The 57671-nt window shown below is 60.9% G+C and carries 51 protein-coding genes and 2 pseudogenes (2 of these 53 running past the window's edge); 42 read left to right on the top strand and 11 right to left on the bottom strand.

All coding sequences use genetic code 11. From position 1 onward, the window contains the following. Positions 1-83, top strand: partial view of a LacI family DNA-binding transcriptional regulator gene (locus tag AC50YL_RS29155; protein WP_494836602.1) — the 3' portion only. 958 nt of this gene lie to the left of the window's left edge; the window shows 83 of its 1041 coding nt (coding positions 959-1041); its start codon lies beyond the left edge, outside the window; it ends in the stop codon at positions 81-83. A 109-nt stretch (positions 84-192) separates the two neighbouring features. Here AC50YL_RS29155 and AC50YL_RS29160 read toward each other — a convergent pair whose 3' ends face one another. Next, positions 193-741, bottom strand: coding sequence for an NAD(P)H-dependent oxidoreductase (locus AC50YL_RS29160; protein WP_494836604.1), 549 nt, complete (start codon positions 739-741; stop codon positions 193-195). Positions 742-1001: 260 nt separating this feature from the next. Between AC50YL_RS29160 and AC50YL_RS29165 the strand changes: the two genes are divergently transcribed. The 4 genes from AC50YL_RS29165 to AC50YL_RS29180 all read left to right on the top strand — a co-directional run bounded on the left by AC50YL_RS29165 (position 1002) and on the right by AC50YL_RS29180 (position 4199). Next, a complete protein-coding gene (locus tag AC50YL_RS29165) occupies positions 1002-1760 on the top strand; it encodes a sugar phosphate isomerase/epimerase family protein (protein ID WP_494836606.1) in 759 nt (252 codons plus the stop codon). 258 nt (positions 1761-2018) lie between these two features. Beyond that, positions 2019-2636 (top strand): LysE/ArgO family amino acid transporter, encoded by a 618-nt coding sequence (locus AC50YL_RS29170; protein ID WP_494836608.1) that lies wholly within the window; start codon positions 2019-2021, stop codon positions 2634-2636. Positions 2637-2661: 25 nt separating this feature from the next. Beyond that, positions 2662-3219, top strand: a complete 558-nt coding sequence (locus AC50YL_RS29175) for a DNA-3-methyladenine glycosylase I (protein WP_494836610.1) — start codon at positions 2662-2664, stop codon at positions 3217-3219. Positions 3220-3353: 134 nt separating this feature from the next. Beyond that, entirely contained in the window at positions 3354-4199 is an 846-nt protein-coding gene (locus AC50YL_RS29180; RefSeq protein WP_494836611.1) for an oxidoreductase, read from the top strand. A gap of 108 nt (positions 4200-4307) precedes the next feature. On the opposite strand, the gene AC50YL_RS29185 is transcribed toward AC50YL_RS29180, so the two are convergent. Continuing rightward, a complete protein-coding gene (locus AC50YL_RS29185; protein WP_494836613.1) occupies positions 4308-5333 on the bottom strand; it encodes an ABC transporter substrate-binding protein in 1026 nt (341 codons plus the stop codon). A 243-nt stretch (positions 5334-5576) separates the two neighbouring features. Between AC50YL_RS29185 and AC50YL_RS29190 the strand changes: the two genes are divergently transcribed. The 6 genes from AC50YL_RS29190 (at position 5577) to AC50YL_RS29215 (ending at position 12298) form a co-directional block, all read left to right on the top strand. Then, the gene (locus tag AC50YL_RS29190; RefSeq protein WP_494836614.1) at positions 5577-6584 is read left to right on the top strand and encodes a FecCD family ABC transporter permease; all 1008 of its coding nucleotides are present in this window, start codon (positions 5577-5579) and stop codon (positions 6582-6584) included. Between the two features lies 1 nt (position 6585). Then, on the top strand, positions 6586-7632 hold the full coding sequence (locus AC50YL_RS29195; protein WP_494836616.1) for a FecCD family ABC transporter permease: 1047 nt from the start codon (positions 6586-6588) through the stop codon (positions 7630-7632). A 14-nt stretch (positions 7633-7646) separates the two neighbouring features. Beyond that, positions 7647-8444: an ABC transporter ATP-binding protein gene (locus tag AC50YL_RS29200; protein ID WP_494836618.1), complete on the top strand. Its 798-nt coding sequence runs from the start codon at positions 7647-7649 to the stop codon at positions 8442-8444. Positions 8445-8839: 395 nt separating this feature from the next. Beyond that, positions 8840-10270, top strand: coding sequence for an alpha-L-fucosidase (locus AC50YL_RS29205; RefSeq protein ID WP_494836619.1), 1431 nt, complete (start codon positions 8840-8842; stop codon positions 10268-10270). 25 nt (positions 10271-10295) lie between these two features. Further along, positions 10296-11861, top strand: coding sequence for a hypothetical protein (locus AC50YL_RS29210; protein ID WP_494836621.1), 1566 nt, complete (start codon positions 10296-10298; stop codon positions 11859-11861). 170 nt (positions 11862-12031) lie between these two features. Beyond that, positions 12032-12298, top strand: a complete 267-nt coding sequence (locus AC50YL_RS29215; RefSeq protein WP_494836623.1) for a hypothetical protein — start codon at positions 12032-12034, stop codon at positions 12296-12298. A 157-nt stretch (positions 12299-12455) separates the two neighbouring features. On the opposite strand, the gene AC50YL_RS29220 is transcribed toward AC50YL_RS29215, so the two are convergent. After that, positions 12456-12968, bottom strand: coding sequence for a hypothetical protein (locus AC50YL_RS29220; RefSeq protein ID WP_494836625.1), 513 nt, complete (start codon positions 12966-12968; stop codon positions 12456-12458). Beyond that, complete coding sequence (locus AC50YL_RS29225; protein ID WP_494836627.1) at positions 12965-13435, bottom strand: hypothetical protein; 471 nt, start codon at positions 13433-13435, stop codon at positions 12965-12967. The genes AC50YL_RS29220 and AC50YL_RS29225 overlap by 4 nt, the downstream gene beginning before the upstream one ends. A gap of 275 nt (positions 13436-13710) precedes the next feature. Here AC50YL_RS29225 and kduI point away from each other — a divergent pair, with 275 nt between their 5' ends. From kduI to AC50YL_RS29260, 7 genes and pseudogenes are all read left to right on the top strand, one after another. Beyond that, positions 13711-14544, top strand: coding sequence for a 5-dehydro-4-deoxy-D-glucuronate isomerase (gene kduI / locus AC50YL_RS29230; RefSeq protein ID WP_494836628.1), 834 nt, complete (start codon positions 13711-13713; stop codon positions 14542-14544). Positions 14545-14576: 32 nt separating this feature from the next. Further along, positions 14577-15353, top strand: coding sequence for a DeoR/GlpR family DNA-binding transcription regulator (locus AC50YL_RS29235; protein WP_494836630.1), 777 nt, complete (start codon positions 14577-14579; stop codon positions 15351-15353). Then, positions 15343-16092, top strand: coding sequence for a 2-dehydro-3-deoxy-D-gluconate 5-dehydrogenase KduD (gene kduD, locus AC50YL_RS29240; protein ID WP_494836632.1), 750 nt, complete (start codon positions 15343-15345; stop codon positions 16090-16092). Before AC50YL_RS29235 ends, kduD begins: the two co-directional genes overlap by 11 nt. A 120-nt stretch (positions 16093-16212) precedes the next feature. Continuing rightward, entirely contained in the window at positions 16213-16851 is a 639-nt protein-coding gene (locus tag AC50YL_RS29245; RefSeq protein WP_494836634.1) for a bifunctional 4-hydroxy-2-oxoglutarate aldolase/2-dehydro-3-deoxy-phosphogluconate aldolase, read from the top strand. Further along, entirely contained in the window at positions 16848-17840 is a 993-nt protein-coding gene (locus tag AC50YL_RS29250) for a sugar kinase (RefSeq protein ID WP_494836636.1), read from the top strand. The genes AC50YL_RS29245 and AC50YL_RS29250 overlap by 4 nt, the downstream gene beginning before the upstream one ends. A gap of 473 nt (positions 17841-18313) precedes the next feature. Beyond that, a complete protein-coding gene (locus AC50YL_RS29255; RefSeq protein ID WP_494836638.1) occupies positions 18314-18655 on the top strand; it encodes a hypothetical protein in 342 nt (113 codons plus the stop codon). 58 nt (positions 18656-18713) lie between these two features. Beyond that, positions 18714-20009 (top strand): annotated as a pseudogene (locus tag AC50YL_RS29260) (collagen-like triple helix repeat-containing protein); the annotation flags it as partial. Between the two features lie 153 nt (positions 20010-20162). On the opposite strand, the gene AC50YL_RS29265 reads toward AC50YL_RS29260, so the two are convergent. Next, on the bottom strand, positions 20163-21695 hold the full coding sequence (locus tag AC50YL_RS29265; RefSeq protein WP_494836639.1) for a glycosyltransferase: 1533 nt from the start codon (positions 21693-21695) through the stop codon (positions 20163-20165). Between the two features lie 197 nt (positions 21696-21892). On the opposite strand from AC50YL_RS29265, the gene AC50YL_RS29270 reads away from it, so the two are divergent. The 4 genes from AC50YL_RS29270 to AC50YL_RS29285 all read left to right on the top strand — a co-directional run bounded on the left by AC50YL_RS29270 (position 21893) and on the right by AC50YL_RS29285 (position 26645). Then, a complete protein-coding gene (locus tag AC50YL_RS29270) occupies positions 21893-22756 on the top strand; it encodes a glycosyltransferase family 2 protein (RefSeq protein ID WP_494836641.1) in 864 nt (287 codons plus the stop codon). Positions 22757-22801: 45 nt separating this feature from the next. Beyond that, on the top strand, positions 22802-23941 hold the full coding sequence (locus tag AC50YL_RS29275; protein ID WP_494836643.1) for a DegT/DnrJ/EryC1/StrS family aminotransferase: 1140 nt from the start codon (positions 22802-22804) through the stop codon (positions 23939-23941). Then, complete coding sequence (locus tag AC50YL_RS29280) at positions 23938-24579, top strand: acetyltransferase (protein ID WP_494836644.1); 642 nt, start codon at positions 23938-23940, stop codon at positions 24577-24579. Before AC50YL_RS29275 ends, AC50YL_RS29280 begins: the two co-directional genes overlap by 4 nt. 224 nt (positions 24580-24803) lie before the next feature. After that, positions 24804-26645 carry a heparinase II/III domain-containing protein gene (locus AC50YL_RS29285; protein ID WP_494836645.1) on the top strand — a complete coding sequence of 614 codons (1842 nt, stop codon included), beginning with the start codon at positions 24804-24806 and terminating at the stop codon, positions 26643-26645. Between the two features lie 107 nt (positions 26646-26752). Here the strand turns inward: AC50YL_RS29285 and AC50YL_RS29290 are convergent, their stop codons facing one another. Continuing rightward, positions 26753-27340, bottom strand: a complete 588-nt coding sequence (locus AC50YL_RS29290; RefSeq protein WP_494836647.1) for a P-loop nucleotide/nucleoside kinase family protein — start codon at positions 27338-27340, stop codon at positions 26753-26755. Positions 27341-27575: 235 nt separating this feature from the next. Here AC50YL_RS29290 and AC50YL_RS29295 point away from each other — a divergent pair, with 235 nt between their 5' ends. From AC50YL_RS29295 to AC50YL_RS29335, 9 genes are all read left to right on the top strand, one after another. Beyond that, positions 27576-28322, top strand: coding sequence for a phytanoyl-CoA dioxygenase family protein (locus tag AC50YL_RS29295; protein WP_494836649.1), 747 nt, complete (start codon positions 27576-27578; stop codon positions 28320-28322). Positions 28323-28794: 472 nt separating this feature from the next. Beyond that, complete coding sequence (locus AC50YL_RS29300; RefSeq protein WP_494836650.1) at positions 28795-31236, top strand: right-handed parallel beta-helix repeat-containing protein; 2442 nt, start codon at positions 28795-28797, stop codon at positions 31234-31236. A 175-nt stretch (positions 31237-31411) separates the two neighbouring features. Then, the gene (locus AC50YL_RS29305) at positions 31412-32575 is read left to right on the top strand and encodes a hypothetical protein (protein WP_494836651.1); all 1164 of its coding nucleotides are present in this window, start codon (positions 31412-31414) and stop codon (positions 32573-32575) included. A 19-nt stretch (positions 32576-32594) separates the two neighbouring features. Continuing rightward, entirely contained in the window at positions 32595-34304 is a 1710-nt protein-coding gene (locus AC50YL_RS29310) for a sensor histidine kinase (protein WP_494836653.1), read from the top strand. A gap of 1 nt (position 34305) precedes the next feature. Then, positions 34306-35901 (top strand): response regulator, encoded by a 1596-nt coding sequence (locus AC50YL_RS29315; protein WP_494836654.1) that lies wholly within the window; start codon positions 34306-34308, stop codon positions 35899-35901. A 291-nt stretch (positions 35902-36192) separates the two neighbouring features. Continuing rightward, positions 36193-37137 (top strand): ABC transporter permease subunit, encoded by a 945-nt coding sequence (locus tag AC50YL_RS29320; RefSeq protein ID WP_494836655.1) that lies wholly within the window; start codon positions 36193-36195, stop codon positions 37135-37137. Positions 37138-37148: 11 nt separating this feature from the next. Next, positions 37149-38078 (top strand): carbohydrate ABC transporter permease, encoded by a 930-nt coding sequence (locus AC50YL_RS29325; RefSeq protein ID WP_494836656.1) that lies wholly within the window; start codon positions 37149-37151, stop codon positions 38076-38078. A 68-nt stretch (positions 38079-38146) separates the two neighbouring features. Continuing rightward, entirely contained in the window at positions 38147-39697 is a 1551-nt protein-coding gene (locus tag AC50YL_RS29330) for an ABC transporter substrate-binding protein (RefSeq protein WP_494836657.1), read from the top strand. An 81-nt stretch (positions 39698-39778) separates the two neighbouring features. Beyond that, complete coding sequence (locus AC50YL_RS29335) at positions 39779-41839, top strand: D-apionate lactonase family protein (RefSeq protein ID WP_494836658.1); 2061 nt, start codon at positions 39779-39781, stop codon at positions 41837-41839. Between the two features lie 182 nt (positions 41840-42021). On the opposite strand, the gene AC50YL_RS29340 is transcribed toward AC50YL_RS29335, so the two are convergent. Both AC50YL_RS29340 and AC50YL_RS29345 read right to left on the bottom strand, forming a co-directional pair. Further along, on the bottom strand, positions 42022-42624 hold the full coding sequence (locus AC50YL_RS29340) for a hypothetical protein (RefSeq protein ID WP_494836659.1): 603 nt from the start codon (positions 42622-42624) through the stop codon (positions 42022-42024). A gap of 791 nt (positions 42625-43415) precedes the next feature. Further along, positions 43416-43577 (bottom strand): annotated as a pseudogene (locus tag AC50YL_RS29345) (DUF2188 domain-containing protein); the annotation flags it as partial. Positions 43578-43931: 354 nt separating this feature from the next. On the opposite strand from AC50YL_RS29345, the gene AC50YL_RS29350 reads away from it, so the two are divergent. From AC50YL_RS29350 to AC50YL_RS29385, 8 genes are all read left to right on the top strand, one after another. Beyond that, complete coding sequence (locus tag AC50YL_RS29350; protein ID WP_494836660.1) at positions 43932-44267, top strand: hypothetical protein; 336 nt, start codon at positions 43932-43934, stop codon at positions 44265-44267. 19 nt (positions 44268-44286) lie between these two features. After that, positions 44287-45048, top strand: coding sequence for a hydroxypyruvate isomerase family protein (locus tag AC50YL_RS29355; protein ID WP_494836661.1), 762 nt, complete (start codon positions 44287-44289; stop codon positions 45046-45048). Between the two features lie 159 nt (positions 45049-45207). Continuing rightward, the gene (locus AC50YL_RS29360) at positions 45208-45873 is read left to right on the top strand and encodes a response regulator transcription factor (protein ID WP_494836662.1); all 666 of its coding nucleotides are present in this window, start codon (positions 45208-45210) and stop codon (positions 45871-45873) included. 25 nt (positions 45874-45898) lie between these two features. Next, positions 45899-47011, top strand: coding sequence for a sensor histidine kinase (locus tag AC50YL_RS29365; protein WP_494836663.1), 1113 nt, complete (start codon positions 45899-45901; stop codon positions 47009-47011). A gap of 242 nt (positions 47012-47253) precedes the next feature. Next, positions 47254-48189 carry an ABC transporter ATP-binding protein gene (locus tag AC50YL_RS29370; protein WP_494836664.1) on the top strand — a complete coding sequence of 312 codons (936 nt, stop codon included), beginning with the start codon at positions 47254-47256 and terminating at the stop codon, positions 48187-48189. Positions 48190-48216: 27 nt separating this feature from the next. Beyond that, positions 48217-49335, top strand: coding sequence for an ABC transporter permease (locus AC50YL_RS29375; RefSeq protein WP_494836665.1), 1119 nt, complete (start codon positions 48217-48219; stop codon positions 49333-49335). Position 49336: 1 nt separating this feature from the next. Further along, positions 49337-50488 carry an ABC transporter permease gene (locus AC50YL_RS29380; protein ID WP_494836667.1) on the top strand — a complete coding sequence of 384 codons (1152 nt, stop codon included), beginning with the start codon at positions 49337-49339 and terminating at the stop codon, positions 50486-50488. 350 nt (positions 50489-50838) lie between these two features. Next, positions 50839-52320 carry a YhcN/YlaJ family sporulation lipoprotein gene (locus tag AC50YL_RS29385; protein WP_494836668.1) on the top strand — a complete coding sequence of 494 codons (1482 nt, stop codon included), beginning with the start codon at positions 50839-50841 and terminating at the stop codon, positions 52318-52320. 138 nt (positions 52321-52458) lie between these two features. Here AC50YL_RS29385 and AC50YL_RS29390 read toward each other — a convergent pair whose 3' ends face one another. After that, complete coding sequence (locus AC50YL_RS29390) at positions 52459-53304, bottom strand: helix-turn-helix transcriptional regulator (protein WP_494836670.1); 846 nt, start codon at positions 53302-53304, stop codon at positions 52459-52461. A 157-nt stretch (positions 53305-53461) separates the two neighbouring features. Here AC50YL_RS29390 and AC50YL_RS29395 point away from each other — a divergent pair, with 157 nt between their 5' ends. After that, positions 53462-54376 carry a phytanoyl-CoA dioxygenase family protein gene (locus AC50YL_RS29395; protein ID WP_494836672.1) on the top strand — a complete coding sequence of 305 codons (915 nt, stop codon included), beginning with the start codon at positions 53462-53464 and terminating at the stop codon, positions 54374-54376. 177 nt (positions 54377-54553) lie between these two features. On the opposite strand, the gene AC50YL_RS29400 is transcribed toward AC50YL_RS29395, so the two are convergent. Continuing rightward, positions 54554-54775, bottom strand: a complete 222-nt coding sequence (locus tag AC50YL_RS29400) for a helix-turn-helix domain-containing protein (protein WP_090641524.1) — start codon at positions 54773-54775, stop codon at positions 54554-54556. 345 nt (positions 54776-55120) lie between these two features. On the opposite strand from AC50YL_RS29400, the gene fsa reads away from it, so the two are divergent. Continuing rightward, positions 55121-55771, top strand: coding sequence for a fructose-6-phosphate aldolase (fsa, locus tag AC50YL_RS29405; RefSeq protein ID WP_494836675.1), 651 nt, complete (start codon positions 55121-55123; stop codon positions 55769-55771). A gap of 90 nt (positions 55772-55861) precedes the next feature. Here fsa and AC50YL_RS29410 read toward each other — a convergent pair whose 3' ends face one another. Continuing rightward, positions 55862-56464 carry a TetR/AcrR family transcriptional regulator gene (locus AC50YL_RS29410; protein WP_494836677.1) on the bottom strand — a complete coding sequence of 201 codons (603 nt, stop codon included), beginning with the start codon at positions 56462-56464 and terminating at the stop codon, positions 55862-55864. Between the two features lie 234 nt (positions 56465-56698). Here AC50YL_RS29410 and AC50YL_RS29415 point away from each other — a divergent pair, with 234 nt between their 5' ends. Continuing rightward, positions 56699-57671, top strand: the 5' portion of a protein-coding gene (locus tag AC50YL_RS29415) for a DHA2 family efflux MFS transporter permease subunit (protein WP_494836678.1). It continues 497 nt past the right edge of the window; only the first 973 of its 1470 coding nucleotides appear in the window; it begins with the start codon at positions 56699-56701; the stop codon falls past the right edge of the window.

Below are 57671 nucleotides of genomic sequence, written 5' to 3' on the forward strand. Positions count from 1 at the left end.
CGCTTCCGGTTAAGATGATCATTCCCTACAAAATGATGCTCCGGCATTCGACCGGAAGCAAAATCGAACGGGATGCCACGTAGCGGACTATCCGCTCGCCGATCGATTGCCTTTCGCATGAAAACGCCTGCCGGCTATTAGCCGGCAGGCGTTTTTTGCGTTGAGGCCGCGTTTTGAAAGGCGGGACAAGGTTTAGTTGGAGAAGGCGAGCTCGACCGGTTTCGCGGACTGGACATGCCGCAGATAATCCTGCCTGCTTTGGGCAAGCTGCTCGTCCGTGACGTTGGATATGTCGCTCAGCGCGAAATGCGGCAGGTAGACGGCGCCGATAAAGTTAACGAGCGACCGGAAGGGGCTCAAGAGCTCGTTCAAGGTGAACAGGTTGGCGCCGCCGCGCTGGTAGGATTCCGTCGAGCCGTAGGTGGAGATGGCCGCGCCGACCTCCTTGTCGACCATTTTATCCCCGCCCGGACCGTACGCCCAGCCGTACAGCAGGACGAGGTCGAACCATTTCTTGAGCAACGGCGGCGTGCTGTACCAGTAGAACGGATATTGGAAGACGATGCGGTCATGCTGGGCGAGCAGTCCTTGCTCGCGCGCCGCGTCGATCGCTTCGTCGGGATATTCCAGGTACAGCTCGTGGATCGTGATCTCCGGCTGCGTTCGCAATTCCTCCAGCCAGGCTTTGTTGATACGGGATGCTTCCATATTAGGGTGAGCGACGATCACCAAGGTTTTCACTGTCATCTCTCCGTTTCTTGAACTGGGATCGGGTTATCTGGTCGTCTTCGGTTCGACTGCGAATCGTTTCCTGATGCTCGCAGTTCTTAACTTGTTCCGCGCCAAACCGGATTATGCGCGCCGATCGCGTTCATTACGCCGTTCTTTCGGCGGCATGCGGCGACTTGCGATCAAGTAAATTCGCGAAAGCCCGCCCGCACGGCCGCGAAGGTTGTATAATGAAAGCGTGAAGCAATCGATTAGCCAAGGAGGAATCATGCATGATCCTGGGAGCCCAATTGTACACGGTACGCAGCTTTATCCAGACCGAGGCCGATATTCGGCGCACCTTGCAGAAAATCGCCGCGATGGGGTACACGACGATCCAAGTGTCGGCCATGGGCAAGATCGAGCCCGAGCGCTTAAGGGAGATTTGCGACGAGCTGTCGCTGCGCATCGCGCTCACGCATGCAAGTCCGGACAGAATCCTGAACGATACCGAGGAAGTCATTCGCGAGCATGATGTTCTGGGATGCCGGTACATCGGCATCGGAGGGATGCCCGAGAAGTACAGAACGCCGGATTGGTACGGGCATTTCGCGCCGGACTTCCGGCAAGCCGCCAAGCGCATCGCCGAAGCGGGCAAGACGTTCATGTACCACAACCATAACTTCGAATTCGCGAAGATCGGCGGCAAACGGATGATCGAACGGCTGCTCGAAGACTTCGCGCCCGAAGAAATGGGGATCACGCTCGATACCTATTGGGTGCAGGCGGCAGGCGCGGATGTCTGCGAATGGATCGGCATCTTGAAGGACCGCCTGCACTGCGTGCATCTCAAGGATATGGCGGTCCGGGGAATGGAGCCGATCATGGCGCCGGTCATGGAAGGCAATATGAACTTCAAGGCGATCCTGGGCGCGCTCGAACGCGCGGGCACGACGGAATACCTGCTCGTCGAGCAGGATACATGCGAAGGAAGTCCGTTCGAATGTCTGGATACCAGCTACAAGAACCTGGCGGCGGCGGGATACCGTTAACGATCGACTCGGAGCGTCGCCCCCGCGCATGGCTAATCTTCCGCAAGCCGGGAGGTTGGCTTTTTGCGCGGGTTATTCGCATGATGAGACCGCGCGGCTTGCGCGCTAGCTGTCGGGTCCAAGGGAGCGACGAGCGTTTGCGCGAGACATGATTCATGTTGCGAAGGAGGAAAGCTGTCGCTAGAATAGATGGGACAAGGATTCCCTCTACGGGCAGAAACTTGCGGACGGCATCGTTGCAGCGAAGGGGGAATCGCGATGGCAAGCGCCATTTTACAGGGATTTATTCTCGCCCTAGGTCTTATTTTGCCGTTAGGCGTGCAGAACATGTTCGTGTTTAACCAAGGGGCGATCCAGCCTCGCTACGCCCGGGCGTTGCCGGCCATTATCGTGGCGTCCGTCTGCGATTCGGCGCTGATCCTGCTGGCGGTGCTCGGCGTATCGACGGCCGCGCTGGGCATTGAATGGTTGAAGCTGACCTTGATGGCGGCCGGCATCGCGTTCCTGCTGTATATGGGCTGGACAACGTGGAACAGCGCCGCTTCGCGTACCGGGGACAAACCGCCCGAGCCGTTAGGCCCGCGGAAGCAGGCCGCATTCGCGTTATCCGTATCGCTGCTCAATCCGCATGCCTTGATGGACACGATCGGAGTCATCGGCACGAGCTCCCTGAATTACGACGGGGCAGCCAAAGCCGCGTTCACGATCGCCTGCATCGCCGTCTCGTGGCTGTGGTACTTCGCGCTGGCGCTGGCGGGCAGAATCGTAGGCGCGAAAGACGGCTCGGGCCGGCTGCAAGCCGCGCTGAATAAATTTTCCGCGCTGGTCATGTGGGGTACGGTGGCGTATCTGATCGTGATGTTAATTGACAAGTAAGCTGACGGAAAGGAAGTTCGCACGAATGACCGCACGCTGCGCATGGGTCAACGAAGACCCGCTGTATATCGATTATCATGATCGCGAATGGGGCGTTCCCGTCCGCGAGGACCGCAAGTTGTTCGAGCTGCTGGTATTGGAGGGCGCGCAGGCGGGACTCAGCTGGTATACGGTGCTGAAGAAACGCGAGGGCTACCGGCGGGCTTTCGACGGGTTCGATCCCCGCAAGGTGGCCCAATACGGCGAGTCCGAGATTGCGGAATTCATGACGAACGAAGCGATTATCCGCAACCGCTTGAAGATTCGCTCCGCGATCAACAACGCGCGGCGATTTCTGCAAGTAAGCGAGGAGTTCGGCAGCTTCGCGGCCTATGTCTGGCGGTTCGTGGGCGGCGAGCCGATTCGCAACCATTGGCGAACCAAAAGCGACGTGCCGGCAACCTCGCCGCAATCGGACGCGATGAGCAAGGATTTGAAGAAGCGCGGCTTTACGTTCGTGGGGTCGACGATTTGCTACGCCTACATGCAGGCGAGCGGCATGGTCAGCGATCATACGCGGGACTGCGACTTTTATCGTCCGTGAAGCCGAGCAGCAATGAACACGGATTCGGCAATCCGTCCGAATGCGAGGGGCGCATAGCCAATATTGCGCAAAGGAAGACTAACGCATGCAACGAGCCTTTGTATAATCCAATCACGAATGGAGCGCGGTATGCGATGACGAAAGTATGGCTGATTACGGGATGCTCCCGCGGATTCGGACGGGACCTCGTCCAAGAGGTGCTCGCGGCCGGCGATAAAGCAGTGGCGACGGCGAGGCGGGCGGAACAATTGGCGGATCTGGCGGAAACCTACCGCGAGCGGGTACGGACGTTCTCGCTCGATGTCACGGATGCCGCGGCGGCGCGGGCGGCGGTGAAACTGGCGGTCGACGAATTCGGCTCGCTGGATGTCGTCGTGAATAATGCGGGGTATGCGAACAGCGCGCCTATCGAAGAAATGACCGACGAGGATTTCCGCGCGCAGATCGAGACGAACCTGTTCGGCGTCGTGAATGTCACGAAGGCCGCGCTGCCGATATTGCGCAAGCAGCGGTCGGGCCATTTTATCCAATTCTCGTCCATCGGCGGCCGGGTAGGAGGTACGCCCGGATTAGGCGCGTACCAGACCGCGAAGTTCGCGGTCGAAGGGTTCTCCGAGGTGTTGAACAACGAGGTCAAGCCGTTCGGCGTCAAGGTTACGATCGTGGAGCCGGGGGCTTTTCGGACCGATTGGCAGGGTTCGTCGATGGTTATGGCACGCGTCGGCGAGGACTACGAGGAGACCGTCGGCGCCATTCATCGCCTTCGCGGCGGCACCGACGGGAAGCAGCAGGGCGATCCGGCGCGCGCGGCCCGGATAATCCGGGATATCGCGGCGCTGGACGAGCCGCCGCTGCGGCTCCTCCTCGGCGCGGGCGCGGTGGAGATGGCCGAGAAATCGTCCAAGGCGCGGGCCGCGGAGGCGCAGCAGTGGGCCGACGTCAGCAGGTCGGCGGATTTTCCCGCCGAAGTCATGTCCTGATTCCCCCTGGCTCAGACAGACGGGGGGATCAATCGGTTTCCGCAGCAGCGCAAAAAAGCCTGGGCCGGTGCATGCTTGCACGTCGGCTCAGGCTTTTTCGTCTAATTCTTAAGCTTGAACGTCGTAAATTTTAAACAGCTCGTCCAGCATCATATTGGCCGAGATGACCCCGCCGGACGTATTCCATATGGCGTCGCTCACCCGGTATGCCTTTTTGTTCTTCACGGCGGAGAGGCTTTGCCACAGCGGATCCTTCAGCATGTCCGCTTCCATCTGGTTGCCTTTGCCGTCTCCCGTATCGTACGTGAAGTAGAAGATGATGTCCGCGTCGGCTTCCGGCAGGCGTTCCTTCGTGATTTCTTCGACGAACGTGTCCTTGTAGTTCATCTGGCTGTCCGGACGCTTGATGCCGAGCTTGTCGAACGCGATGCCCGTGAACGTATCCGACAGGTAGATGCGCGTTTTGCCCGCCATGAAGCGGACGACGGATACCGACTGGTTCAGCTTGTCGCCGGCCTTGGCTTTGAAGTCGGCGGTGCGGGCATCGTAGTCGGCGATGATCTTATCGCCTTCGGCCTTCTTGCCGATCGTGTCCGCATAGAGCTTAAAGTTCGATTGCCATGCCCCGCGGAGCGTATCGGAGAAGACGGTCGGCGCGATGGCTTTCAACTGCTCGTACACTTTCTCTTGGCGGAATTTGCTTCCGATGATCAGATCCGGCTTCAAGCCGGCGATCAATTCGAGGTTAGGCTGGCTTTCATCGCCGACGACGGTGACGCCCTCCATGTCCTTCGCGATGTGGTCGTACCAGGGATCGCCCGTCCAGGATTTTACCGCGCCGACCGGTTTCACGCCGAGCGCGAGCAGCGCTTCGGTGCCTTCGTTGGTCAAGACGACGATTCTGGCCGGCGTTCCCTTGATGACGGTTTCGCCCATGGCATGGGTGATCGTGCGTTCGGAAGCGTCCGCAGCGGGAGCCGCCTCGTTCGACGAGTTCGTCGAGCCGGCGTTCCCTGTTCCGCTATTGGAATTCGTATCGGAGCCGGATTGGCCGCATCCCGAGAGTACGACGGCAAAGACGAGCAAAAGCGATGAAACGGTCCAAATGAATTTCTTTCTGACCTTAGGCAACATGGATTAAGCTTCCTTTCGATATGAAAATGATTCTCATTGCTGAGGAAAACTATAGCAGGCTGCGCTCCCGGCGTCAATATTTCTGATAATGATTCTCAAAATCATTGACACTCCCCGCAACTTCACCTAAAATTATTTAATGTTGAAATAATTAAATTGAATTCATATCGTGTTCCTATAAGGCGGGTCAATACGATCCGCCGCGAGCGGCTGTGCCCATAGGAGAATAAGAAAGAGGACTGCATGGAATCTGTACTCACCACCAGAACGCGCAAGATCACGGGATTGCTGATCGGCCTGGCCGTGTTCCTCGCCGCCATCGCGTGCAGCATCGTATTCGGCGTCGCGGATATCGGCTTACATACCATCGTAACCTCATACACCCACTTCGACGGCTCGCAGCAGCAGCTCATCGTTCGCACCGCGAGAGTGCCGCGGGCGCTCATCGCGGCGATGGCCGGCGCGAGCCTGGCCGTGGCCGGCTGCCTGATGCAGAGCATCACGCGCAACCCGCTCGCTTCTCCGAGCTTGTTCGGCATCAATTCAGGGGCGGCTTTCTTCATCGTCGCCGCATCCGCTTTTTTCGGCGTGAGCGGCCTGTCCGCATTCGCCCTCCTTGCCTTCGTCGGGGCGGCATTCGCGGCGCTGCTCGTCTACCTGCTCGGTTCGATCGGCAGCGACGGCCTGACGCCGCTTAAAGTCACGCTTGCCGGCGCGGCCATGACCGCATTCTTCTCGTCGGTCTCGCTCGGGATTCTGCTCACGGGCGGGCAAACCTTCGACCAAGTGCTTTACTGGTTCGTCGGCTCCGTGGCCGGACGCGACATGGGCATCTTCACCTCCGCCGCTCCGTACATGGGCATCGCGCTGATCGGCGCCTGGGTGCTGGCCAGGCATTTGAATCTGCTCGGGCTCGGCGACGACGTCGCCGCAGGCATGGGGCAGAAGACGATCTACGTCAAGCTGGCCGCGGGCGTCGCGGTCGTCCTGCTTGCCGGGGGCTCCGTCTCCATCGCGGGCCCGATCGCTTTCGTCGGGATTATCATCCCGCATGTCACGCGTTACCTGGTCGGCATCGATCATCGTTGGGTCATTCCTTACTGCGCCGTGCTCGGCGGCATTTTGCTGCTCGCCGCGGATATCGGCTCGCGCTTTATCTCGTTTCCCAAGGAAGTGCCGGTCGGCGTCATGACGGCGATCATCGGGGTGCCTTTCTTCATCTACATCGCCAGAAGAGGGGAGCGCGGCTAGCATGAGCAACTGGTTGATACTCAGAGGCCGTAAGCACTCCTTCCAATTCCACAGCAGAACGCTCGTCGCGATCCTGCTGCTGGCCGCGGCCAATATCGTCGCCTTGGTCGTTTGCGCGGGTCTCGGAAGCACGACGATCAGTCCGATCGAGGTCGTCCGTTCGCTCTTCGGCGGCGGCGATCCGTCGCACGCCATGATCGTGGTCTCGCTGCGGCTGCCGCGCGTCGTGATCGCGATGCTGGTCGGCTCGGCGCTCGCCGTCTCGGGCGCGCTGCTGCAGGGCATCGTCCGCAACCCGCTGACGTCGCCGGATGTCATCGGGATCTCCGGCGGCGCCTCGCTCGGCACGATCGTCTTCATCCTCTATTTCTCGGGCGTAAGCATCCGCTTCATGCCGATCTGGTCGATCGGCGGGGCGTTCGCCGCCGCCGTCCTGATCTACGTCTTCGCCTATCGGCGCGGGGGCGTCACGCCGCTGAGGCTTGTGCTTATCGGCATCGGCATGGCGACCGCGCTGACGGCGTTCACTTACATGCTGATCTTGACCGCGCCTTTTACCCCGTCGGCCGTCGCGGTTAAAGCGTTCACCTTCATGACGGGCAGCATTTACGGCGTATCGTGGAACCGGGACGTGCTTACGCTGCTGCCCTGGATCGTCGTGCTGCTGCCGGTGGCGATAGGCTATGCCCGGCATTTGAACGTGCAGGAGCTCGGGGACGAGGTCGCCGCGAGCGTAGGCAGCGCCGTGCACAAGAAGCGCACGCTGCTGTTGTTCGTCAGCGTGGCGCTTGCCGGTTCGGCGGTCGCCATCGGCGGCGCGATCAATTTCATCGGGCTCATGGCGCCGCATATCGCCCGCAGGCTTGTCGGCCCCGCCTATGGCGGCGTCATCCCGGCATCGGCGCTGATCGGCTCGCTCGTGCTGCTGCTGTCCGACCTGGTCGCCAGAATCGCTTTCATCCCGCTGGATATTCCGGCAGGCGTGTTCACGGCCGCGGTCGGAGCGCCGTTCTTCCTGTATCTGCTCTATCGCCACCGCAAAGCCTAGAAGGAGTGAATCCCGTGTCCGTCATCCAAGCGCGCAATCTTACGCTATCCTATGGAAAAACCCCCGTCTTCTCGAATCTCGATCTGCTGATTCCGAAGGGCGAGATTACCGTCTTCATCGGCAGCAACGGCTGCGGCAAATCCACGATCCTGCGCTCGATCGCCCGCCTGCTGAAGCCGCAGGAGGGGTCGATCATCCTGGAGGGCAGCGACATCGCCAAGCTGCCCAGCAAGGAAATCGCGAAGCGGCTCGCGATCCTGCCGCAGGGACCGATCGCCCCGGAAGGGTTGACCGTGCATCAGCTCGTAAAGCAGGGGCGTTATCCGTACCAGAGCTTCCTGCAGCAATGGTCGCTCGAGGACGAGAAGGCGGTCAAGCGCGCGCTCGAGGTCACGCATATGGCGGATCTGTCGAGCCGCCCGGTCGATTCGCTTTCCGGCGGACAGCGGCAGCGGGCTTGGATCGCGATGACGCTGGCGCAGAATACGCCGACGATTCTGCTCGACGAGCCGACGACGTTCCTGGACATGACGCATCAGATCGAGATTCTGGATCTGTTGTACGACCTGAACGAGCGGGAGGACCGGACGATCGCGATGGTTCTGCACGACATCAACCTCGCCTGCCGGTACGCGCATCATATCGTGGCGGTCAAGGAAGGCCAAGTGCATGCGAAGGGCCGCCCGGAAGAGATCGTGAACGAGCGTTTCATCCGGGACGTCTTCGGGATGGAAAGCCGGATTACCGCCGATCCGATCTTCGGCACGCCGATGTGCATTCCCTTCGGCAAAGGACGCAAGGTAGAATCGTAGCTAGCCGATCAAGATATTATCGCGGCCGAGGGGGCATTGCCCGCTCGGTTTTTTTTGCGCGCAATCAAGGATTGTCAATCCGCGCGGATGCGATTATACTGTTGTCACGGGGATGAAAGCGATCCCAGAGAAGAACGCGCCGTCGAATCTGGTAGCGATACCATATCGAGTTGGTAAGATTCCCGCATGATTCCGAGGCAATAACAAAGCGAGTCCAAAGCGAGTCCCCGCGCCTCTTCTGGTATCGGTTCCATAATCACTGCCGCATGGCGCGAAGGAAAGTGGCGGCTCTCGTGGAATTAACGTTAGGACGCAGCGAAAGCCGCTCAGTCGCGGAAGCGCGATTGCGATGCACGTAACGGCCATGCGGCGATATCGGAAAGGACGGGATCGACATGGAAGAAGCAGTGGACAAGGCGATACGGGTCAGGCCTTCGGAACGGCAGATCGCGTGGCAGGAGACGGAGTTCTACGCTTTTATTCATTTCACGGTGAACACGTTCACGGACCAGGAATGGGGGCATGGCGACGAAGCGCCGTCGATCTTCAATCCAACGGAGCTGGATGCCGGGCAGTGGGCGGAGGTTTGCCTGTCCGCCGGCATGAAAGGGTTGATCCTCACCTGCAAGCATCATGACGGCTTCTGCCTATGGCCGAGCCGGTACACGGACCATTCGGTCGCCAATTCCCCGTGGCGGGGAGGACAAGGCGACCTCGTGCGGGAGGTGGCCGATGCCTGCCGCAAGAATGGACTGAAGTTCGGCGTGTACCTCTCCCCATGGGACATGCACGAGCCGACCTACGGCGACTCGCCCGCGTACAACGACTATTTCAAAAACCAGCTGAGCGAGCTGCTGACCGGTTACGGCGACGTCTTCTGCGTCTGGTTCGACGGGGCTTGCGGCGAGGGTCCGAACGGCAAAAGGCAGCAGTATGACTGGGACGGCTATTACGCGCTCGTGCGGGAGCTCCAGCCGAACGCCGCGATCTCGGTATGCGGCCCGGACGTGCGCTGGTGCGGCAACGAAGCCGGGCATACGAGGGATTCCGAATGGAGCGTCGTGCCGGCTTCGCTGAAGGACAACGAGAAGATCCAAGACCGCTCGCAGCATGCCGACGACGGCGAATTCGCCAAGCGGATCGACTCGCACGACGAGGACTTGGGCAGCCGCGCGGTCATCCGGGAAGCGGAAGAGCTGGCCTGGTACCCGGCCGAAGTGAACACGTCGATCCGTCCGGGCTGGTTCTACCATGCCGCGGAAGACGACCGGGTGAAGACGCTTGACGAGCTGCTGTACGTGTACGAGCGTTCCGTCGGCGGCAACGCGAACTTTCTGTTGAATCTGCCGCCGGATCGCCGCGGGCTCATACACGAGCGGGATGCCGAGCGGATGCGGGAGCTGGGACGCGCGATCCGCGACACCTATACGGTGAATCTCGCGGCCGAGGCGACCGCGGCCGCGTCCGAGTCGACGGACGGCCACGACGCCGGCCGGCTGCTCGACGGGGATCGCGCGACGTATTGGCGCCCGCGCGAAGGCACCGAACAAGCGATTCTCGAGATCGATTTGAACGGCGCAAGAACGATCGACCGGGCAGTGCTCATGGAACCGATCCGGGAGGGCCAGCGCGTGGAGCGCTTCAAGCTGGAATGGACGGACGGAGACGACTGGCAGGAACTCTATCTCGGCACGGTGATCGGCTACAAACGGATTTGCGTCTTCGCGCCGGTGACGGCCCGCCGGATTCGGATCACGATTGCCGAATCCAGAAGGCGTCCGGCGCTGTCGCATTTTGCCGTCCACCTCGGCGCGAACGGCCGATAATGCGAACAATAGGAGGATGAAACGGATGAACGAATATGCCTTTCAAGGCAGCATCAGCGAACGCGCGTTGGAGAGCTACCTGGCCAGAGCGGTCACCGCGGCGGACCTGGTCAACAGCGACACGCTGGATGACGATTTGCGCATGATCGCGAACATCGGCGCCAAGTTTCTCGGCCGGTCGTCCGGCGTATGGGAGATGGAGGCCGACGACGAGGCGCATTTCGCCAAGTCCGAGCGGCTGGCGGCGCGCGTGCATGCGATCGACGGCGAGATTATTTTGCAGACGTGCATCTTCGAAGCGATCTTCAAGGAAGCGAACCGTGTGCCGATTCCCGCTTGGGTATTCGAGGCGTTCGGGCTTCCTCCCGAGGAACGGACCTTCCGATTCGAGCGCATGCTGTTCGACAACCGGCCTGCCGGGTACGTGTGGGACGAGAACGGCGCGATCCCGAACATCGACAAGACGGAAGCGCAGCTATGGTTCTATTATCGGGCGGCCCGCTACATCGATGCCGGCTTCGAGGCCATCCATATGGGCCAGATCCACTTGTACACCGCCGACGATATCGGTTTCGTGAAGACATACGCGCTGTTCGATAAGATCCGCGCGTATGCCAAAGCGCATGCGAGACGAGGCATGGTGCTGCTCGATGCGCATACCCACGGCGTCAACGTCGGCGGCAGGCTGCTCTTCGACTTTCATTCCATGCCGTACTCCAGGATGCCGATCCTGGACAAGCCGGGCGACAGCCTCGCACTCGTGCGGGAAGGCTTCAGCGAAGGCGGCGCGACGCCTTCGGGCTGGGAGACCGACTCCCTGCCGCTTTTGATGGAATTCGATAATTGGGGCGGAAAGTTTTTCAAGGAAGAGGACGGGATTCCCGACGAACGCCGGGCGTGGATGGAGTGGTGGGGCTACGATCAGATCACGTGGTTCGCTTCCCAATCCGAGGAGCGCCGCAACGCGTTTCTCGACTATACGTACAAATGGACGGCGACCCATTTCGCGAATGCCCATTTCCAGATGCCGGTTCGGAGAACGTTGGGCAATTGCCGGATCGTCCCGAAGGTGCACGGTATAGAGGCCGAATCGGGCAGCGTCTGCTATCAGGCGAATATGCCCGGCACGGACTGCCCGCTCGGATTCGGACAGGAAGAGACGATCAAGCGGATCTGGTCGGAAGCCGGCGATTGGCGGCAGCGGGCAAGCGTTCCGCGGACCTCCCAGCAGTACGGCGGCGAGGACGAATACGATCCGAGCACCGGGGTCAAGCTCCCTTCGCGGGTCATCGCGTACGGCGATTTCCAGCATCATGTCGGAGCCGTCAACCACGATTCCAACAGCGAAACGACGCGCATGTATTATGAAGGCCACGGCCGCTACGCGCTTGCCTGCGTCTTCCCGTATCCGGGCGAATACGAGTACGCCGTCGCGCCGTACGGTACCTTGTCGCAGACGTATTCGATCGACCGTTATCCCCGCAGCGGCTCGTCCACGAAAGCCAAACTGATCATCGAGCTGGCCGACACCGTCGTTATCTTCCGTTACGACTTCGCCGACAGGCGCGTAACGGCGGAGACGAACGGATAGGTCTATGCGTCCGGAAATATCGGCCACCGCGCTTTTGCCGCGGTGGCTTTTGCTTGTCCCGCGGGCGGATGGCCGTCCCGCGGGAACCGGAAAGCGCGGTTATCAATCATTTGGAATAGATAGGATAATTCGGGATAGGCGATGCATAGAAATAGTAGCAAGAGAGGGAGGTGACGGTCATCGCGGAGAAAAATCCGGATTGCGTGCCTTACTATAATGGATGGACGGGCAGCGGAGCGACGATGAGGCGGTTGGCGGAGGACTTGGCAGCGGCCAGAAATGAAAGCGATTCCAAATGGACGTTCGAAGAACCCCGGACAATCGCTCGCGCGGATGCAGCCAACGTTGATTTTCCGATGCACTACAACGGTTATGCGGGCAACGGTACCCGAATGAGGGAAATCGCCGAATCGATCTCGAGGAGCAAGCGCGCTTGAACGCCGCCGGTTAGCGGGCGGAACAGCATAGAAGCAAAGCCGCCGTTCGAGGAGAACGCCGGCTTTTCGGCATGCGAGCAGGGGCGACTCGCGCGAAGTGTGACGGTACGTGATGGCTGTCAACCTCATGCTCCGCCCCTTGTCTCCCGCGCCCGGACTAGCCGGGATGCCGGCGCGGGCGCCCTCCCGCGATCTTCTCGCACCAATGGAACAAGGCGAGCCAGCACGAGTGGACGATCAAGTAAATGAGAAACGAGTAGGCGAGCCGGTAGCCGTGCCGGTAGTGAAAGACATGCGCTTGGACCGCGAGCCATTCCATGCCGGTCGACAGCAGGGCGCAGACGAGGACGTAGACCGCGATGCGCGAAGGCCTCACGCCTATCCGGTCGTAGACATAGCAGAAGAGATAGCTCACGCAGCCGTACGAGACGTACGACAGAAAATCCGTCCATTCGTAGTTCGAGCTGTCGTCCACGTCGTAGAAGTCTACCGGCTCGAGGCCCAGGGAGTGATCGAAGAACAACCCGCTGTACAGGCCGCACGTATAGTACACGATCGCGTTCTTCGCGCGAAAACGCTTGGGCAAAAAAACGACCAGCGCGGCGCCGATGAACAAGCCGGTCAGGACAAACCATTCGTTGCTGTCGAAACGAGTATCGTATACGGTCATGACATCCGCTCTTCTTTCCGGCCGGCCGCGCGAATGAGCCCTGCCAATAATCTCGCAAACAACATATAAGCGCTGAAAAAGAGCAGCATGACTGCCGTAGGGACATGCATGGCCGTGATTACGCCGAGCCGCTCCTGCAGCATTTGCAACGGAACGAACGCGAGCAGGATCCCCGCCGCGACGATCCATTTGAGAACCTTCCAGTCGTACAGCATGACGTTCGTCGCGATCAGCAGCGCGACCGGAATCAGCAGCAGGCGGATCGTCAAATTCGCGAAGGACTTCTCGATGTCCGTGCTCACGACGATCCACGAAAGGTTGACGTGCAGGATCGTGAACATGCTGAGCTCGAAGACGGTGCCGCCGAACAGCACGAATACCGTATCCAAGACGGACAGCTTCTTGGGCATGAGCGAAAACGCGATCCATACGCACCATGTGACGAAAATGCAAATCGCGAGCGTCACTTGCTTTCACCTCCATCGTTCATTTTCGGTTCCGCGGCGATCCGATGATCAAGTACCATTATCGGCGTGAAGCCGGCCGATTAAACGCCATGATTTCATCTTCGGACGGAGGCTCCAGTCCGGGCGATGCGTTCCGGGGGCACGGGAAGCGTTTGCCGGGTTTAGCTCTATATCGCGACGCTGCGAAAAGGGTTGCCAAAACGCCGATTCGGATCTAATATGAACGTATTAGGTAATAAATGAACTTATATGAACTTAAAAGGAGACCGAGAATCATGGAAATCCGCTACGCGTCCCACCCGAACGAAGTGAAGGCATTCGATACCGCCCGCCTGCGAGAGGAGTTTCTGATCGAGCGGCTGTTCGCGGCCGACCAGCTGCTGCTCCGTTATTCCCATGTCGACCGCTTCATTATCGGAGGCGTCGTTCCCGTGAACGAATCCGTCAAGCTGGAAGCGGATCCGGCGACGATCGGCGCGGCCACGTTCCTGGAACGCCGCGAGATCGGCATTATCAACGTCGGCGGCACGGGCACGGTGACGGTCGACGGCGAGACGTACGCGATGGCAAGCAAGGACTGCCTCTACGTCGGCCGCGGGGCGAAGGACGTGACCTTCGCAAGCGAGGATGCCGCCCGGCCGGCGAAGTATTACCTGAACTCCACGCCCGCGCACCAAACGCATCCGACGGTGAAAGCCGCGATCAGCGAAGCGTCTCCGAACCATTTGGGCAGCCAAACGAATTCCAACGAACGCACGATCTACCGCTATATCCACACCGGCGGCATCCAGAGCTGCCAGCTCGTCATGGGCATGACGCTGCTGCAATCCGGCAGCATGTGGAACACGATGCCCTGCCACACCCACAACCGCCGATCGGAAGTGTATTTCTACTTCGACATGCCGGATGACGGCGTCGTCTTCCACCTGATGGGCGAGCCGGACGAGACGCGCCATGTGGTGATGCGCAACGAACAAGCGGTCATCTCGCCGAGCTGGTCGATCCACAGCGGCGTCGGCACGAGCAGCTACACGTTCATCTGGGGCATGGCCGGCGAGAACCAAGTTTTCGAGGACATGGACGCCGTGGCGATGAAAGACTTAAAATAAGAGCAAAACTATGCAAGAAAGCGATGAATCCGATGAACCCACTGCGAAGATACGAGAAAATCATGGAAATGCTGCTGGCCGCGCGCGAAGTGACGGTGGCGGAGCTCACCGAGCAGCTGCGCGTGACGGGCAAGACGATCCGGGAAGACCTGGCGAAGCTCGAGGAGAAAGGACTGCTGACGCGCATTCACGGCGGGGCGGTGCTCGCGCAGGCGAACCAGCTCGGCATCCTCTCGCCGAAGCCGGCGGTGGTGCCGAACGAGGCGGAACGCCTGGAGACCGCGGCCGCGGCCATCGCGCTGATCGAGCCGAACGACGTGATCGCCTTGGACGGCGGGCGGACGACGCTGGAGATGGCCAGGCGGCTGCCCGACCGGCCGCTGACCGTCGTGACGAACGATCTGCTCATCATCGCGGAGCTTGCCCGCAGGGAACAGATCCGGCTCGTGGTGCCCGGCGGCCATCAGCGCCGCAACATGCTGATCGGCGCCGAGGCCGAAGCCTATATCCGCAAGCTGAACATTTCCAAGGCGTTCCTGTCCGCGACGGGCGTCCATCTGGAATACGGCTTCACGATCTACGCGGGCGAATCCGTGGAGCTCAAGCGCGCCTGGCTCGAGACGGCCGAATCGTCATACGTGGTGGCGGATCATCACAAGTTCGGGCAGGCGGCGTTGTTCACGTTCGCCAAGCTGAACGAGGTCGAAGCGATCATTTCGGATTCGGGCATGCCTTCCGGCACGGCGGAGCTGTTCCGCCAGGGGGGAGCCCGGGTAATCATAGAAGGGAGCGGAAGTCATGAGCTTTGATTTGACGGGCAAGACGGCGCTGGTCACCGGCACGTCCGGGGGCATCGGACAAGCGATCGCGATCGGCCTGGCGGAAGCGGGCGCATCCGTCGTCGCCGTATCGGCTTCGAACAGCAACGAGACGGTCGCCGACGTGCGCGCCTTCGGCGGCGCCATCGAGGAACTGTCAGCCGACCTGAGCGACGCGGAGGGGCTTGAAGCCGTATTCGAACAGGCGCTCGGGTTCTTCGGGAGGATCGACATTCTCGTCAACAACGCGGGCACGATCCGCCGCGCGCCGGCCGCGGAGCATTCCCGCCAGGACTGGCAGGACGTGATCGATCTGAACCTGAACTCGCTGTTCTTCCTCAGCCAGCTGGCGGGCAAGCACATGATCGCGAGAGGGAGCGGCAAAATCATCAGCATCGCCTCCATGCTCAGCTACCAGGGCGGAGTAAACGTCCCGGGCTATACGGCGAGCAAGCATGCCGTGGCCGGGGTCACCAAAGCGCTTGCCAACGAATGGGCAAGCAAGGGCATTCAAGTGAACGCGATCGCGCCGGGCTACATCAGCACGCGCAACACGGCGCCGCTCAGGGCGGACGAGAAGCGGAATCAGGCGATCCTGGAGCGCATCCCGGCGGGACGATGGGGCAGCCCGGAGGACTTGAAGGGACCGGCGGTCTTTCTCGCGTCCTCCGCGTCGGATTATATGAACGGCCACGTGCTGTGCGTGGACGGCGGCTGGATGGCGCGCTAAGGAACCGATTCATGAACACCGGCACGCTACCGTAAACACACCTAAACACACGTAACCGCACGGAACGCAGAGGTTCCGAAGCGGAGCCGGGCTCGGACGCCCGGCGGAGAGGAGCTCATCATGTCTTTGAATCTGCTGCAAGCTTTATATGAAGAGAAAATCATCGCGATCATCCGCGGCATCTCGGCGGAGTCGGGGGACCGGACGGCGCAAGCGCTGGCGGACGGCGGCATCGTCTTCCTGGAGGTCACCTTGAATACGGACGGGGCGCTCGGCATGATCTCGCGCTTCCGGGAGCAGCATGCCGGCCGCATGAGGATCGGCGCCGGCACCGTGCTTGATCTCGGTCAAGCGAAGGAAGCCGTCGCCGCGGGAGCGGAGTATATCATCTCGCCTAACCTGGACGAGGAGGTGCTCGCGTACGGGCTGGAGCACGGCGTCGACGTATGGCCGGGCACGATGACCCCGACCGAGATCGTGCGGGCGTTCAAGGCAGGCGCCACGGCGGTGAAGGTATTCCCGCTCGGCTCGCTCGGCATCAATTACCTCAAGGAAATCCGCGCGCCGCTGAATCATATTCCGATGATCGCCACCGGCGGCGTCAATCTTCAGAACGTCCGGAGCGTGCTGGACGCGGGAGCGGCGGGCGTCGGCCTTGGCGGGAACCTCGTAGACAAGCAGCTGGTCAAGGACGGCCGGTTCGAGGAGCTGACCAAGCTGGCGCAGGCGTTCGTGGCCGAAGCGAAGGGGTCGAAATGAGCGGTCCGGACGCCATCCGTCCGGCCGACGTCGTAACGCTCGGCGAGAGCATGGTGCTCCTGCAGCCGCTCGCCGACGGACCGCTCGCCTCCGCGCCGCTGTTCACGCGTTCGATCGCGGGCGCGGAATCGAACCTGGCGATCGGCCTGTCGCGGCTCGGCATGCGGGTCCGCTGGATCAGCCGTCTCGGCGACGATCCGTTCGGCGACCTGATCCAATCGACGCTGGCGGGAGAAGGCATCGACGTCTCGCTCGCCGAGCGGGACGCGAACGCGCCGACCTCCGTTTATTTCAAGGAGTTCAAGGGCTACGGCGATCCCAACGTCTACTACTACCGCAGGGGCTCGGCGGTCAGCAAGTGGACGCCGGAGCATATCCGGCCGGATTGGTTCGAGCGCGCCCGCCATCTTCACGTCACGGGAATCACCCCGGCGCTCGGCGCGGGAACGGCGGACGCGATTCGCGCCGCGATGCGTCTGGCGCGCGACAGCGGCCTGACGGTGTCGTTCGACCCGAACCTGCGCCGCAAGCTGTGGAGCGAGGAGGAGGCGCGGCGTACGCTGCTCTCGCTGATCCCTCTGTGCGACGTGTTCATGCCGGGTATCGAGGAAGCGGAATTCCTCGCCGGCGCGATGGACGAGGAAGCCTACGGCGCGCATTTTCTGGCCATGGGCGCAAAGACGGTGGCGCTCAAGCTGGGCGAGGAAGGTTCTGCCGGATTTACGTCCGGAACGGCCGTCCGCGCCAAAGGGCATGTCGTGAACCGGGTCGTCGATACCGTCGGCGCGGGCGATGCGTTCGCGGCCGGATTCCTCTCGTCGTGGCTGAACGGAGCGGCGACTGGCGAGGAAGCGCGGCTCGGGGACGCGCTCGCGCGGGCGAATCTGATGGGCGCGCTTGCCGTTCAGTACAAAGGCGACTGGGAAGGGCTGCCGAAGCTAAGGGAACTGGAGCGAATGCTTGCGGGCCGCCAATCCACGACGCGCTGATGGCGAACATGCGGCATCGGAAGCAGAATGGCCACCAAAACGCCAGTGCCCGCTTCGTCGAGAAACGCCATTGCGCGTAAGGTTATTAATCCAAGCGAATGAAAGAGAAATCCGCGTTGCGCTGAAGTGCACCCTTCACGCAAGCGCCGGGTTTCTTTTTTTGCGGCCGCCGACGCTAATACTTTCCCGCAGTTGCCGCGTACACTCGCCGAAAACAGGTTTTTCGGTTGAAATGGGCTTTCGACGGACCTTTGAACGGCGAACGAAGGGCGAACAAACAATCAACTCTATCAAATGCGTAATATGCTATATCGTGCGCTTGGAAATTTTAACCAAACTTTCCGCTAGAGTTGCAGCGAAGCGCATGGATCCGGCGAGCCAAGCGCGGAGAAGCCGCGGGAATCGTCGACAGGCATGCTGAAGCGGCGGTTCGGCAAGGCGCACAAAAGACGAATGAAGGGGGTGTCAGCTTCATGGCGGTAATATCGACCGGACCTATCGATAACAGTCCCGTGAGCAAGCTCGGTTCCGCGCAGCAGGTCACGATTAAATTGGCGAACCGCGATTTTGCGAATTTCTCTACCATATTGATTCAAGGGTACTATTTAACGGGCATAAGAGCGCTGTATGTACTGGAGGAGCTCACCATTGGCCCGAACGCGGCGATATCGCGAGATTATGCGACTAACGTTCCGGGTTATGAATTCGTCTTCACGACAAGCGGTCCGGCAGAAGGAAATATCGAGATTTCGGTTTGGGGTAAGAGCGCGGAAGGCGAGATTCTCAGCGTACAGCGCGTGGTCTCCGGCGAATAGCGGGGCATTCGGAAGCGCATGACGCTTCATCATCGATCAAAAGGGAGGGGAAAGCTTAATGGCGATATTATCAACGGGGCCGATCGATAACCCGCTGGTCAACGGAAACAGAGCGACCCAGCAGGTGACGGTCAGAATGAATAACCGGAACGCGTTGGACACGTCTACCGTGGTGATCGCGGGTTATTTTTTGAACGGGACAAGAACGTTGTACGTGCTTGAAATGGTATCCTTGGCACCGAATGCGGTGTTTATGAAAACCTATTATGCGGGATTGGACGCGTTCGAGTACGTATTTACGGTCAGCGGACCGGCTGAGAACGAGACGCAAATCTCGTTCTGGGGCAAGGACGGCATTGGACAACTGGTACCGGCTCATCGTTTAGTGGCAAGCGAACTCCTGGGTACGGGAACCGGAGTCGGCACGCAAGGACCGATCGGACCGCAAGGTCTAAGCGGAGCGCAAGGGCCGCAGGGTCCGCAGGGAACAGGCGCGCAAGGCGCGACGGGCGTTCAAGGACCGCAGGGCGTTCAAGGGCCGCAAGGCGCAGGTTTGCTAGGCGTGCAAGGTCCTCAGGGCAGCCAAGGCGCGACCGGAACAGCAGGGACGCAGGGCGCGCAAGGACCGCAAGGTACAGGCGCGCAAGGCGATCAAGGACCGCAGGGCGTTCAAGGGCCGCAAGGCGAAGGTCCGCAAGGTCCTCAGGGCGACCAAGGCGCGACCGGAGCAGCAGGCACGCAAGGCGTTCAAGGTCCGCAGGGCGCAGGCCCGCAAGGTCCGCAAGGCGACCAAGGCGCGACCGGAGCAGCAGGCACGCAAGGCTTGCAAGGTCCGCAGGGCGCAGGCCCGCAAGGTCCGCAAGGCGACCAAGGCGCGACCGGAGCAGCGGGCACGCAAGGCTTGCAAGGTCCGCAGGGAGACCAAGGTGACCAAGGCGCGACCGGAGCGGCCGGAACGCAGGGCGCGCAAGGCCCGCAGGGCAACCAAGGCGCAACCGGAGCAGCGGGAACGCAAGGCGTGCAAGGCCCGCAAGGCGACCAGGGCGACCAGGGCGACCAGGGCGCAACCGGAGCGGCCGGAACGCAAGGCGTGCAAGGCCCGCAGGGCGACCAGGGCGCAACCGGAGCAGCGGGCACGCAAGGCGTGCAAGGCCCGCAGGGCGACCAAGGTGACCAAGGGGAAACCGGAGATGCGGGAACGCAAGGCCCGCAGGGCGACCAAGGCGAAACCGGAGCAGCGGGAACGCAAGGACCGCAGGGCGACCAAGGTCCGCAGGGCGTTCAAGGCGATACCGGTGCAGTAGGAACGCAGGGCGATCAAGGCCCGCAAGGCGATCAAGGTCCGGCAGGACCGGCAGCGCCGTAACGCTCCGATCAAGCGCCAGCCGGGCAGTCTGCCGGCGCGTGAATCAGCTGCCTGATCGGCAATCATTCGAAAATGACTCAAAGGTTATTTCTAACTTTTGAGTCGTTTTTTTTACGGTCGCGCGCGTCCGCGGCCGTGGCATTACGGCAGGATGACGATTTTCTCTTTGCAGGACGCGATCAATTTGGCGTATTGAATGCACGCATCCATGCCGTCGGACGGTTCCATCGGCCACCAACGGATCGCTCCCATGGGAGCGCGCGCGGCATGGGCTTCGACTTCCGCCGGAATACGGCCGACGATCACGACCTCGAGCCCGTCGAAGCCGTTCTCCTCGCCTTTGCGCAGCGTCTTCGACAATTCGGCATGCGCTTCTTCGGGGCTGGAATAAGGAATCGGAAACAACAGCGAGACGCCGGACGGGTCTTCGCCCAGGATGTGGGCGGATTTCCGGGCAGGGTCGTTCCCGGACCTTTCCCAGATGCGGCTATACGGCAGCGTCCCGGGCAGATCGAGCTCCTGCAGCCGCGTTTGTATCCGCGATTGGTAGGAACGGTTGAGCTCCCTGACGAGCACCTGAATCTGCTTGTTGCGGAGAAACGTCGCATTGTTTCCGTGCTCGTTGCGGTATTGGATGTAGAGCAGACCGGGGATCGCCGCGAACTGGGTGCACAGAAACGTTCGGACCAGCATGTCGTAATCGTCCGAGACCAGCAGCTCGTCGCGGTGGCCGCCGATCAGATGATAACAATCCCTCGTCCATGCGCGCGGATGATTCGGCAGGCCGACCAAATGGCGGATGGTGCTCGCATTTACCGTGGTATGCCGCTGCGCATTCTGCCAGCGGTTCATCTCGGGCAGCCAGACGCGGTAGTGAACGCTGTAGCCGAAGCCGCAGTCCCAGCCGTACCAATGCGCATCGCGGCTCTCGGCGTACACCTCCGCGCAGTCCCCGTAGACGAACCCGCATTCCGGATGGCTGCGAAACGCATGGACGATTCTCTCCAGACAGTCGGGGGTAAGCTCGTCGTCGTGATCGACTTCCACGAGGATTTCCCCGGTGCACAGTCCGGCCGCGTAGCGTTTGATCGCCCCGATATAGCCGTTCCGGGCATCCTGGCGGTATCTCCGCACGCGGCGGTCGCCCAAAGGGAGCAGATCCTGCTTGTAGGTCTCGTCGTCGTCGCCGGAGTCGTCGACGATGACCCATTCCCAGTTGGCGTAGGTTTGCTTCAATAAAGAACGATAAGGACGAAGGATTTTATCCCGCGACCGGTAGCTGGCGGTAAAGACGGAGACGAGCGGCGTATCCGAGGCGAAGCGTACCGGCGGAATCGTCCGGTTAACCGGCAGGGGATCGGTCGCTTTGAGCCAGCAATAGAATACGTTCTCGGGCTCGACGTCGTCCGGCGATTCAAAATGCAGCCAGCGCTTCTTCTCGTGGAAGGGCAGCGAGACCAGCGCCGGGAACCGTTCCCAAGCATCCCCGAGCGATACGTATACCCGCGGCGCGGGCAGCCGTTCGACGGTCGGCTGCGTATCGCCGGTTTCGTGCAAGGCGACCGTCACGCGGCCGTCTTCCAATCGTGTGATCAACGCCTGCAGCCGGTCCCGCGGAATTCCGTCCGCGACAAAAAGATGCGCGGTCAGCAGCGGAGTGACATTCAACGACATGAGCATTCTCCTTTACGAGTTCCGAACATCGCATTCGCGCCGCTATGTATGTATGCGCGGCGGCGCAAAAAGATGACAACGTTCCGACCGCCGGCCAAACCGAACGTTCCCGGTGCACGCGGCATATAAGATCATCAAGCAAGCGCAGGGATTCGGGCATGAAAAGCGCGCAATCGATAAGAAAGGTGGGCAATCGCATGGAATATCCGTTGGTCAGCGTCGTCATTCCCGCCTATAACCGGCCGCGCACGCTGCGCATCGCCTTGGACAGCGTGCTGGAACAGACGTATCCGAACATCGAGATCGTCGTATGCGACGACAGCACGGATGACGGGGTGCAGGACATGATGGCTTCTTATGCCGGCGACCGTCCCCGCATCCGCTATTACCGCAACGAAAAAAATCTCTTTCTGGAAAATTGGCACAAATGCTTCGACTTGGCGTCGGGGGAATACATCAACTATTTGATGGACGACGACGCGTTTCATCGCGAAAAGGTGGAAAAGATGATGTATTTCTACCGGGCATTCGACGGCATCAAGCTTGTCACCTCGTACCGGCAGACGATCGACGAGACAGGGACGGCGCTTCCGCCGCTCCAAGCGACGGTCCGGCTGTACGGGGAGACGAGGATCATGGACGGCAAGCTGCTGGCTAACGCCGCGCTGGCGCGCTGCTTGAACGTGATCGGCGAACCGACGACCGTTCTGTTCAAGAAGGCGGACCTGCCCGAGCGATTCGGCGTCTATCAAGGAAAGCAATACTCGCTGCTTAACGATCTCGCGGCTTGGTTGAATTTGCTGTCCAGGGGAAGGGCGGTCTACATGCCCGAAGCGCTGAGCTATTTTCGCTTGCATCCGAATCAAAATAACCAGAAGCTCGGCTATACGGCGTTCTCCGAATGGCTCGCGCTCATGATCGCCTCGAGATCGCAGGGCTTTCTGGCCGACGACGAGCAGTACAAGACCGCTCTCCGGGCTTACCGGAGCCGCGTGCAGGGCCACGCCGCCTTCGCCGCGGATATCGCGCGCATCGAGACGATCCTGCGTGACCTGGGCTGAATGTCCGGCATCGGGATCCTACATCTTGGGAAAGGAGGCGGGAGCATGTTCGACATTCCCTTCCTGCGTCCGCGTCTAGTGGAGAAAGAACGGTTTCTGGCTTATTACGAGGAAATCGAGGCCAGCCGGATCTATTCCAATTACGGCCCGCTGAACAACCGGTTCGAGAATCGCGTCGTCGCGGAGGTGTTCGACGGGACCGGTTCGGCCGTGACGGTCCACAACGCCACCGTCGGGCTGATGCTGGCGATTTCCCAGAGCAAGCGGCCGCAGGGCCGGTACGCGGTGATGCCCAGCTTCACGTTCGCGGCCACGCCGCTTGCCGCCGAATGGTGCGGGCTCGAGCCGTACTTCCTCGACATCGAGCCGGGAAATTGGCAAATGAGCCGAGCGCAATTGGAGCAGACCGTCGAGCGTCTGGGGGACGAGATCGCGGTGGTCGTCCCTTACGCGGCCTTCGGGTCGGCGATCGAAACGGCGGATTACGACGCGCTGCAGAGGCGGGGCATCCCCGTCGTCGTCGACGCCGCGTCCAGCTTCGGTTCGACGGCGGCGGAGAACGGCGCGCATTTCGGCAAAGGCTTCGGGGGAGCGGTCGTCTTCAGCTTTCACGCGACCAAGTCCTTCGGCGTCGGCGAGGGCGGTTTGGTGTACAGCGCGGACCGGGAGCTCGTCCGGCGGATTCGCCAAGCCGGCAATTTCGGCTTCGCCGGCGGGCGGGAGTCCGTCAGCCAGGGCCTGAACAGCAAGATGTCCGAATATACGGCCGCGATCGCCTTGGCCGCGCTCGATCAATTCCAGGCCGCGAAGGAGACGCGAAGGACGATCCACGCCTGGTACCGGCACGCGCTGCGCCAAGCGGGCTTGGCGGAACAAGGGTGGTGCGAGCAGCAGACGCGCGGCCTCGTCGTGCCGCAATTTATCCCGATTCGCTGTCCGGACGCGCTCGGCAATCAAGCGGTCGTACGGCTGCTCGCCGACCGTTCCATCGAAGCGAGAACGTATTTCTCGCCCGCCTGCCACCAACAGCCGCAATTTCGCAGCCATCCCCGCGCGCCGCTGGTCGCAACCGAACAGCTCGCCGCTCGCATCGTGAGCCTGCCCTTGTGGGAGGGAATGGACGAACGCGTCGTTCATCGCGTCGTGCAAGCGCTGGCGAGCTTGGGCAACGAGGCGCGCCAATGAGCGCCATTATCGTCTGCGGAGCGGGCGGCCATGCCCGGGAGATCCATTGGCTGTGCGAGGAACTCGGGGTTCGAGTCGCGGGCTTTCTGGACGAACGGCCGGAGATGCAAGGTCAGCTCGTGGAGGGCGTCCCGGTGCTGGGATCATGGGCCGATATCGAAGCGCTGAAGCGGGAAGCGGCACTGGTCTGCGCGGGCGTCGGCGACCCGGGATTGAAGCGGCGGTTCGCCTCGGAGGCGGCACGGGCTGGCTTCCGTATCGCGCCGCCGCTGATACATCCCCGGGTTCGCTGGTCCCGGCGCAACGCGATCGGCGCGGGAAGCATGATCTTCGAGGGAGCGGTCCTCTCGGAACATATCGCGATCGGCGAGCACGTCATCATCAATCGGAGCGTCACGATCAGCCACGACGGGGTCGTCGGCGATTACGCGACGATTGCACCCGGCGTGAATCTGGCGGGCAACGTCACGATCGAAGAAGGCGCCTATATCGGCATCGGGGCCTCGGTGCGGGAGAAGCGGCGCGTCGGCTGCTGGTCCGTGGTCGGCGGCGGGGCGTTCGTCAAGGACGACATCCCCGGCTTCGTCATGGCGGCCGGGGTGCCGGCGGTCGTCAAGAAGCGCTTCGCGCAGTCTTGAATGGATCGAGCCGGTGGCGAAGAAGCGCTACGCGAAGATTTGACCGGGTCGAGTTGATTTCTGAGAATGGAGCCCGCCTCGGGCTCTTTTCGCGTTCGGGCCGAATCGCGCAAATTTTAGCGATAGCGCTTCCAATTTCGACTCATTCCGCCAAGGGAAGTCATGTACAATGAAGGAAGATAACCGGATTGCCGGATGCAATGCGGACAGGGGAGGAACTCACGATGAATCTGGCGCATTTACGCGCAAGTTTGAAAGCCGGCGAACCCGCCGGAGCCGGGCTGCTGTTTTCGGAAGGCCAGGAGCGGTTTTGGAGCCGGTTGCACGACTCGGAGCAGGCCGAGGAGATTCGCGCGGAGGGCCGGAGACTGCTGGCGGAGCCGATCGCCGAACCGACGTATGCCCAGTTTGCGCTGTTCGAGCGGACAGGCAACCGGCTGGCGTACGAAGGCGTGTATTTCGCGAAACGGAGACGGCTGAACACGATGGCGTTCCTATCGCTGCTGGAACCGGCCGACGAGCGGTACCGGACGGCGCTGCACGACGTCATCTGGTCGATCTGCAACGAATACACGTGGTGCCTGCCGGCGCATCTGCGGGATTCCGCGGAGACGGACGGGGGCATGGCGTTCGCGGTCGACTCGCCCGAATGGAGCAGAAGGGAGCGCGGCACGCGGATCGATCTGTTCGCCGCGGAGACGGGCTTCGCGCTGTGCGAGATCCTGGCGCTGACCGGCAGCGCGCTTCCGCCTCTGCTGCGCGGCAGGATCGCGGAAGAGGCCATCGGTCGGCTGTTCAAGCCGTACCTGCTGCACGGCCCGTACCATTGGGAGACGTCCGACCATAACTGGGCCGCGGTCTGCGCCGGTTCCGTCGCCTCCGCGGCGCTGCTGCTGCTGGACGATGCGGAACAGCTGGCGCATATCGTCGGGAAAGCGCTCGGCACGATGGACCATTATTTGGCGGGCTTCGGGGAGGACGGCGCCTGTTTGGAGGGCGTCGGCTATTGGAATTACGGCTTCGGGTATTACGTGTATTTCGCGGATATGCTGAAGCGGCGGACGCGGGGCGCGATCGACTTGTTCGACGGCGGGAAAGTGCGGCAGATCGCCCTTTTTCAGCAGAAGGCTTACCTGGACGGCGCGACGACGGTCAATTTCTCCGACTCCGCCCAGCATGCGCGCGTGCAGATCGGCTTGTCGCATTATTTGGCCGGGTTGTATCCGGAGATTGCCGTTCCGCCCGTTCAATTGCGGGCTTCGTTCACGGATGACCACTGCAGCCGCTGGGCGCATGCCTTCCGCAACCTGCTCTGGTACGATCCGGCGCGCAAGGGCGAGCGCTGGGCGGACGGCGACTTCTACTTGCCGGATGCCCAGTGGCTGGTCTCCCGCCGCGCGACCGGCTCCGGGCGCTTCGGCTTCGCCGCCAAGGGCGGGCATAACGGCGAACCGCATAACCATAACGACCTCGGGCAGTTCATCCTGACGGGCAACGGCGAGGCGTTCGTCTGCGATCTCGGCAGCGGCGAATACACGGCCGATTACTTCGGCGCGGCGCGCTACGATTACGCCTGCAACGGGTCGCAAGGCCATTCGGTCCCGGTCGTGGACGGCCGCCGTCAGCTGGAAGGCCGAGCGAGTGCAGCCCGCGGCGTGCAGGCAAGCATCGGCGAAGCGCGGGACGAGCTGCGGCTCGACTTGGCGGAGGCCTACCGCTTGCCGGGGCTGAAAGCGCTCGTTCGCCGGTTCGAATGGCATAAAGCGGAGCTGCCGTTCCTCGTGCTGGAAGATACGTATAGCTTCGAAGCAGCGCCCGCCGCCATCGTGGAGCGCATCGTGACCCGCATCCGGCCGGTCGCGGACGGCGATTCGCGCGTGACGCTGCCGGGCGCGAACGGGCGCAGGCTGGTCATTCATTTCGATGCCGCGGCGCTGCGTCCCGGGATCGAAAGCCATACGATGCGGGATCATGACGGACGGGACGCCGCATGGTACGCGATCGATTTCGGCGTGGTCGATCCGCAGCGGGAACAGCGGGTTAGATTGACGTTTCGGTTCGAGTGAATTCCGTCCAAAGCCGCGCCTTGAACAAAAAGGACCGCAAGCAGGCATCGCGCCGGCTTGCGGTCCTTTTGTGAATTTCGCCGTATCGAACCCGCGCCGCCGAATCCTCAATCCGCCAGCATGAAGCGTTCGAGCTCGGCCAGCTTGTCCGCCGTGAACGGCCCCGAGTTGTCGAACTCGAGCACGGACGCCGGCTGCAGCGGCCAGGCGATCGCGCGGCGGCGGAGAGAGCCGCGGAATTGCGGCCAATTGTCCAGCTTCCAGGCGTCGAGCGACGAGCCGCGCGCTTGGATCCGATGTCGGTAATCGTCTTCGCCGGGCAGATAGACGGAGACGACCTTGACCGCGACGTCGCCGGTCGTCGCGCCGATGCGGGCAAGCTCGCGGTCAAGCCAAGCCGGGTCGTCCGTCTCCTTGGTGAACGGGCCGATCGCGACGGCATCCAGGCCGAGCGCCAACTGCTGCAGCGCGGCGTCCATGGTGATCCGGTACCCGAGGTCGCGGCAGTGGGTCTTGTAGAAGGGCGAATCCCGATCCTCGGGATCTTTACCGGCGAGCGTCATGATGGCCTCCGCGGCGGGCCGCAGCAGCGTATCCATATCCAGGAACGCGCCGCCGTTCCGGCGAACCCATCCTTCCGCGAGCGTCGTTTTGCCCGCGCCGGCGGGGCCGATGAAGAAGAGCAGCTTGCGCATCGCGCACCTCCGGTTTGCGTTATTAGTCGTATTGTACCACAGGAGCCGCGCAGGGCGGGAACCGCGCCCGTTCGGCCGATCGGAGATTTTCGGGTAAACCCCACCGTGCCGGAAACCGGAAAAAGTCTTCAAATTATATAAGTAGGTCTCATTCTTATATAGTTCCGCCCGGCGATCCTCTCTATAATGGGTACTACATTCAGGAACATTCGCACTTACCGAAGGGAGCAAGAAGATGGAACTGAGCAACGCACAGAAGCAAAGCCTGCGCCGGGACGGCTATGTCGTGATCCCGTCGGTCGTTCCGCGCCCGTTCGCGGACGAGGCGCTGCGCACCATCAACAACGGGCTGGGAAGCCGCGTGGGCGGAGACAGGACCGGGTACGGAGACGACGCGCTGGAGGCTCATCCGGCGATTACCGACCTGTTCAACCGGACGCCGGCTTTCGGCATACTCGAATCGCTGATCGGGGAAGGGCAATTCGATTCGGCGAAGAGCGGGCAAATCGCGCTGAATTTTCCGAGCTTCGAACGGGACAGGGAAGTATTCGGCGGCCACATGGACGGCATGCTGCAGGCGCGCGAGGGCATCGTGGACAATTTTACCGCGCTCGTCGGCGTGATCCTGAGCGAGCAGACGGAAGAAGGCGCGGGCAATTTCGCGGTTTGGCCGGGCAGCCATTTGCAGCATGAGCGGTATTTCCGTCAGCACGGCCCGGAAGTGCTGGTTACCGAGGAGAGCTTCGTCAACGTCTACCGTTCTTCCGGGATCGATTACGGCCAAGCCGTGCAGGTCAAGGGCAAACCGGGCGACTTGATCGTCGCGCACTACATGCTGCTGCACAGCACGGGCATCAACCGGTCCCCGAACATCCGGTATAACTGCTACTTCAGGATCGACCACCGGGAGCGGAAGCAGGACTGGAAAGCCCCGTTAACCGACGCCTGGCTGCATTTTCCGGGCATGCGCGACATCCCTTGACCCTGCGCGATCCTGCCATTCAATGAGCTGAAATAGCAACGAAAATTCGCGCAGCGAAGCAGCCGGCCCGGATTCTTGAGCCGAGCGGCCGTGCAAAGCTTGCGCCGTCATCAGTCGAATCCATCCCGCATGGCCTTCCGATCCATGAAAAGCACGATCCGCCGACCGATCGACGGTACGTTTACCGATTCGCATCCGAGCTTGCGCCAGGCGGCAAACGGGCCATCTTCGTTTGCCTATACTCCCCTCCGCGGCACGCATACACCGGGCATAACTGGCAAACCTGGCAGTCGTTATGCACCGGCGTTTGTTTGGCTTCGAACCTGATTCCCGGAAGACGGAAGGGGGGTGATGCGCGGCGGACGAGCAGGAAGCGGACCGATAATTCGATATGGAAGGGAGCGGTGCCCGAAAGCGCTGGGAAGCGCAGGAGCATTGGCAATGCCACTATCATTTCGAAGGGATGGATTCGATGCAGGCAATAACGATGTATAACGGCGCCAAAACGCGCCTCTCGCTCGGCACGTCGGTCATCATGCTGCTGTCGTTGATCGCGGGCATGTTCGGCACGGCCGGAATCGCGAGCGCCGCCAATACGACTTACTATGTAAGCGCTGCCGGGAGCGACGGCAATAACGGCACGAGCACGTCGACGCCTTGGAAGACCTTGTCCAAGGTAAGCGGCTTCGCGTTCGGCGCGGGCGATAAAATCCTGTTCCGATCCGGCGATTCCTGGTCCGGCCAGCTGCTGATCAACGATTCCGGCGCGAGCGGCAGTCCGGTCACGGTCGGCGCGTACAACACCGGCAGCAAGCCATTGATCAACGGAGGCGGCAACGCCGCCGCGGTATTGATCAGCGGCGCGAACTACGTCACGGTCGACGGGATCGCCGTCACGAATTTCGACGGGGCGAACGTGACCGACGGCGTCGAGGCCAACCGGGACGGCATCAAGATCACCGGCTCGTCGAGCAACGTCACGATCCGCAACAACGAAATCTACAACGTGGAAGGCTTCAGCAACCACGAGGCGACCGGCTCGCCCCGGGGAACGACGCTGGCCGCGCACGACAACAACATGTACATGGTCGGCGCGATCTATCAGACCGGCACGCCGGCGAACAATTATCTGATCGAGAACAATTACATCCACGACAACACGGTCAACGGCATCCTGACGACGCAGGTCGCGAACAACCTGGTCATCCGCAACAACACGGTCAATAACGGCGGCGCTGACGGCATCGAATACTGGAACGCGACGGCGCCGTTGATCGAGTACAATTCCGTGACGAACATTGGCAACAACAGCGGCCCGAACGCGCAGACCGCGGGCGTCATCGGCTACCATGGCTACGCGGTATGCGGCATCTGGGGCATCGTCGACACCGACCAGGTCGTCCAGTACAATTACGTCGCCAACACGAACCGCATCGTGTGGGACGGCCAGCCATGGGATTTCGACAATGAAACGGTCCGCGGCGTCTATCAGTACAATTACAGCCGGGACAACGAAGGCGGCTTCGTGCTGGGCGGCAATACCGGACAGACGCTCCGCTACAACATCAGCTACAACGACGGCAGCCAGCAGGCTTATGCGGACCAAGGCTTCTTCGTCGCCAACTCGCAGTACTACAATAACGTGTTCTACCAAACGAACGGCGCCGGCTTCAGCAAATCCAAGCTGACGGCGGGGACGTTCAGCAACAATATTTTCTATACGAATGCCAGCAACGCCAGCTATACCAACTATCAATCCGGCGGACCGACGTTCGCGAACAACGGCTTCGGCGGCACGCAGAACGCGCTGAACAAAGGGACGGCTTCCGTCACGGGCGATCCGTCGTTCGTCAATCCCGCGGGCGCCGGCACGTCCATCGGCTCCGTCGACGGCTTCAAGCTGCAGTCCGGCTCGCCGATGATCAATGCCGGCGCGGTCATCTCGAATAACGGCGGCAAGGATTACTGGGGCAATCCGCTCTATAACGGCGCGCCGGACATCGGCGCGTACGAAGCGCCTTCGGGCGGCACGACGCCGCCTCCGACTGGCGGCGACACGCATGGCGGCACATGGGCGCTGAAGCAGCTCAATACGGGCACGGCTTCCGGAACGGGCGCCTATCAGACCGTCAGCGGCGCGGCGGCAGGCAGCACGTACGTCTTCAACGCATGGCTGAAAGGCGCGGGCCAGCAGGGCAAGCTGGTCGTCTATGACAGCGCGTGGACGGTGCTGGCGGAATCGCCGGTCTATACGTCGAACGGGACATGGACACAGGTCGCAACGCCGTCCTTCAGCACGGGGACGAATACGTCGCTGATCGTGCAAGTCATCGATATGGGCACGACGGCCGGCACGACTTACGTGGACGATGCCTTCCTCGGGGTATCGGGCGCCGCGAACAAGCTGACGAATGCCGGCTTCGAGAGCGGCAGCACCGGTTGGACGATGGCGGGACCGTTCACGATCGTGCAACCGCCGGCGCCGTCGAATACGCACGGCGGCACATGGGCGCTGAAACAGCTGAACACCGGGACGGCGGCAGGTACCGGGCCGTTCCAAGCGCCGACGGGCATCGCGGCAAGCAGCACGTACGTGTTCAAGGCGTGGGTGAAGGGCTCCGGCCAGCAGGGCAAGCTCGTCGTCTACGACAACAGCTGGAACGTCATCGCGGAATCGGCCAGCTACACCTCGAGCGGGACATGGACCGAGGTTAGCACGCCGTCTTTCAATACCGGCGCGAACACGACGCTTCGGGTCCAGTTCGTGGACTTGGGCACGACGGCAGGCACGACATACCTCGACGATGCGTTTCTCGGGGTATCGGGCGGCACGAACAAGCTGACGAATGCCGGCTTCGAAAGCGGCAATACCGGATGGACGTTATCAGGACCGTATACGATCGTCCAGCCGTAAAGCCGTAAAGCCGTAATGCCTTAATGCGGCAGGCGCAGGCTGCGCATAGAAGAACAAGAGCGACCGCGAATTCCGGCCTCTTGTTCTTCCTTGTCTTTCTCGGCAGGCGCTCCTGCATGAGCTTGCGAAGACGAAGGGATGCCGAAGTAATCCAATCCGGAAGGGGAGGAACGCCATGAAAAAGCGGAGAAGCGGTCCGCGCGCGAGCGCCGTGACAACCAAACCGGCATCAAGCGGCACGGGAACCCGCCGTTGGCGCAGGTCTTGCATAGGGTTCGTTACGGCGGCGCTGGTCGCGGTCACGCTGGGCATTGCGGCCTCGCGTTCGCCGGGCGAGGCGCTCGGCCGATTCGACGTCGTCGCCCGCGTGAACGGGGAGCCGATCGCGTACGGCGAGCTCGCGCACGAGTTGACCGCCGGTCGCGCGGCGGTCATCGGATATTTCCAGGCGACGTACGGGACGTCGTTCTCGCCGGGATTCTGGACGACGGCGGTGGACGGCCAGATTCCGCTCGACCGGTTGAAGAAGCTCGCGCTCGACGCGAGCGTCAGGCGCAAGGCCGAGCAGCTCGAGGCGCGCAAGCTGGGCTTGGCGCAGGATATCGGTTACCGCGCGCTGCTGCAGGCGATGCGGGACACGAACGCCGCGCGGGAGACCAAGGTGAAACGGCACGAGATCGTCTACGGTCCCGTCACCTTCGACGAACAGCGCTTTATCGACGACGACCGGATGAAGCTGAGCCAGGCGCTGCTGGATGAGCTGCAGCCGGCGTTCAAGATCGACGACGGGCAGATCGCGGCCTATTACGCGGAGAACAAAACGAAGTTCGCGCTCGGCGACGCCCGCACGATCCGCGCGATCGAGGTTACGTTCGCAGACGAAGACGCGCGCAAGTCGGGGATGGCATCCGCCCGCGCGAAGCTGGCGGACATCGCGCGGGAGCTGGACGAGGGAGCGGCCTTCGACGAGGTCTACGACAGGCTGTCCGGCACCGCGGGAGGCGATTCATCCGTCGGCAGCGGCGGCTTGTCGGCGGTCGAACGGGTCTACGATTACCGGACGCCGCGGACGGAGGCGATCGTGCATCCCGTTCTCATGGGCGAGATCGCGAAGCTGGCACAGGGTCAAACGACGGGCATCGTCGAAGACGGCTTGTCGATCGGCATCTACGAATACGCGGCGGCCGCCGAGCTGGGGGCATCCCCGCTCCAGGACGTGAAGCCGCAAATCGCGAAGGATTTGGCGCAGCTCGCGTACGCCCGTTACGTCGACGGGCTGCAGGCGGCGGCGAAGGTCGATATCGATGAACGGGCCATGGCAAAGATCGAAATGAACTGACGGCAAGGGGACGCAGCCGATGACCAAATCGCTCAGCTTTCAAATCCTATCCGGGTTCGCCATCGTGGCGGCGCTGCTCACCGTCCTGCTGATCGCGAACAACGGCTACGCGATGAACGTCGTCCGTTCCCAGATCGCGGACGCGAACCGCCTGCTGCTGACGAGCAACGTGACGGATTTGGAGAACCGGTTCGCGGAGGTCAACGCGAACTTGTTCCGGTTCATCTCGCAGGATCCCGACATTCAGACGTACAGCTACGATCAGGAGGAAGGCGAGAAATTTTTTACCGCGCAGCGGATCATCGGCAAATTCAAGCTGCTCATCTCGCGGCGGGTGGACGCTTATTTCGTGTACAAGGCATCCACCGGCGACCTGATCTTCGTCACGGCGGACGGCGTGCAGCAGATCGCCCTCGGCGACGCGATCCAGCGCATGCTGAGCAAGGGCGGCGCGAGCATCAAGAAATGGTTTCCCGTCAGCGTGAAGGGAAGGGCGTACATGTTCCGGGTCATCCCGTACAACGGAGACGTCGCGGTCGGGGCGGCGATCTCCGCGGAACGGCTGACCGAGAACATGCCGGTCTGGGATCCCGACAAGAAGCAGGGCGTGAATCTCATCACGGACGACTGGACGTTGTTCTACGAGACGGGATTTCCCGAGAAGGATCTAGGCGCGATCCGGCGGGCCGGCATCGAGCCGAACCGGTTCAAGACGGTCGGCGGCGCGCCGGGAGACGAACCGTTTCAATTGGTCGGGCGTCAGCTGGAGGCGGCCAATCTGTACGTCGTCTATACCATTCCGGAGCAGCGGCTGCTCGCGAATTTGCCGAATTTTCAGCGGCTCATCAACTTCCTGCCCTGGGTCATGCTCGCGATCATCTCGCTGTACGCGCTCTACATGCAGCAGATCGTGCTGAAGCCGATGAAGCGGCTGATCCGCGGCATGCACAAGGTCAAAAAGGGCCAGCTCGACATCCGGCTGCCGGAGCGCACGATCACGCGGGAATTCACGACGCTTAACGTGACGTTCAACCAGATGGCGTCGGAGATTCATTCGCTCAAGCTCGAAGCGTACGAGAAGCAGCTGCTGGCGCAGGAAGCGCGCTTCAAGCATCTGCAGGCGCAGATCAACCCGCATTTTTTCCTGAACGCGCTCAATATCTCGTACAGCCTCGCCGGGCTGCGGGAATACCGGCTCGTCCAGAAGCTGATCGCGCATATCGTCGAGTTTCTGCGGTTCATCACGCGCAACGGCGGCGACCGCGTCACGATCGGGCAGGAGCTCGGGCATATCCGCAATTATTTGGAGATCCAGAAGCTGCGGTTTCCGGAGCGGGTCGACTACCGCTTCGACGTCGAGGAAGCGCTCAAGGTCGTTCTCATGCCGCCGCTGATCGTGCAGCCGATCGTGGAGAACGCCATCATCCACGGCTTCAAGCAGGAGAGCGGGTTGTTCGAGATCGCCGTGTCGGCCGCGCTCTTGAACGGCGACGAGCTGGAGATCGCCGTTCGGGACAACGGGCCGGGCTTTCCCGAGGATTACCTGCAGACCTGGCGAACCGGCATGCCGGCGTCCAATGCCCATATCGGCATCGGCAATGTCCTGGAACGCCTGACCATTCGATACGGCGGTACTGCGGGGCTGACGCTGGAGAACGGCCCGGACGGCGGCGCCGTCGTGCGGCTGCGCATCCCCTGCTTCGATCCGGACGCCAAGGAGGAACGATAAGATGGACGTGCTGATCGTGGACGACGAATGGTATGCCGTAAAGGCGCTCAAGAGCAATGTCCCGTGGAGTTCGCTCGGGTTCGCTAACGTGCTGGAAGCCGGCTCCGTCATGGAGGCGAAGCGGCTGATACGGGAGCATGACGTCAAGGTACTGATCAGCGACATCGAGATGCCGGGCGTATCCGGTCTCGAGCTGCTGGAATGGGTGAGAAACGAGTACCCGGACATCGCGACCGTCTTTCTGACCTGCCATTCGGATTTCCAGTACGTCCGGCAGGGGCTGCACCTCGGATTGGCGGAATACCTGCTGAAGCCCGTGGAGTACGAGGAGCTTCGCCGGGTCGTCCACAAGCTGGTCGAGAAGCTGGAGAGCGACAACGAGCATCGCAGGTTCAACGAGGCGTACAAGAAGTATTACAAGCTGTGGGAGGAGCAGAAGCCGCATCTGATCGAGCGCTTCTGGCAGAATCTGCTGGAGGCGCAGTTCAGTCCGCCCCCGGACGAAATCAGGGAGCAGCTCTCCGCATACGGCATCCCCCTCGGCCCGGATGACCAGGTATTTCCCGTCCTCGTCGGCGTCGAGCAATGGGACAAGGAACTGAACCGCAGGGACGAGGAAATCATGCACTACGCGCTCGGCAACGCCGCGGAAGAAATGCTCGCAGATCTCAGGGAAGGCAGCGTCTTCCGCGACCGCGCCGGCAATCTGATCGTCATCCTCTATGGCCCGCGCGACGTCCCCGGCCTCGAGCGGCGCTGCGGCGATTTCATCGAAGCCTGCGACCGCTACTTGTTCTGCAGCTTGTCGTGTTACGTCGGCAGGCCGGTGCCGCTGCTTGGGCTGCCCGACGTCTACGCGCAGCTGATGAACGCGTTCCGGAGCAACGTGACGAATTCGCGCAACGTCATCCGACTGGGCGACGGACGGTGCGAGGACAGCTTCGGCCGCCTCCGGCCGCCGCCCGTCGACGCGTGGCAGGTGCTGCTGGAGACGGCGAAGACCACGGAGCTGCTGCTGCGGATCGACGCGTACCTGGAAGAGATCGGCGCCGACCGCCGGCTGACGTCGGAGACGCTGCACGCGCTTTACCATTCCGTGGCCAATATGATTTACCACGTGTTCCATAAGCTCGGCCTGTCCGTGCATCGGCTGTTCGAATGGCAGCAGGGTCAGGATTTGACGCAGGCGACGCGCACGCTCGGCCGTTACCGCAGCTGGGCGCACACCGTCGTGGAGGAAGCCGCGCGCACGATCCGCGAGAGCGGCGGGGACCAATCCGCCGTCGTATCGAAAGTGAAGCAGTTCGTGGCGGACCATATCGACCGCGATTTCACGCGGGAAGCGATCGCCGCTTTCGTCTATCTGAACGCGGATTACGTCTCGCGCTTGTTCCGCAAGGAGACCGGCCAATCGCTGCAGGAATATATCATTCAGCTTAAGATCCAGCGCGCCAAGGAGCTGCTGATCACGACGAACGAGAAGGTCAGCGACGTCGGGGAGAAGACCGGCTACGCCAACATTCCGTATTTCACGAGCCTGTTCAAACGGGTAGTCGGGCTGTCGCCGCAGGAATTCCGGAAGAAATACCAGGCATAGGCGTCCGCGGAACGAGCGGTCCGTCCCTGCCTTCGCAGGTGTCCGCCGGCACGACCGCGCTCCGTTCATACTTACGTAGGCATCTTGGGAACGAGCGATCCATCCCTGCCCGCGAAGATGACTGCGGAACGTTCGCAAAATCTCCCGATCGCCTCGCCAGCCTTCCGTCCGTGCCAGCCGCCGCTCGAAGCAAGAGGTCGGCTGAGCGTAATTTCGATCGGTTTAGTCAATTGCCGCCGCATGCCCGGAAGCTATAATTAGGGATATATCCTAACGTAGAGGACGTACGGCATGAAACCAGCACACAAGGCGGGCAAGCGCGGCTCCCTCCGCCGGGAATTCAGGCGGAACAAGATGCTTTTCCTGCTGCTGCTGCCGGGTACGCTCTATTTGTTCGTGAACAATTACGTGCCGATGCTCGGGATCGCGATGGCGTTCAAGCAGGTCAACTTCAGGGACGGCCCGCTGCGCAGTCCGTGGAACGGCCTGCGGAACTTCGAGTTCCTGTTCCGCTCTCCGGACGCGCTGCTGATCGCGCGCAACACGGTTTTGTACAACCTCGCCTTCATCGTCGCCGGGACGATCGGCGCCGTGTTGTTCGCCGCGCTCTTGAACGAGATACGAAAGCGGTTTCTTGCGAGTCTGTTCCAGAGCTTGCTGTTCTTTCCTTACATGCTGTCGTTCGTTGTCGTCGGGTACTTGGTGTTCGCGATGCTGAGCAACGAGCACGGGTTCGTTAATAACCGGCTTCTGCCGCCGCTCGGGGTCGCGCCGATCGACTGGTACAACGAACCGAAATATTGGCCGGCCATCCTGCTGCTCGTTTATTTGTGGAAAAACATCGGTTACGGCACCGTTATCTATTGGGCAGCCATGCTCGGCATCGATGCCGAGTATTACGAAGCGGCGCTAATCGACGGGGCGGGCAAGTGGAAGCAATTCCGGCATGTCACGCTGCCGGCGCTCAGGCCGCTCGTCGCCGCATTGACGCTGCTCGCGATCGGCAAGATTTTCTTCGCGGACTTCGGCTTGTTTTTCCAGACGACGCTGCAGACGGGTACGCTTTATCCGACGACGCTCGTCATCGATACCTATGTCTACAACGCGCTGCGGCTGCGCAACGACGTCGGCATGGCCGCGGCGGCCGGCGCTTATCAAGCGGGGATCGGCTTCATGCTCGTGCTGGGATCCAACCTGATCGTCCGCAAGTTCGGCAAGGACGACGCCCTATTCTAGGAGGAAGCGCCATGAACCCCGCGAAAGCGGCCCCGCGGCAAGCCCGAAGCCGCAGGGCGTACGCGCCGAACGCCGTGTCGCGGCCGGCCGGCGCGCTGATCGTCGCCCTGTTCTCGGTCTACGCGCTGCTCTGCCTCGCCCCGGTCGCGCTGGTGCTGGCCGTCTCGCTGACGGACGACGAGGCGGTGACGCATGGCGGCTACAGCCTGATCCCGTCCCGTTGGAGCCTCGAGGCGTATGCGTATCTGTTCCGCGATTCCGCTGCGCTCGCCGGCGCTTACGGCGCTACGATTACCGCAACGGTCGTGGGCACGCTGGCCGGCTTAAGCATGACGGCGGCCTTCGCGTACCCGATCTCGCGGACGGACTTCGGCCTCCGGCGCGCGTTCGCCTTTTATGCGTTCTTCACGCTGCTGTTCAACGGGGGGCTCGTGCCGTGGTACCTGGTATACGCCAGATACCTGCACGTCGCCAATACGATTTGGGCGCTGATCGTGCCCGGCTTGCTCATGAACGCGTTCTTCGTCCTGCTTATGCGCGCGTTCTTCGCCGCATCGGTGCCGCCTGAGATCCGCGAGTCCGCGCACATCGACGGGGCGGGAGAGCTGACGGTGTTTTTCCGCATCGTGCTGCCCTTGTCCTTGCCGGTGCTGGCGACCGTCGGCTTGTTCCACGCGCTGCAATATTGGAACGACTGGTACAACAGCCTGATCTTTCAGACGCGGGACAAGAACATCAGCCTGCAGTACTTGATGCAGCGCACCTTGCTCAATCTGCAATACCTGCTTCAGCACAGTCAGGTTCAGACGAACGCGGATTTCCCGGGCACCACGATCCAGATGGCCATGGCCGTCGCCGGAATCGGCCCGGTCGCGCTGGCCTATCCGTTCATTCAGCGGTACTTCGTCAGAGGCTTGACCGCCGGCGCGTTGAAAGGCTAGCTTGGCCCGGACAGCCATGCGGACCGCCTAACCAACATAACGACGGCACGGGCGAGGAGGAGGGTTCCATGAAAGGGAGACAGAGGCACAGGGCGCTGGCGCTGCTCGCGCTGGCCGCGGCCGTCGGGCTTGTGACCGCTTGCGCGGGAAGGGCCGACGAGGGAAACGCGGACGGCGCCGACGCGCACGCGAGCGCATCCGACCGGTCCGCGGACGGGGGCGGTTCGGGTGCCGCGGGGCTGGCGCCGTACGAGATCAGCCTCTTCGTGCCTGGCGGGATCTCGAAGGAAACCGCCCAGGTCGAAGCGGCGATCAACCGGTATTTGAAGGGCAAGATCAACGCGACCGTCAAGCTCAATTACGTCGACTGGGCCAATTATCAAAATAAAACGAACCTGATGCTCGCTTCCGGCGAAAAGTTCGATCTGTTCTATACCGCGAACTGGCTCGGCTACACGAACCAGGCGGTCAAAGGCGAGATATTGCCGCTGGACGATCTGATCGCCAAGTTCGCGCCGGACATGAAGGCGAATTTGGCGCCGATCTACCGGGAAGGGGCCAAGGTGGGCGGGAAGCTGTACGGGTTCCCGGCGAACAAGGAATACGCCAGCAACCAGGCGCTCATCATCCGCAAGGACCTGATGGACAAATACGGCTTCGATCCGGAATCGATCAAGAGCTACAAGGATTTCGGCGCCTGGTTCAAGGTGTTGAAGGACAACGAGAAGGACATCGTCCCGATCGTCGGCTGGAACGAGATGGAGTCCGTCATCCGCGCGCAGTTCGAACAGATCAACGGCGATTATTTCGGCGTATTCGACTGGGACGACAACGACCTGAAGGTCATCGACATGTTCGAAAGCCCGAAATACGCGGCGATCATCGACCAAGGCCGCGCCTGGGCGAAGGCCGGTTACTTCCTGCCGGACGCTTCGACCACGCAGGTAACCCGCGAGGAATACATGAAGAACGGCAGGGCGGCGTCGTATTTCGTCCAGGCCAAGCCCGGCATCGACAAAGAGAAGAGCCTGACCTCGGGCAAGGATCTCGTGCAGGTCGACTTCAGCAAGCCGGTCTCCGGCGTCGGCGACGTGACGGGCGCCATGCTCTCCATCTCCTCGACCGCCGGCGATCCGGAGCGGGATACGATGTTCATGAACCTGCTTTACGCGGACAAGACGCTCCTGAACTTGATCGATTGGGGCATCGAAGGCAAGCACTATGCGAAGGTAGGCGGCGACGTCATCGCATTTCCGCAGGGCGTCGACGCGACGAACGTCGGCTACAGCGCGCAGGGCGACCAATGGATCTTCGGCAACCAGTTCAACAGCTACGTGTTCAAGTCCGAGGATCCGGATAAATGGGCGCTGTCCAAAGCCTACAACGAACGGGCCACGGTATCGAAAGCGCTCGGCTTCACGTTCGATCCGACGTTGGTGCAGAACGAAATCGCGGCGTGCAGCACGGCGCTGAATCAATACATGATCGGCCTGAACTCCGGCGGACTCGATCCGGCCAAGTACATTCCGGAGCTGAACAAGAAGCTGAAGGCGGCAGGCATCGACAGCATCATCGCGGAGAAGCAGAAGCAACTCGACGCTTGGGCGGCTTCGAAATAGACCGCCGGCCGGCGCTAATCAAGCGAGCAGGCTGCCCCGGGCGTGCCGATCGGGTTTTCATGACTAAGGGAGGAACACAGGATGAAGGACAACGGGATGACGGGACAATTAATGGAGCTGGCTTTCGCGTCGGAGCGGGAAATCGCCAATCCGTTCTGGGATTGCGCGGTAACGGCCGTATTCCGGCATGCGGCGTCCGTGAGCGAGCGCGGCGTTCGGATGCTTCGTTACGGATCGCCGGAGCCGCTGCCGGAGCGGCACGAGCTGCGCGCGGGTCCGCTGACCGCCGTGCTGGAAGACGGCGGACTGCGCTATATCCGTTGCGGGGGACAGGAGATCGTCAGAGGCATATACGCCGCCGTGCGCGACCGCAATTGGGGAACGGTCAAGCCGGTGTTCCGGGACGTCGAGATCGAACGGGGGGCGACGTCGTTCCGCGTCCGGTTCCTCGCCGAACACCGGCAGGGCGAGATCGGTTTTGCCTGGCAGGGCAGTATCGACGGAAGCGAAGACGGCACCATCGCGTTCTCGTTCGACGGAACGGCCCGGTCCGCGTTCATGAAGAACCGGATCGGCTTCTGCGTGCTTCACCCGGCCGAGCTGGCCGGCGTGCCGCTCGAAGCGGAGACGTCCTCCGGCATCGTGGCCGGCATTTTCCCGGAACGGATCTCGCCGCATCAGCCCTTTATGGATATGCGGGCGATTCGCCACGCGGTCAGGCCCGGCTTGACCGCGGAACTCCGGTTCGCGGGGGAGTTGTTCGAGATGGAGGATCAGCGCAACTGGACGGACGCTTCGTTCAAGACGTATTGCACCCCGTTATCGCTGCCTTTCCCGGTTCGGGTGGAGCCGGGCCAGCAGGTGAGGCAGTCCGTTACGCTTCGCCTGCATGGGGATGCTTCGCCGGCGGAGACGGGAACGGAAGACGGCGGCGCCATGCCGCATGTCGAGCTTCTGGGTCGCTCGTCCGGCAGGGTGCCGGCAATCGGATTGGGCAGCGCGCCGGGGGTGCCCCTGGAGCAAGGCGAAGCGGAGAAGCTTCTTGCGCTTCGGCCGGCTTTCCTGAGGACGACGATCCGTTTATCGGCGGAATCGCCATGGACGGCGGAGCTCGATGTCGCGGCCCGGAATGCCGGTCTCCTCGGCTGTGGCTTGGAGCTGGAAGCGTTGTTCGACGGCGATGCGGATGCATGCGCCCGGCAGGCGGAGCTGTTGGTTAATGCCATTGCGGCGGGACAGCTGCGCGTGGAGGCGGTCTTCCCTTATCCGGCCTCCGAGTATGTCGGCAGCGGAGAATTGCAAGCTTTGCTGATTGCGCTGCGGGACGGGGCCGGGCTGGACTATCGGGTCGGCGGCGGCTCGCGGGCGTATTTCGCGGAGTTCAACCGCGCCGCGCTGCCGCTTGGTTCGATGGAGGCGGCGACGTTCGCGGTCAATCCGCAGGTGCACGCGTTCGACGTCGCTTCGATCGCGGAAGCGGCGGCGGCGCAGGGTGCGGCCGTGCGCAGCGCCCAAGCGATCGCGCCTGGCCTGCCGCTGGGCGTCGGGCCGATCACGTTCAAGCCGCGGCTCAATCCGAACGCGACGAGCCCGGAGGCGGCGCTCGCGGCCGAGAACCGGGCGAATCATGCGGATGCCCGGCAATGGTCTTTGTTCGGCGCGGGCTGGACGCTCGGCAGCGTGAAGAGCTTGGCGGAGGCCGGCGCGGACCGCGCATGCTATTACGAGACGGCCGGTCCGCTCGGCGTCATCGACGAGGGCGGGGCCGCCGCGTATCCGCTCTATCATGTTCTGGCCGCGATTAGCGCGCTTCCCGGCGCGGAAGTCGTGGCATGCCGCGTGCGTGACCGGCTATCTTACGAAGCGCTGGCAGTCCGGGGCGCGGCAGGCAGCTTGACGATGATGATCGCCAATTACACGGACGCCGCCATACGGCTTCGCGTGAAGGCGCCTGCTTTTCGTCCGCACCGGCTGCGCATGCTGGACGAACGCGGCGTCGTACTTCCGGACGGCGTTAGCGCGGCGGACGGCTACCCGGTACCCGCGGAAGCGCCGGTCCCGGAACTTCGGGACGGCTGCTTGGAGCTGGACCTGCTGCCGTTCGACGTCGCCTTCGCGGAAGGGACGGAAGTCCCGCGTTAAATGGAACAGACCGCCGATTCCCTGGCAATCCGGGATGCAGGCGGTCTGATTTTTTATTTGGCCGGGAGTTCATCTCGACGTACGTTTAATTCGTCGTCGAAGCCATGAGCAGCGAATGACTACTTAATACCGATGTCAATTTCGGCCACGATGGACGCTTCTCATTCGTGCGGCGAGCAAGATCAGAGGCCAATGGCGATTACCGGACCAATCGGGTTTTTCCGCAGCGGAGCAGCGTAGGCCTGGAACTTAAGCTCCATTCCCGTCAGATCGTCCGGCAGAGGCGGAGATACCACGTAATTATACACATGGTGGCCGGACGAACTGTTCCCGATCGTCATCCTGCATTCGTACGTCTCGTCGATGAACAGCTCGTAGAAGTTTCTCCGGGACGCGCGATCGCTTCGGTCATCGGTTTCCTCATCCCGGTCGATCGTGAAACGAACGACGCTCGCGTTCGGATATTGGTTGATAAAAGGCACGGCGTATAAAGAATTCTCCAGTTCGACGAATCGCGACACCAGCCTGCGCTTCACTGGTCCGGCGGGCTCGACGACGGTGCGGAAATGCTCCTCGTTGTGCAGGAGACCGAACAACGATTTCAATAAATCCTCGTACAAACCTGTAGCAGCCGCCCACTCCGCAATATAGTCGAAAGGCGGATAGCCCGGGTTGTTGTTCGAAAGGTCCTTTCGCTGCCGCACCAACCGGCACAGATGCTCGTCGATGTCCTTGATCCGTTCGTCGTAATAATCCGTCGGGCGCACGTAGGGCATTCTTTTCATCGTCATCCTCCTCGGGTGAAGGTCTATTATTCGATCGCTGACTTTAGTATACCCATTTCATAGAGGATGCAGCATAAGATTCCTGAGCGCGGCATCTGCTAGGATCCAGGTTGGTTAGGAGGGAGAGTTCGATGGCAGATTCTCGAAATGCTGCAATCGTGCAGGAATTTGCTTCGGATTGGAGGTTTCAAGAGAAGAATCCTGCAAATATACAGGAATTACAGTATATATGAGTCGCCATGCGCGTAGATGCCGTGAAATGCTGCAGATTTGCAGGAATGTCTCGATTCAATGCTCAATCTCGGAAAATGCTGTAGATTTGCAGTAATTCCCCAGTTCACTGTATATTGCCAGAGACGTTGGTCATCTGCAGGAATCTACATGATCGCCACTTTCGTTGAGAAATGCCGAATATTGGTGGTTTTTCCCCAATCGCTACTTGATCGCTGACTAAGCCGCAGATTTTTCGGGAATCTCCTTCGACTCACCGCACTTTTGCTGAATGTCGTAGCTTCCCTGCACATCGCTCGATTACAGAAAAAATTCCGCACCGCGCGCATCCCGGTGCGGGGTGCCATCGTGGCACGCGGTGCTCGGACACACGTCAGCGGTCAAACATCGTGCGGCCAAGCAGCAGCAATCGAAAATCACCCCGCCGCCCCTCTCCCGCCACCAACCAGAACAAACAGAGGCTGTCTCGCGCACCATCGGAGACGATGTGGTGCACGGAAACAACCTCTGTCCGGCCTTGCGTCGATTTAATGGCCTTTCTTGCGGATCCGTTTATGCCGGTGTTCCGCCCATTCCTTCGCCTGAGAGGTCGCTATCGAGATCGCGCGTCCTTCTTCGTACCCGTCCTCCAGCAGCGCATTGGCAATGTCGATCGCTTTGTTGCGCACGGGAGCCAGGAAGTTCTTGAGCGACTCCGGATAATCGTCATGCGTCCACGGCATGGCATCGGCCTCCTTTGCAGCTGTTCTCAAGGTTCATTAGCCGAATCGCGAAGCTCCTAAACATCCCACACGGAACAGCGGATTGGCCTGCCTTGCCAGCCGCCGTTTGCAACTGCTCGCCGCCTTGCGGCGATCCATCTTTCGCCATAAATTCGTTTTGCCGAAGGTCGTCGGCGGGGGATATTTTTAATCGTTTAGGTACATTCCGGACGCGGGGTTCAGTCGGCAAAGGAACGCCCCGCCTCTTCCAGCCCGCAATCGTAAAGGTTAGCTTCGAAAATCAGCAAACATGCCACATCCGAGTAATAAATAAACACAAAAATTAATAGCGCTTTCATGCGGAAGGGGCGTACAATGGGAGTGTTGCTTCCGCGCTTCCATCCAGGAAGAATCAGCGTTGTTTTTCCCGATGATTGCCGTCGCGCCGCGTGGAATACGCCTCGCCGAGTCACGGCTGCGAGCGGACGGCCATCCGCTGCAAGAACCCTGGCCTGCAGCGAGCCGAATCCGCAGCATCCGAGCTGGGATTTCAAGCGGATTCGCGATACCTGCCGGCAGCTGCTCGCGAGCGGCAAGATCGATTGCGAAGCGATCATCGATTCCGTCGTTCCGTTCCGCCAAGCCGCGGAAGCCTATGAACACTACGTTAATCAACAACCGGAAGCCGGCATCAAGCATGGCTTTCGTTAACTGGAGAGGGGGACTCGTCATGATTTTCTCACCATCGCTGGATGCCATATTCAGCAAAACCGACCTGTCGTTCGCCGAACGCATGCAGCGGACGAGGGAGCTTGGCTTCACGGCCTTCGAATTCTGGGGCTGGGGCGATAAGGACCTGGACGCGCTTGCGGACTTGAAGGACCGGCTCGGCCTGCGCGTCGGCTCGTTCTGCACGAAGCACGGCAATCTGGTCGATCCGGAGCAGCGCGGCACGTATATCGAGGGCCTGATCGAAAGCATCGCGGCGGCGAAGAAGCTCGGCTGCGAATACTTGATCGCGACGGTCGGGAACGCCGTCGAAGGCGCATCGCGCGAAGCGCAGCATGACAGCATCGTCGAAGGGCTGAAGGCGTCCGCGCCGTACCTGGAGGAGGCGGGCATTACGCTCGTGGTGGAACCGCTCAATGAATTGGTCGATCATCGCGGCTATTACCTGGTCCGCACGGACGAAGCCTTCGCGATCGTCGACAAGGTCGGCAGCAGCCGCGTGAAGGTGCTCTACGACGTCTACCACCAGCAAATTTCCGAAGGCAATTTGATCCCGACGATCCGGGCGAACATCGGCCGCATCGGCTATTTTCATATCGCCGACCACCCGGGACGCCACGAGATCGGCACGGGCGAGATCAACTACCGCAACGTGCTGAACGCGATCCGGGATGCGGGCTACGCCGGCTATATCGGCTTGGAATATTTTCCGCTGCAGGGTGTCGACGAAGGATTGACGGCGTTTCTGAAGGAATTCGCCTGATCGGCAAACGCAAGCCATCGAAAACTGCTTCCGGTCATGGGCCGGAGGCAGTTTTCCGTTTGTCCTGCCAGCAGGCCAATCCACGAGCAGGATCCGTTTCCGCGGCTTTCCAGTCTTTGGCGGAATGAGGTAAACTAAGAGCAAAGGGGCGATGCCGGCGTGAAAATCAAAGTGTTGATCGCGGACGACAATTCGTTTATCCGCGAAGGAATGCGCATCATTCTCGGTACGTTCGAGGAATTCGAGGTGCTCGGCGCCGTCGAGGACGGGCAGGAAGCGGTCGACTACTGCCGGATCAACGAGGTGGACGTCGCGCTGCTGGACGTGCGGATGCCGAACATGAACGGCGTGGAGGCGACGCGGCTCATTACCCAACATACCGCGACGAAGCCGCTCATCCTGACGACGTTCGACGACGACGAATATATCCTGGAGGCGGTCCGCTGCGGCGCGAAGGGCTACCTGCTGAAGAACAACGACCCCGAACGCATCCGCGATGCGATCAAGAGCGTCTATCACGGCAACAACGTCCTGCAGGACATCATCCTCGACAAGCTGAAATCCTCCATCGGCTCGGGGGTACAGCCTGCCGAAACGGCCGCGCAGGCGCCCGCCGTCAGTCCGATCGATCTCGGCCCGTTCACCGAACGGGAGATCGAGGTCATGTCGCTCATCGCGAAGGGCTACGCCAATAAGGAGATTTCCAAGGAGCTGTTCATTTCCGAAGGCACGACGGCGAACTACATCACGTCGATCCTGAACAAGACGGCCCTGGAGCACCGGACCCAGATCGCCATTTATTATTTGACGGGCAGGACCCGCTAGCCGCATAGAAGGAGGCCCGTCCGCCGTGGAATTATGGACAGTCGGCAACAAAACGATCGTATGGATCTACGTCATCGCGCTCGCGTACTTCTCGCGCCCGGAAGCGCCGCGGCTGCTCGTGCTCTATTTTTTGCTTTATTTGGCCATGAACCTGATCATTCATATCGTGAAGCGGGAGCGGCTGAAGCAGGGGCTCATCGTGCTCGTGCTGGCTTACGTGCTGGCATGCGGCGCTTACGTGAAGCCGGAATTCCTGCTGCTGCTGCCGCTCGGCTTCTTCGAGCTGGCCTCGTTCGTCCTGCGCAGGCAGCGCTTCGCGCTGGTGGTCGTGCTTGCGCCGATGCTGTTCATGGCGTCCGGACTGCTGGTGCATTACGGCTTTATCGCCGTGTTCAGCTTTTATAACTACGCCATGATCAGGCGTTACATGAACCGGGTGAACGCGCAGGAGGACGAGCTGGAGCGCGCGCGGCGGCGACATCGGGAACTGGGCCGCCAGTTGAACGACAACGCGGAATTCGCGCAGGCGAGCGAATATCTCGTGAAGCTCGAGGAGCGCAATCGGCTGGCGCAGGAAATCCACGACGGCATCGGGCATTCCATCACCGGCGGGCTGATCCAGATGGAAGCCGCCAGACTGACGCTCCGGCGCGATCCGGACGGCGCGGAGGCGCTGCTGAACAACGCGATCGCCATCTCCAAGGAGGGCATCGAACAGATCCGCCTCACGCTCAAGGATATGAAGCCGCCCGTGGAGCAGCTCGGCATTGGCCGGCTTCGCTCCGCCGTGGAAGCCTTCGGAGGCAAATCGGGCCTGCTGACGACGGTCGTGCATGAAGGAAGCATGGAAGCCATCACGCCGCTGCAGTGGAAGATCATGCACGAGAACGTGATGGAGGCGCTGACGAACGCCGCCAAGTACTCCGGCGCGTCCGCCGTGCACGTGGAGGTCCGGGTGCTGAACCGCTTCATCAAGGCCGTCGTCTCCGACAACGGGCAAGGCGCGGCCAAGGTGGTCAAAGGCATGGGCCTCATCGGCATGGAGGAGCGAACGGCTGCCGTGAACGGTACGGTAACGGCCGACGGCGAGCGCGGGTTCGTCGTCACGACGCTCATTCCGCGGACGGGCGGCGCTTAGCGCCGGAGAGCCGCATATGAGATTTCTCCTGCCCGAAGCGGGCTGAAGCAGATTGCAGCCTGACGCGCGCCGTGAAAGAATCGCAGGCGAATATGAGATTTCCCATGGGGAAGGGATGAACTTATGCACTGACATAAGGGCATCCCTTTTTTTTATAATAAGGCCATGAAGGATGAACGGCAGGCGGTCGGGACGCCAGCCGGTATCCAATAGACGATCATACGAAAGCGAGTGAGCGAAAAATGAACGTGCTGGATATACGCGGACTGACCAAGAAATTCGGCGATTTCGTCGCGGTGGACAATATTTCGTTCAAGGTGGGCGAGGGCGAGATCTTCGGATTTCTCGGCGCGAACGGGGCGGGCAAGAGCACGACGATCAACATGATCTGTTCGCTGCTGCAGCCGTCGGGCGGCGAGATCCGCATCCTGGACCGGGATATCAAGACGCAAAGCCGGTTTGCCAAGCAAAGCCTGGGCATCGTGCCGCAGGATCTCGCCATCTACGAGGACATGACGGCCTACGAGAACGTGAGCTTTTTTGCCGGGTTGTACGGACTGCGCGGCGGACAGCTGAAGGAACGCACGGAGGAGGCGCTCGCGTTCGTCGGGCTCGGCGACAAGGCGAAGAACTTCCCCAAGACCTTCTCCGGCGGGATGAAACGCCGCCTGAACATCGCCTGCGCCATCGCGCACAAGCCGAAGCTCATCATCATGGATGAACCGACCGTCGGCATCGATCCGCAGTCGCGCAATTACATCCTGGCGTCGGTCCGGAAGCTGAACGAATCGGGCTGCACGATCATCTATACGAGCCATTATATGGAGGAAGTCGAGGAGATCTGCTCGCGCATCGCCATCGTGGATCACGGCAAAATCATCGCCGAAGGTACGAAGGAGCAGCTGAAGGCAACGGTTACGGATGTGAAGGACATCGTGATCGAGCTGAAGAGCGCGGCCGGCGGCGAAGCCGATCGCCTGAAAGGCCTTCCCGGGGTGCGCAAGGCCAGTCAAGAAGAGAACGTCATTCGCATCCACAGCGACGCGTCCGTCGATAACCTGAACCGCATCCTGAAGCGTCTGATGGAGGGCGATTCGGAGATCCGCGCGGTCGAGGAGCGGGAGCCGAATCTGGAGATGGTGTTCCTGACGCTGACGGGCCGCAACTTAAGAGATTAATAGGCGGGAAAGGAAGGAGGTACGCGCATGATTACATGGCTCATCACGGTCAAAGAAATCAAGCAGCATTTTCGCGATTTTCGAACGTTTATCTTTCTGCTCGGGTTTCCGATCGTGCTCATGCTCATCTTGGGCATTACGTTAACCAACGCCTTCAGCAGCGAGATGCAGCTGAACGACATCAAGGTGCTGGTCCGCGATTCGAGCAGTGCGGGATTATCGGAGGCGTTCAAGGCTTTCGAGAAGGAGCTCGGCACCATGGGCATTGCGTTCGAGCAGCTGAAGCAGGGCGAGGACGGACGCAGGGCGATCGAAGACAATCAATACACGGCTTACGTCGAGGTGTCGGATTCCGGCATGTCGCAGTACGGCAGCACCAGAAGCGCGATCGAGAGCAATATCGTGCAAGGCATGCTGAGCACGTTCGCGGACAAGTACAACGCGGCGGCGGCCGTGACGCAGGACGGCGACCTCTCCAAAGCCGAGCTCGTATTCGCGGGCGCCGGCAGCGGCGATTACGTGAAGGAGCTTTCCATTGCCGCCGATCGTTCGCCGGGCTCGATGGATTATTACGCGATGGCGATGACGGTCATGGTCGGCTTATGGGGCGCCATGTCCGCCGGCGGACTCATCCGATCCGAGATCGTCCGGGGAACGGGCATCCGGCTGCTGTCCGCGCCGATCCGGCGCGGCGAGATCTACGTCGGCAAGGTGCTGGGCAACGTCGTATCCAATACGCTTTGCATACTGGCCATCGTCTTCTTCAGCAAGTGGGTGTTCAATGCCTATTGGGGCGCGCATCTCCCGGTCGTATTCGCGGTGCTCGTCTCGGAGGTCATCATGGCAACAAGCTTCGGCATCGCGGCGAACGAACTGGTGAAAGGCGGAGGCGGACGCGCGCTGGTCATGCTGGTCGTGCAGCTGACTTCTTTCCTCGGGGGCGCTTACTTCCCCGTCGACGATTCGGGCGTCATGGGCTTCGTCTCGTGGCTGTCGCCGATCAGATGGGGCAACGAGGCGCTGACCAATATCGTGTACGGCGGCAACCTGGCGGCCGCCTGGCCGGCGATCGGGCTGTATCTCGGCGCGGCGCTGCTGCTGCTGCTCGCGACGGCAAGCATGCGCCGGAATAAGGAGGGCTTCTGATATGCGGAAGGAATTATGGTTTCTCGTGCGAACGACTTTGCGGCGGATATTCCGGAACCGATCCAATTGGCTCATCTACCTCGGACTTCCGGTCGTCGGCGTCGTTCTGGCAACGGTGCTGTACGGGTCGACCGGGCAGCCCGTTCTTCAGGTCGGCATCGTCAACGGCGACGGAAATGCCCGGGTTGCGGCGGATACCGTGCAATTCCTGGGCAAGCTGGATCATGTCAAGTTCACGAACGTTACGGAGAGCGAGCTTCGGGAGCAGCTGGCTGCCGGCAAGCTGGACACCGGACTGATTCTGTCGGCGGGTTATTCCGACAGCATCATGGCGGGCAAGCCGGATCATATCGCGCTGCAATCGGTAAAGGGCGCGACCGTGACCGCGTATTTCAAATCCATGCTGTCCAGCTACGTCGATAACGTCAGCGCCATGGCCCGGATCGCGGACGGCGATGCCGCAACGTTCGACCGCATCTACGGACAATACAGCGGCGCAGGCTTCAAGCTAACGGCGCAAACGGTCAACGATACGTCCAACACGAAAGAAATGTCCACCCAGTCGATCGGCTTCCTCCTCATGTTCATGCTGACTTCGGCAGGCAGCCTGTCGGAGCTGATTCTCAAAAACAGGGAAAACCGGACCTACTTCCGAATCGTGTCTTCCCCGATCTCGGCGAAGGTGTACGTGCTCTCCAATATAATCGTGAATCTGATCGTCATGGCGGGTCAGATCCTCATCGCGCTCTTCTTCATGCGGGTCGTCTTCCGCTTGAGCGCGGGCGTGCCGTTCGCCACGATGTTCGGCCTGCTGGCGCTGTTCGCCCTCGTGGCGGTAAGCCTGTCGCTGGCGGTCGTCTCGTTCGCCAAGAGCTCGAGCGCGGCAGGCGCCATGCAGAACTTTATCGTGACGCCGAGCTGCCTCGTGGCCGGTTGTTTCTTCCCGGCGTCCGTGATGCCTGAATTCATGCAGCGCGTCTCCGATTTCCTGCCGCAAAGCTGGCTGCTGGCGGCGCTCGGCAAGCTGCAGGCGAACGGCGGGCTGGGCGATATCGGGCTGAATTTCGCGGTGCTGCTCGCATTCGCGGTCGTGTTCTTCCTGATCGCGGTCTACAAGTTCGGGCGCAGCAACGATACGCGAAACTTCGTGTAACGCGGAATCGGGCGGCGATGTGCCGCCGCTGCGGCCATCCATACAAAGCAGAGGGCTCCCGCTTCATGCAGGAGCCTTTTTGCCTGTTTGCTTGCAGCGATGAAGCGCTTGAAGCTCTACGGCGGCGCCGCGCGCGATCCTTTCGGCGACGGCGCCGTTCACGATGGAATCGCGAACGGCGTACTCATCCGCGGTCGTCCGCGTGCTGCTCCAAAGCCGGGAAACTCCGAGCCGCTTAGGCGATCCGGCGCAGCTAAGCTAAAATGTTGCCAGCATAGCCCGCCCCCGTTCGGCTAACGCTACATATGGGCCGCATCATTACGGTCAATGATGAAACGGAGGATGAGAGGATGCAGCGAAAGTGGGCAATGCTTGCAGCCGGAGCGATGTTATCCACAATGCTTACGGGCTGTATGGAAAATCACGGCGAGCTTGGCAATCGCAACATTCGTGGCAACAGCGTCTCGTACGATATGAACGGCAACCGGATCTTGAATACCCGCTTTGCCAACGATCAAATGAACGAGATGAACCGCGTCGACGGCCATCGGCTGAACAGCAACAACCTGGTCGGCCTGCACAAAAACTACCGCTTGGAAATGAGCGAAGCGATGGCCGATCGCATCTCGGGCATCAAAGGGGTAGGCAAGGCCTACGTCATGATGACCGACGACAATGCGTACGTGGCCGTGTCGCTCAAGAACGACGCCGGCGCGAAAAAAGGCGCAAACGCGATGGGCCTGTCGGCGCCGGCGCCGCTCGGCAGAACGCAGCAGGCTTACATGCGGCCGTATAACATGAAGTCGACCAACGCGCATGCGCTGAATACGCACCGTACGCGGGCAAGTTCGATCGCGACGCCGAACATGCATCTTGCCAGCACGAAGAACACGTACGGCATGAACGGCATGATCGGGACGAGCAGCACTTACGGCACGAACGGCATGTACGGAACCAGCGGCACGAGCATGTACGGAACCGCAGGGGCGAAAGGCCCGCATATGAAATCGCGCGCGCTGGCCAACGGCAAGCAAAGCAGCTCCTTCCACAACGTCTCGAACGGCATGAAGAACATGTCGCTCGGCATGAACAGCAACAGCTACTTGCGCGGACCGTCGAAGAACTATGTCAGCAGCAATCGCAATAATATCAACGGCCTGACTACCGGTCATCCCAACGGCATAACGAATATGTCCAGGAATACGGCGAGAGGGCTGAATAATTTATCCACGGACATGAGCGGCACGACCAACCTGTCCCGCACGATGAATAGAGGAACGAACGCCCTCTACAGGGACACGAACGACGTAACCCGCGGCACGGCGAATTTGGGCCGGGACGTCGCCAGGGGCACGATGGATTTGGGCCGGGACGTTTCCCGGGGCATGCGCGACATGGCCAGAGGCACCGGCGACATGCTTCGCGGCGCCGTCAATCTGCCGCGCGACGTGGCCAGAGGCACGGTCGATCTGGGCAGAGACGTTGCCAGAGGGACGACGGACGCGACTCGGGACACGGCGCGAGGCATGACGAATTTGTCCACGGGCACGCCGAGAGGCATGGACGGCATGACAAGGACGGTAATGCCGTATGCCGCCGGCCGGATGGCCGCGGACAGCGACGTGACGGCGGCGATGAAGGCGCAAATCGCGAGCGAAGTCAAGAAAATGTCGCCGTCGATCAAAAACGTCTACGTGTCGGCCAATCCCGACTTCGTTGACCGCATGGGCGCTTACATGGCGGACGTGAAAGCCGGCCATCCGATCCAAGGCTTCATCGCGGAATTCAACGCCATGGTGGACCGGATATTCCCGACCCGATCCCGTCCGTAACGGCTGCGAGCGGCATCATTCTTAAGATGAACCAATAACGGGCAGCCGATTCATGGGATTCAACATGAATTCGGCTGCCCGTTTCATGCTTGCTTTACCGAACGTGTGCCGATTGGTTAATCGTTTGTTTGTAATCCGTCAGTCCGTCACCATGGAGGAGCAGAACTGGCTGAAGCTCGCGCCCATCTTCTTTTTGAACATCCTGCCGAACGTATGCACGTCGGCGTAGCCGACTTGACCGGCGATTTCGCCGATGGACATATTCGTTTGAATGCCGAGTTCCTTGGCGCGTTCGATGCGGACGCGGGTCAAATAATCGAACGGCGTCATGCCGAAGGCTCTGCGAAATTTCAGGATAATGTAGTTGCGGCTGAGGCCGGACAAGTCCTCGAGCTCGCGGTGCCGGATGTCGCGGTTGAAGTTGTCCGCGATATAGTTGCGGATCAGCACCATTTTCGTTTTGATTTTCTGTTGGCCGCGGGTTTGCGCTTCCTGTTCCTGCTTCCAGTTCGCAACCTCGCTCAGAAGCTGCATCAGCAGCCCTTGGCATAAAGCATGATGAGCCAATCCGGGCTGGTGATAATGCGTGATGAGCTGCGTGAGCAATTTCTCGACGTCATGGCCGGCATAATTGCCGAGGTACCGGTCCGGGCCGAGCAGCTGTTCCACGGGATACGGGATATCGCCGAAATCGAACAGGATGGAGATGCAGATGTATTTCTCTTCGGGGAACGTGCGCACTTCATGCACCTGCGCCGGCGAATGGTAAATCAAATCCCCGCGTCTGGTCAGGATGACCCGGCCTTCGATTTCGTATTCGGCCGCGCCTTCGACGACGTATTGGAATTGATAGCTCGAGAGCACCCGGCTCGGGATGCCCCATAACCGCGGTGCATGGAACAGGTGGGCAAGCGTAACGTACGGCGGATGAAAATACAGATTGGCCGCGTGCTCCGGCAGCGGTACAAGGCCGACTCCCGACATCGTTTTCCTCCTTTAATTCGCATTCTTATCTATGTATACGTTCTCACAGCAGTGTGATAAGAGCAACCTCTTTGTTACTTTCGGCTAAATACAGGGCTGCGCGCGCTCGTTATACTTACGGTATGAAGCGAACATTCGAGGCGAGGGAGCGATTGCAATGGGGTCGACGGATGCGGATATTTTGGTCGCGGACGCGCGTACGCAGGATGGCATCACGGAGGAACAGGCGCAATATTTCTTGGATAACGGCTTTCTGGTGATCCGCGGCGTCTTGGCCGGCGAGGAGCTGGCGGTGGTGCAGCGGGAGATGCATGCGCTCTATGACAAAGGAGCCGCGGGGATGGAGAACGATCCGGATTATATGTATGGCGTCGGTGTGAAATCAGGCCAACCGATCCTGCGGCGCATCGAATACGTCATAGACAAGAGCGATCCCATGAAGGCGCTGCTCGGCCATCCGTTCATTCTTCGCTCGGTCGAGAAGCTGCAGGGGCGCAATTTCATCCCGACGTGGGATTCCATGGTTTTGAAGGCGCCGGACGAAGGCGTCATCGTCCCGTGGCACCGCGATGCGGCCGTCCCGGCAGGCTGCACGGACGCGCGCCCGATCTTCAATGTCGATTTCTACTTGGACGAAGCGGACTTGTCGACCTGCCTCTGGGTCATTCCGGGCAGCAACAAATGGACGAAGGCCGAATCGGACGCGCGCTGCGCCCGGCCCGGCTTCACGACGGAGGATGCCGTCCCGGTGCCGATGCAGCCCGGCGACGTGATCTTCCATAACATCGAAGTGCTGCACGGCTCGCCCGCGGGCGACGGGAATCCGCTGCGCCGCACCGTCTACTACGAATTCCGTCCCGGGGAGATCGAAGCGGGGTTCGGTCCGCACACGCTGGAGTATCTGACGCAGAAGCAGCATCTGTTGCTGGACTGCATCGAGCGGCGCAAAACCGCCTCTTATACGGAGGGCGAGACGCCGTTTCGATACCGTCCGGAAGGCGCATTCGCGGTGCATGCGCCGAAGCAGCCGGAGCAATACCGATATCCGCACGAAGCGTATTGGCGAAGATAACCCGCATGCCGTGCCGACCGCGATTCCTAGAGGATCGCGGTTCTTTTTTGTGCAGCCGGCATAGGATGCAGGAAGCCGCGGGCCGCGGCAAGACGTCAAAAAACCTTCTAGCACTAATTCCGCCCGAGAACGGAATTACTGCAAGAAGGCTGAGCAAGGTATGCGGTGAGGAGGACGTCAGATCTTTAATTCCCCAAGCTTTATAAGCTCGACAACCGCTTGTGAACGACCTTTAACGTTCAACTTTTGCATGACGTTGGAAATGTGGTTTCGAACGGTTTTCTCGCTGATGAACAGCTGCTGAGCAATATCTCTAGTCGTTTTATCCTGTACCAGCAGTTCGAAAACCTCGCGTTCACGATGAGTTAATAAGAACTTGCTCTTCTGGTCGCTACCCATTAATTTTGTCACCCCTCCTTGCTCGGGTTTTTATGGTTTAACAAGGTTAAGGGATACAGTCAAAGTATCATATGAAAGGGCAAATGCTGTGGTGCGGTTATCCGTAAAAATGGGCGGGTATTTGCCGTTCGGGGGCATTTGGAGGTTAGGAAGCGCACGTTCATGGGCTAGCTTGCAGGCAGGCATCGAACTCGCGGCGAGATTCAAGTCCGGCTCCTGCCGGGGAAGGAAGAGGAGGAGCGGCGCCGCGCCGGGACGGGATCGACCGATCCCCGCAGGCCGCCGCGGATAGAAGTCAGCCTGCCGTAACCTCACGAATCTCAAGCAACAGGAGGATGAACGCCGATGAAATTTTTCCTGGACACCGCGAACGTGAACGAAATCAAACGGGTCGCCCGGCTCGGGCTGGTCGACGGCATCACGACGAACCCGTCGCTGATCGCGAAGGAAGGACGCGTCTTCAAGGAGGTCATTCAGGAGATCTGCTCCATCGTAGCCGGCCCGGTCAGCGCCGAGGTCATTGGCACGAAGGCCGAGGATATGCTGCGGGAAGCCTACGAGCTGGCGCAGTGGGCGCCGAACGTCGTCGTCAAGCTGCCGATGACCGAGGATGGCCTCTATGCGTGCAACGAGCTCTCCCGCAAGGGCATTCACACCAACGTCACCCTGATCTTCTCCGCCGCGCAAGGCTTGATGGCGGCCAAGGCCGGCGCGACGTACGTCAGCCCGTTCATCGGCCGCCTCGACGACATCGCCGCGGACGGCATGCAGCTCGTGCGCGATTTGAAGACGATCCTCGACAATTACGGCTTCGGGACGGAAATCATAGCAGCGAGCATCCGGGGCATCGGCCACGTGGAGCAAGCCGCGCTTGCCGGAGCGCATATCGCGACGATACCTGGCAGCCTGCTGCCGTCGCTCTGGAAGCATCCGCTGACGGATAACGGCATCGAGAAGTTTCTGAGCGACTGGAACAAAGCGCAGGCAAAGCAATAGCAGGCAACGGCAAAAAGGACGTTCCCGCGAGACCAGGGCAATTGCAGCCCTGTCCGCGGGAACGTCCTTTTTGTTTGCGTCCGTGACGCGTCAGGCGAAAAATAACCGGTCGTAATACTGAACGAACTTCGCTTTGATCTCCTCGACGGAGCAGCCGCGGTCCTTCGTCAGATAGAAGAAGGTGCTGGGATTGAACGAGGCCGTCGCCGTGAAGGCGGCGAAATCGGTATCGAAGGGAGGCGTCTCCCCTTTGGCGACCGCTTCGTCCATGATGGCCCTCAGCGTGCCGGTGACGTAGAGGAACGGATCCGATTCGAAGACGCTCGTCCGGTCTTCCGCACACCATTCCGACGGCTTGATGGCGTTCAGCCATTCGATCTCGCGCGCGACGAACTCGATCGAGCGGGAGACGAAGCCTTCCAGCTTCTCGCGGGCGGAGCTGCCAGCCGCCTCCGCGAGATAGTGCTCGATGCTGCTCGTGAACCGGCTGAAGCTGTCGGTCAGCAGTTCCAGGCACAGCTCGGCTTTCGAAGAGTAGCGTCTATATAAAGTTCCTTGGCCGACGCCGGCGGATTTGGCGATTTGATGCATGCTTACGCCTTCGACGCCGTGTTCGTGAAACAACTGGGAAGCGGTGTCGAGAATGATTTCGCGGTGTCTGGCGGCGTCCTTCCGTTCATTGCGTTGTTGCATGAGCGATGACCCCCCTGTTTTATATCGCACCTTTACAACGTCTTTCATTGACAATAGGCGTGTTGTTAGGTAAGCTGTAAAGTGAGTAAGCGGACAATTGTCCATTTATAAAGAACCGCAAGGCGACAAGTGTCCTTTTCTACTATCATTGTAACCTTACGTAAGGCGGAGGGTCAATGTCAGTTCGAGGAGCTGCCGCCCGAGCGGAAATCAGATTTGGGTAGGAGGGTTTGCATGTCGGCACAGGCAACATCCGCTGCGAGTAACGAGGAGCCGTTTTCCATCAAGAAAATTTTGGCCCCGCTTGCAGCCATCATCATCGGTATTTTCATGGTCGTCTTGGACGGTACGGCGGTCAACGTCGCTATTCCGGGCTTCATTAAGGAGTTTGACTCCACGTTTCAAATCGTCGGCTGGACGGTAACGGGTTATGCGCTCGCGCAAGCCGCCGCGATCCCGCTTTCGGGCTGGTTGTCCGACCGGTTCGGCGCGAAACAGGTGTTTCTGATTTCCGTCTTTTTGTTCACGGTAGGTTCGCTTCTGTGCGCCCTGTCCACGAGCGTGGAAATGCTTATTACGTTCCGTATTCTTCAAGGTCTCGGCGGAGGCATGGTGCTTCCGATCGCGATGGCCTTTACTTATCGCCTGAGCCCGCCCGATAAAGTCGGTCAGGTCATGGGCATGATGGGTATCCCGATTTTGCTTGCTCCTGCGCTTGGTCCCGTACTTGCAGGCTGGCTGATCGAATCCGTCAGCTGGAAATGGCTGTTCCTGATCAACATTCCGATCGGTGTCATCGGCATCCTGCTCGGCATCCGGACGCTGCCGCGCATCGAGCGCAAAGCGGTCGCCGCCCTTGACCGGTTCGGCTTTATTTTGGCGCCGCTGGCGTTCGCGGGCTTGTCCTACGGCGTAAGCGAAGGCGCGAACGGCTGGGATTCCGCGAAAACGATCACGGGCATCGCGGTCGGCTTGGTCGCGCTTATCCTGTTCGTCATCGCCGAGCTGAAGCAGAAGGATCCGCTTCTCGAGCTCCGCGTGTTCCGCTCCTCGGATTTCACGCGCGGCATCGTCGTGCAGTGGATTTCCCAGATCGCTTTGTTCGGCACGATGTTCCTCGTACCGGTATTCCTGCAGAACGCGCACGGCAAAGGCGCGTTCGACACCGGCTTGATCATGCTTCCGCAAGCGATAGCGGCGGGCGTGT

This window comes from Paenibacillus sp. J22P277 (assembly GCF_059383675.1).

Bases quoted from the DNA above. Each gene is read 5' to 3' on its own strand.
- AC50YL_RS29165 (WP_494836606.1), top strand. From the start codon at position 1,002: ATGATCCTGGGAGCCCAATTGTACACGGTACGCAGCTTTATCCAGACC.
- AC50YL_RS29170 (WP_494836608.1), top strand. From the start codon at position 2,019: ATGGCAAGCGCCATTTTACAGGGATTTATTCTCGCCCTAGGTCTTATT.
- AC50YL_RS29175 (WP_494836610.1), top strand. From the start codon at position 2,662: ATGACCGCACGCTGCGCATGGGTCAACGAAGACCCGCTGTATATCGAT.
- AC50YL_RS29180 (WP_494836611.1), top strand. From the start codon at position 3,354: ATGACGAAAGTATGGCTGATTACGGGATGCTCCCGCGGATTCGGACGG.
- AC50YL_RS29185 (WP_494836613.1), bottom strand. From the start codon at position 5,333: ATGTTGCCTAAGGTCAGAAAGAAATTCATTTGGACCGTTTCATCGCTT.
- AC50YL_RS29190 (WP_494836614.1), top strand. From the start codon at position 5,577: ATGGAATCTGTACTCACCACCAGAACGCGCAAGATCACGGGATTGCTG.
- AC50YL_RS29195 (WP_494836616.1), top strand. From the start codon at position 6,586: ATGAGCAACTGGTTGATACTCAGAGGCCGTAAGCACTCCTTCCAATTC.
- AC50YL_RS29205 (WP_494836619.1), top strand. From the start codon at position 8,840: ATGGAAGAAGCAGTGGACAAGGCGATACGGGTCAGGCCTTCGGAACGG.
- AC50YL_RS29210 (WP_494836621.1), top strand. From the start codon at position 10,296: ATGAACGAATATGCCTTTCAAGGCAGCATCAGCGAACGCGCGTTGGAG.
- AC50YL_RS29220 (WP_494836625.1), bottom strand. From the start codon at position 12,968: ATGACCGTATACGATACTCGTTTCGACAGCAACGAATGGTTTGTCCTG.
- kduI (WP_494836628.1), top strand. From the start codon at position 13,711: ATGGAAATCCGCTACGCGTCCCACCCGAACGAAGTGAAGGCATTCGAT.
- AC50YL_RS29235 (WP_494836630.1), top strand. From the start codon at position 14,577: ATGAACCCACTGCGAAGATACGAGAAAATCATGGAAATGCTGCTGGCC.
- kduD (WP_494836632.1), top strand. From the start codon at position 15,343: ATGAGCTTTGATTTGACGGGCAAGACGGCGCTGGTCACCGGCACGTCC.
- AC50YL_RS29245 (WP_494836634.1), top strand. From the start codon at position 16,213: ATGTCTTTGAATCTGCTGCAAGCTTTATATGAAGAGAAAATCATCGCG.
- AC50YL_RS29250 (WP_494836636.1), top strand. From the start codon at position 16,848: ATGAGCGGTCCGGACGCCATCCGTCCGGCCGACGTCGTAACGCTCGGC.
- AC50YL_RS29255 (WP_494836638.1), top strand. From the start codon at position 18,314: ATGGCGGTAATATCGACCGGACCTATCGATAACAGTCCCGTGAGCAAG.
- AC50YL_RS29265 (WP_494836639.1), bottom strand. From the start codon at position 21,695: ATGTCGTTGAATGTCACTCCGCTGCTGACCGCGCATCTTTTTGTCGCG.
- AC50YL_RS29270 (WP_494836641.1), top strand. From the start codon at position 21,893: ATGGAATATCCGTTGGTCAGCGTCGTCATTCCCGCCTATAACCGGCCG.
- AC50YL_RS29275 (WP_494836643.1), top strand. From the start codon at position 22,802: ATGTTCGACATTCCCTTCCTGCGTCCGCGTCTAGTGGAGAAAGAACGG.
- AC50YL_RS29280 (WP_494836644.1), top strand. From the start codon at position 23,938: ATGAGCGCCATTATCGTCTGCGGAGCGGGCGGCCATGCCCGGGAGATC.
- AC50YL_RS29285 (WP_494836645.1), top strand. From the start codon at position 24,804: ATGAATCTGGCGCATTTACGCGCAAGTTTGAAAGCCGGCGAACCCGCC.
- AC50YL_RS29290 (WP_494836647.1), bottom strand. From the start codon at position 27,340: ATGCGCAAGCTGCTCTTCTTCATCGGCCCCGCCGGCGCGGGCAAAACG.
- AC50YL_RS29295 (WP_494836649.1), top strand. From the start codon at position 27,576: ATGGAACTGAGCAACGCACAGAAGCAAAGCCTGCGCCGGGACGGCTAT.
- AC50YL_RS29300 (WP_494836650.1), top strand. From the start codon at position 28,795: ATGCAGGCAATAACGATGTATAACGGCGCCAAAACGCGCCTCTCGCTC.
- AC50YL_RS29305 (WP_494836651.1), top strand. From the start codon at position 31,412: ATGAAAAAGCGGAGAAGCGGTCCGCGCGCGAGCGCCGTGACAACCAAA.
- AC50YL_RS29310 (WP_494836653.1), top strand. From the start codon at position 32,595: ATGACCAAATCGCTCAGCTTTCAAATCCTATCCGGGTTCGCCATCGTG.
- AC50YL_RS29315 (WP_494836654.1), top strand. From the start codon at position 34,306: ATGGACGTGCTGATCGTGGACGACGAATGGTATGCCGTAAAGGCGCTC.
- AC50YL_RS29320 (WP_494836655.1), top strand. From the start codon at position 36,193: ATGAAACCAGCACACAAGGCGGGCAAGCGCGGCTCCCTCCGCCGGGAA.
- AC50YL_RS29325 (WP_494836656.1), top strand. From the start codon at position 37,149: ATGAACCCCGCGAAAGCGGCCCCGCGGCAAGCCCGAAGCCGCAGGGCG.
- AC50YL_RS29330 (WP_494836657.1), top strand. From the start codon at position 38,147: ATGAAAGGGAGACAGAGGCACAGGGCGCTGGCGCTGCTCGCGCTGGCC.
- AC50YL_RS29335 (WP_494836658.1), top strand. From the start codon at position 39,779: ATGAAGGACAACGGGATGACGGGACAATTAATGGAGCTGGCTTTCGCG.
- AC50YL_RS29340 (WP_494836659.1), bottom strand. From the start codon at position 42,624: ATGAAAAGAATGCCCTACGTGCGCCCGACGGATTATTACGACGAACGG.
- AC50YL_RS29350 (WP_494836660.1), top strand. From the start codon at position 43,932: ATGGGAGTGTTGCTTCCGCGCTTCCATCCAGGAAGAATCAGCGTTGTT.
- AC50YL_RS29355 (WP_494836661.1), top strand. From the start codon at position 44,287: ATGATTTTCTCACCATCGCTGGATGCCATATTCAGCAAAACCGACCTG.
- AC50YL_RS29370 (WP_494836664.1), top strand. From the start codon at position 47,254: ATGAACGTGCTGGATATACGCGGACTGACCAAGAAATTCGGCGATTTC.
- AC50YL_RS29375 (WP_494836665.1), top strand. From the start codon at position 48,217: ATGATTACATGGCTCATCACGGTCAAAGAAATCAAGCAGCATTTTCGC.
- AC50YL_RS29380 (WP_494836667.1), top strand. From the start codon at position 49,337: ATGCGGAAGGAATTATGGTTTCTCGTGCGAACGACTTTGCGGCGGATA.
- AC50YL_RS29385 (WP_494836668.1), top strand. From the start codon at position 50,839: ATGCAGCGAAAGTGGGCAATGCTTGCAGCCGGAGCGATGTTATCCACA.
- AC50YL_RS29390 (WP_494836670.1), bottom strand. From the start codon at position 53,304: ATGTCGGGAGTCGGCCTTGTACCGCTGCCGGAGCACGCGGCCAATCTG.
- AC50YL_RS29395 (WP_494836672.1), top strand. From the start codon at position 53,462: ATGGGGTCGACGGATGCGGATATTTTGGTCGCGGACGCGCGTACGCAG.
- AC50YL_RS29400 (WP_090641524.1), bottom strand. From the start codon at position 54,775: ATGGGTAGCGACCAGAAGAGCAAGTTCTTATTAACTCATCGTGAACGC.
- fsa (WP_494836675.1), top strand. From the start codon at position 55,121: ATGAAATTTTTCCTGGACACCGCGAACGTGAACGAAATCAAACGGGTC.
- AC50YL_RS29410 (WP_494836677.1), bottom strand. From the start codon at position 56,464: ATGCAACAACGCAATGAACGGAAGGACGCCGCCAGACACCGCGAAATC.